42 protein-coding genes (1 of these 42 running past the window's edge) are annotated in these 57,671 nt (G+C 64.6%); 35 read left to right on the forward strand and 7 right to left on the reverse strand.

The genetic code is table 11. The annotated features are described in order from the left end of the window. The first annotated feature begins 111 nt into the window (after window positions 1-111). The 10 genes from VSR82_RS35805 (at window position 112) to tssJ (ending at window position 12,808) form a co-directional block, all read left to right on the forward strand. Window positions 112-789: a glycoside hydrolase family 19 protein gene (locus VSR82_RS35805; protein WP_498858528.1), complete on the forward strand. Its 678-nt coding sequence runs from the start codon at window positions 112-114 to the stop codon at window positions 787-789. After that, window positions 786-1,334, forward strand: a complete 549-nt coding sequence (locus VSR82_RS35810) for a hypothetical protein (protein WP_410849402.1) — start codon at window positions 786-788, stop codon at window positions 1,332-1,334. The genes VSR82_RS35805 and VSR82_RS35810 overlap by 4 nt, the downstream gene beginning before the upstream one ends. Window positions 1,335-1,606: 272 nt before the next feature. Continuing rightward, window positions 1,607-2,107 (forward strand): hypothetical protein, encoded by a 501-nt coding sequence (locus VSR82_RS35815; RefSeq protein ID WP_498858529.1) that lies wholly within the window; start codon window positions 1,607-1,609, stop codon window positions 2,105-2,107. A 522-nt stretch (window positions 2,108-2,629) separates the two neighbouring features. Next, window positions 2,630-2,887 carry a PAAR domain-containing protein gene (locus tag VSR82_RS35820; RefSeq protein ID WP_498858530.1) on the forward strand — a complete coding sequence of 86 codons (258 nt, stop codon included), beginning with the start codon at window positions 2,630-2,632 and terminating at the stop codon, window positions 2,885-2,887. 4 nt (window positions 2,888-2,891) lie between these two features. Further along, on the forward strand, window positions 2,892-4,133 hold the full coding sequence (locus tag VSR82_RS35825) for a KPHS_23130 family T6SS system protein (RefSeq protein WP_498858531.1): 1,242 nt from the start codon (window positions 2,892-2,894) through the stop codon (window positions 4,131-4,133). Next, the gene (locus VSR82_RS35830; RefSeq protein ID WP_498858532.1) at window positions 4,130-7,714 is read left to right on the forward strand and encodes an ImcF-related family protein; all 3,585 of its coding nucleotides are present in this window, start codon (window positions 4,130-4,132) and stop codon (window positions 7,712-7,714) included. Before VSR82_RS35825 ends, VSR82_RS35830 begins: the two co-directional genes overlap by 4 nt. Continuing rightward, on the forward strand, window positions 7,715-9,301 hold the full coding sequence (gene tssA, locus VSR82_RS35835) for a type VI secretion system protein TssA (protein WP_498858533.1): 1,587 nt from the start codon (window positions 7,715-7,717) through the stop codon (window positions 9,299-9,301). Between the two features lie 14 nt (window positions 9,302-9,315). Then, window positions 9,316-11,130, forward strand: a complete 1,815-nt coding sequence (tssF, locus tag VSR82_RS35840; protein ID WP_498858534.1) for a type VI secretion system baseplate subunit TssF — start codon at window positions 9,316-9,318, stop codon at window positions 11,128-11,130. Then, complete coding sequence (gene tssG / locus VSR82_RS35845; RefSeq protein WP_429455742.1) at window positions 11,127-12,251, forward strand: type VI secretion system baseplate subunit TssG; 1,125 nt, start codon at window positions 11,127-11,129, stop codon at window positions 12,249-12,251. The genes tssF (VSR82_RS35840) and tssG (VSR82_RS35845) overlap by 4 nt, the downstream gene beginning before the upstream one ends. Before the next feature lie 35 nt (window positions 12,252-12,286). After that, window positions 12,287-12,808, forward strand: coding sequence for a type VI secretion system lipoprotein TssJ (tssJ, locus tag VSR82_RS35850; protein WP_429455741.1), 522 nt, complete (start codon window positions 12,287-12,289; stop codon window positions 12,806-12,808). A gap of 14 nt (window positions 12,809-12,822) precedes the next feature. Here the strand turns inward: tssJ and VSR82_RS35855 are convergent, their stop codons facing one another. The 4 genes from VSR82_RS35855 to VSR82_RS35870 all read right to left on the reverse strand — a co-directional run bounded on the left by VSR82_RS35855 (window position 12,823) and on the right by VSR82_RS35870 (window position 18,005). Further along, a complete protein-coding gene (locus tag VSR82_RS35855; protein ID WP_368581706.1) occupies window positions 12,823-13,416 on the reverse strand; it encodes a ParB-like protein in 594 nt (197 codons plus the stop codon). Window positions 13,417-13,500: 84 nt separating this feature from the next. Further along, on the reverse strand, window positions 13,501-14,115 hold the full coding sequence (locus VSR82_RS35860) for a transglycosylase SLT domain-containing protein (protein ID WP_429455740.1): 615 nt from the start codon (window positions 14,113-14,115) through the stop codon (window positions 13,501-13,503). 115 nt (window positions 14,116-14,230) lie between these two features. Then, on the reverse strand, window positions 14,231-15,985 hold the full coding sequence (mltA, locus tag VSR82_RS35865) for a murein transglycosylase A (RefSeq protein ID WP_429455739.1): 1,755 nt from the start codon (window positions 15,983-15,985) through the stop codon (window positions 14,231-14,233). Between the two features lie 37 nt (window positions 15,986-16,022). Further along, on the reverse strand, window positions 16,023-18,005 hold the full coding sequence (locus VSR82_RS35870; protein ID WP_429455738.1) for a protein kinase domain-containing protein: 1,983 nt from the start codon (window positions 18,003-18,005) through the stop codon (window positions 16,023-16,025). Between the two features lie 275 nt (window positions 18,006-18,280). Between VSR82_RS35870 and VSR82_RS35875 the strand changes: the two genes are divergently transcribed. The 3 genes from VSR82_RS35875 to VSR82_RS35885 all read left to right on the forward strand — a co-directional run bounded on the left by VSR82_RS35875 (window position 18,281) and on the right by VSR82_RS35885 (window position 26,873). Next, window positions 18,281-20,545 carry a CHAT domain-containing protein gene (locus VSR82_RS35875; protein WP_429455737.1) on the forward strand — a complete coding sequence of 755 codons (2,265 nt, stop codon included), beginning with the start codon at window positions 18,281-18,283 and terminating at the stop codon, window positions 20,543-20,545. Between the two features lie 20 nt (window positions 20,546-20,565). Next, on the forward strand, window positions 20,566-22,239 hold the full coding sequence (locus VSR82_RS35880; protein WP_429455736.1) for a ShlB/FhaC/HecB family hemolysin secretion/activation protein: 1,674 nt from the start codon (window positions 20,566-20,568) through the stop codon (window positions 22,237-22,239). An 83-nt stretch (window positions 22,240-22,322) separates the two neighbouring features. Next, window positions 22,323-26,873, forward strand: coding sequence for a beta strand repeat-containing protein (locus tag VSR82_RS35885; RefSeq protein WP_498858535.1), 4,551 nt, complete (start codon window positions 22,323-22,325; stop codon window positions 26,871-26,873). On the opposite strand, the gene VSR82_RS35890 is transcribed toward VSR82_RS35885, so the two are convergent. Genes VSR82_RS35890 through VSR82_RS35900 form a run of 3 tightly spaced genes read right to left on the reverse strand, consistent with a single transcriptional unit; the run spans window position 26,870 to window position 29,310 of the window. Beyond that, the gene (locus tag VSR82_RS35890; RefSeq protein WP_368581953.1) at window positions 26,870-27,673 is read right to left on the reverse strand and encodes a glycosyltransferase family 2 protein; all 804 of its coding nucleotides are present in this window, start codon (window positions 27,671-27,673) and stop codon (window positions 26,870-26,872) included. The genes VSR82_RS35885 and VSR82_RS35890 overlap by 4 nt on opposite strands. Before the next feature lie 31 nt (window positions 27,674-27,704). Next, window positions 27,705-28,499 (reverse strand): PP2C family protein-serine/threonine phosphatase, encoded by a 795-nt coding sequence (locus VSR82_RS35895; RefSeq protein ID WP_498858536.1) that lies wholly within the window; start codon window positions 28,497-28,499, stop codon window positions 27,705-27,707. Between the two features lie 34 nt (window positions 28,500-28,533). Beyond that, window positions 28,534-29,310: a hypothetical protein gene (locus VSR82_RS35900; protein ID WP_410842505.1), complete on the reverse strand. Its 777-nt coding sequence runs from the start codon at window positions 29,308-29,310 to the stop codon at window positions 28,534-28,536. A 779-nt stretch (window positions 29,311-30,089) separates the two neighbouring features. Here VSR82_RS35900 and tssA (VSR82_RS35905) point away from each other — a divergent pair. From tssA (VSR82_RS35905) to VSR82_RS36010, 22 genes are all read left to right on the forward strand, one after another. Continuing rightward, on the forward strand, window positions 30,090-31,121 hold the full coding sequence (tssA, locus tag VSR82_RS35905) for a type VI secretion system protein TssA (protein WP_410849387.1): 1,032 nt from the start codon (window positions 30,090-30,092) through the stop codon (window positions 31,119-31,121). 45 nt (window positions 31,122-31,166) lie between these two features. Beyond that, a complete protein-coding gene (gene tssB / locus VSR82_RS35910) occupies window positions 31,167-31,715 on the forward strand; it encodes a type VI secretion system contractile sheath small subunit (RefSeq protein ID WP_429455733.1) in 549 nt (182 codons plus the stop codon). Window positions 31,716-31,740: 25 nt separating this feature from the next. Continuing rightward, window positions 31,741-33,237 carry a type VI secretion system contractile sheath large subunit gene (gene tssC, locus VSR82_RS35915; protein WP_368581716.1) on the forward strand — a complete coding sequence of 499 codons (1,497 nt, stop codon included), beginning with the start codon at window positions 31,741-31,743 and terminating at the stop codon, window positions 33,235-33,237. A 45-nt stretch (window positions 33,238-33,282) separates the two neighbouring features. Then, the gene (locus VSR82_RS35920; RefSeq protein ID WP_368581717.1) at window positions 33,283-33,771 is read left to right on the forward strand and encodes an Hcp family type VI secretion system effector; all 489 of its coding nucleotides are present in this window, start codon (window positions 33,283-33,285) and stop codon (window positions 33,769-33,771) included. Between the two features lie 98 nt (window positions 33,772-33,869). Beyond that, entirely contained in the window at window positions 33,870-34,706 is an 837-nt protein-coding gene (locus tag VSR82_RS35925) for a type VI secretion system accessory protein TagJ (RefSeq protein ID WP_498858537.1), read from the forward strand. Beyond that, on the forward strand, window positions 34,699-35,211 hold the full coding sequence (tssE, locus tag VSR82_RS35930) for a type VI secretion system baseplate subunit TssE (RefSeq protein WP_410842506.1): 513 nt from the start codon (window positions 34,699-34,701) through the stop codon (window positions 35,209-35,211). Before VSR82_RS35925 ends, tssE begins: the two co-directional genes overlap by 8 nt. Before the next feature lie 4 nt (window positions 35,212-35,215). After that, a complete protein-coding gene (gene tssF, locus VSR82_RS35935) occupies window positions 35,216-37,111 on the forward strand; it encodes a type VI secretion system baseplate subunit TssF (RefSeq protein WP_429455731.1) in 1,896 nt (631 codons plus the stop codon). Next, window positions 37,096-38,175, forward strand: a complete 1,080-nt coding sequence (gene tssG / locus VSR82_RS35940) for a type VI secretion system baseplate subunit TssG (protein WP_429455730.1) — start codon at window positions 37,096-37,098, stop codon at window positions 38,173-38,175. Before tssF (VSR82_RS35935) ends, tssG (VSR82_RS35940) begins: the two co-directional genes overlap by 16 nt. Before the next feature lie 4 nt (window positions 38,176-38,179). Next, a complete protein-coding gene (gene tssH / locus VSR82_RS35945) occupies window positions 38,180-40,936 on the forward strand; it encodes a type VI secretion system ATPase TssH (protein WP_429455729.1) in 2,757 nt (918 codons plus the stop codon). 26 nt (window positions 40,937-40,962) lie between these two features. Further along, entirely contained in the window at window positions 40,963-41,352 is a 390-nt protein-coding gene (locus tag VSR82_RS35950; RefSeq protein ID WP_429455728.1) for a DUF4280 domain-containing protein, read from the forward strand. A gap of 1 nt (window position 41,353) precedes the next feature. Beyond that, complete coding sequence (locus VSR82_RS35955; protein WP_498858538.1) at window positions 41,354-43,345, forward strand: type VI secretion system Vgr family protein; 1,992 nt, start codon at window positions 41,354-41,356, stop codon at window positions 43,343-43,345. A 31-nt stretch (window positions 43,346-43,376) separates the two neighbouring features. Beyond that, a complete protein-coding gene (gene tagH, locus VSR82_RS35960; RefSeq protein WP_429455726.1) occupies window positions 43,377-45,170 on the forward strand; it encodes a type VI secretion system-associated FHA domain protein TagH in 1,794 nt (597 codons plus the stop codon). A 20-nt stretch (window positions 45,171-45,190) separates the two neighbouring features. Further along, window positions 45,191-46,525 (forward strand): type VI secretion system baseplate subunit TssK, encoded by a 1,335-nt coding sequence (tssK, locus tag VSR82_RS35965; protein WP_429455725.1) that lies wholly within the window; start codon window positions 45,191-45,193, stop codon window positions 46,523-46,525. A 23-nt stretch (window positions 46,526-46,548) separates the two neighbouring features. After that, window positions 46,549-47,838, forward strand: a complete 1,290-nt coding sequence (locus VSR82_RS35970) for a DotU family type VI secretion system protein (RefSeq protein ID WP_368581727.1) — start codon at window positions 46,549-46,551, stop codon at window positions 47,836-47,838. Window positions 47,839-47,884: 46 nt separating this feature from the next. Then, window positions 47,885-51,424, forward strand: a complete 3,540-nt coding sequence (gene tssM / locus VSR82_RS35975) for a type VI secretion system membrane subunit TssM (protein ID WP_429455724.1) — start codon at window positions 47,885-47,887, stop codon at window positions 51,422-51,424. Beyond that, entirely contained in the window at window positions 51,421-52,122 is a 702-nt protein-coding gene (gene tagF / locus VSR82_RS35980; protein ID WP_429455723.1) for a type VI secretion system-associated protein TagF, read from the forward strand. Before tssM ends, tagF begins: the two co-directional genes overlap by 4 nt. A gap of 176 nt (window positions 52,123-52,298) precedes the next feature. Continuing rightward, a complete protein-coding gene (locus tag VSR82_RS35985) occupies window positions 52,299-52,931 on the forward strand; it encodes an OmpA family protein (protein WP_498858539.1) in 633 nt (210 codons plus the stop codon). A 21-nt stretch (window positions 52,932-52,952) separates the two neighbouring features. Further along, on the forward strand, window positions 52,953-53,879 hold the full coding sequence (locus tag VSR82_RS35990; protein WP_429455721.1) for a hypothetical protein: 927 nt from the start codon (window positions 52,953-52,955) through the stop codon (window positions 53,877-53,879). Between the two features lie 56 nt (window positions 53,880-53,935). After that, window positions 53,936-54,487, forward strand: a complete 552-nt coding sequence (locus tag VSR82_RS35995; protein WP_368581732.1) for a DNA/RNA non-specific endonuclease — start codon at window positions 53,936-53,938, stop codon at window positions 54,485-54,487. A gap of 131 nt (window positions 54,488-54,618) precedes the next feature. After that, window positions 54,619-55,638 carry a FecR family protein gene (locus VSR82_RS36000; protein ID WP_498858540.1) on the forward strand — a complete coding sequence of 340 codons (1,020 nt, stop codon included), beginning with the start codon at window positions 54,619-54,621 and terminating at the stop codon, window positions 55,636-55,638. A gap of 56 nt (window positions 55,639-55,694) precedes the next feature. Continuing rightward, window positions 55,695-56,573 carry a c-type heme family protein gene (locus VSR82_RS36005; protein ID WP_368581734.1) on the forward strand — a complete coding sequence of 293 codons (879 nt, stop codon included), beginning with the start codon at window positions 55,695-55,697 and terminating at the stop codon, window positions 56,571-56,573. Window positions 56,574-56,613: 40 nt separating this feature from the next. Next, window positions 56,614-57,671, forward strand: partial view of a serine/threonine-protein kinase gene (locus tag VSR82_RS36010; RefSeq protein WP_429455719.1) — the 5' portion only. 400 nt of this gene lie beyond the right edge of the window; only the first 1,058 of its 1,458 coding nucleotides appear in the window; the start codon lies at window positions 56,614-56,616; the stop codon falls past the right edge of the window.

A 57,671-nucleotide genomic window follows, 5' to 3' on the forward strand; every position in this document is an offset into this window, starting at 1 on the left:
TGACGGCGTAAATGCCGGAATCAACAGTTCCAGCGCCGCCCACAGTTCGTTGCTGATTTTTCTTCTGGACATGCGCCCAGGATACGAAACCTATGGCTTGATGTCCAGGTTGTGTTAGCCGCTCTTAAGCGCATCTTTACAGAAGCATCGACCGATCAGTTGCAGATTGTGGCGGATGAACTCAATCCCCGCTTGGAGGACTACAAGCTTGGTTCTCCACTCCGGCTGTCACACTTCTTTGCCCAAATCCGGCAAGAGGCAGGCACCGCTCTTAACACTTCGGAGAATCTCAACTATCGGTCGTACGTATTGTCACAAAAGTTTTCATATTTCTCAGCACATCCGGACGAAGCTGAGTTGTATGGAAGAACTGCGTCGCACTTGGCTCAGCCAGAAGAAATAGCAAACCGTGCCTACGCGAACAAAATTGGAAATGGTTCCATCGCGAGTGGTGACGGTTGGCGGTTCAGAGGCAGAGGACTCAAGCAACTTACCGGAAGAGCCAATTATGCTGGCTTCCAGAGTTTTTATCCGACTTTGTGGGCGCGCGACGACGTTGATTTCATTGCTAACCCTGATTTGATATCGGAAATGAGATACGCGGTGCGTTCAGCAATCTACTTCTGGATTTCCAGCCATCTGCCAGAGATAGCTGACATGGGGCACACCGATGACGTAGTCGATCGGATAACAAAAATTATAAATCTTCACACGGACAGCTACCGCGCGCGAAAAAACAACTTCCATATCATATGGGACAACGGAATTTTCAGTGAGATTAGTCGATGAGAAGCTTCGTTTCAGCAACGTTTGTGCACGCGTTCATTCTGAGTTTGTGTCTAACTTTTTTCTGTCCGAGTATATCAAGTGCGATCGAACAAAAGAGCTACCACATCCCCTTTTTGGGCGATGGAACGACTATAGAGTTCTGTGCGGCGCCGAGCCAGGACGGAGACGGAGTACGAGCATATCTAACAGGTACTACGGAAACAGGGCGCATTCCGGTCGATCTGTATGAAGCAGAGGGCGGAGTCAGCCCGGAAATCAAAAGCGTGTTTGTGAGTGGAAGAAGGCCGAAGAAGCTTTTCATCATAGTGACATGGGCTGCTGACAGTCCGTCCATCGGAACTGGCGGAAGCATCTATCAGGTATTTGTCTACGACGAACAGATCGAAAAGGCCGGCGGCTTATTGACGAAGTTGAAAGAGGACAGCGTACTGACAAAACGTTTCGGCGTTGGTTTCGACGGCACCCGTGAAGGGAAACGGGTAACTTACAAATATAGGAACGCATCAGCGGTAAGACGTCAGCTTGTCGAATGGGGCTACAAATGATTTCATTGAGGCGACGACAGTCTTATGGCTTCCAAATAAGAAAAATCATGGCAAATCCGGCTGTGCTGTTGGTTGCACCCAGCACCGGTGAAACTGCTTGCTCTTTGTGTTGCGATCACGTCAAACGACGCCTGAGACAGTTTGGACGCGCGGACATTTCAGTAAAGAGAATGGATTTCGAAAACTGTCGACCGGATTATCAAAATCTATCTCTATAGTTACGCGGAGCGTGTTGCCAATCTCAATGAAATATGGAGAAAAGGAGATTTCAATTGATTACGGATTGCAATCTGATCAGGTTTGTAAAGAGAATCTTCGTTGCTGGATTAATTTTGTTTGGTATTGGTGTGAGGGCTGACGAGGTTACGCTTTGTTATCCTCAAGAGGAGGTTTATTTCAGTTGTCAAACCAATGGAAAGATAATGTCGATCTGCGCGTCAGGAAATATCTCGCCTGACAACGGGTATGTGCAGTATCGTTTTGGAAAGGCAGATAAAATGGAAATAGAATTCCCGAAAAATCCATTTTCTCCTCGAAAATGGTTTTCGTTGAGTGATATCCGTGAGGGGAGTGTGAATTTTTCGCATCTAAAATTCAACTCTGGCCACTATCAATATGTGCTATATCAAGGATTTCCGAGTGGAATTTATGTTAAAAGGGATGGAAAGACGATTTCCAACCATACATGCGACGACGGGACGTATCAGCAGTTCAGCCCTCGAGCATTCAGAGGGATAACAACACTCGCCACGGTAGACGGCATCGATAACTAGGACGCTCGGGTGGCACAGAGATTGTGAATGCGCACAGAATAGCTACGCTGATGGTCTGGATCGATATAATAAAGTGACTTCATTTTTTGGATCTGCTCAGGCAGAGGGCATTTTCTCGGGATCGATATACTTATCATCTGTATGATAGTGCAAAAAAATTAATTATCGTCCAAGTGAATGATGCGTGAAATATAAGTATGGAAAAGAGCCATGTGTTTGTGTATCCAGAAATAGACGCTCCCCCTAATAAAATATTCGCAATTTCCGGCATCTGGGAGAGCAGCATGCGTGGTTTGCAAATACGGTGTATACATAAGTTGTACTTCGGTTTGATGGGGACGGTTGTACGTGTTAAAGAATGGACAGGTTATTTTTGATAGGGAGTGTCGAGCTTCGAGGTACAAAAGCTTTTCCAAGAAGGGGTCTTTGATGGAATAAACCAGGCCTTGCCTTCTGATTTCGATTTGCATTAGGGCGGCGCGACAAATTTTTTGACTACATCTAATTGTACAGATGAACTGAATGAAAAAATTAGCATACGAAGGCGACAGCACGAGTCACGGAGGAAAAATCCTAACCGGCTCGGATCGAATCAAAGTCAAGGGGCGCCGCGCGGCCCGCGTCGGAGATCTCGTCTCGTGTCCAATTCACGGCGACAACGCAATCGTGGAAGGAAGCAGCAGCATCAAGGATGGTGGCACACCGCTTTCACGAGATGGAGACAAGACTCAGTGCGGAAGCGTCCTCATTGCCCTTTCGGATGGTGCGACAGTCAGATAAACGAATGCCAATCGACTTCGCTCGCGTACCGCCGCGGATGGCTGTACCTGCGCCTCCACAACTATCAAAACTGGTTTGGACTGCGCTTCTAGTCGTCCTCCTTTGTTTTGGTGCCGCACTAACACTTGTTCTCTGGCCGCAAGGCAGATCAACCAATCCGATCTGGTTTTGGTTCTGTCTAGTCGGCTATCCGATGCTTTCATGGACATTTTTGCTGTGCCTACGTCTTGGTTATCTACATGCGCGACGCAGTGAGGCACTGGCGGTGAATCACGTGAGCGACTGCGAGATGGAAAGATGCCACGCCGTTGCCAGCGTGCCACTCGCGCTGATAGGTCATACGTGGCGTTTCTCGGCTAATCGCGATGAGAATGATGTTCAGGGTGTTGTCGATGGTAGCCTTAGGTTGAAAACTCGGACAAGCGGAGCCAAGCCGAATACCGATGTTGACGCACGCTGGATAGAAATCCCGAATCAGGAGGTCCATTCCGGAAACGAACTCACGGAATATTCCCGCCATCGTGTGGTCTGCAACTGGCTTCTGGCCGAGTTGATCGAAGATCTGTCGCCGCAGTTCGCAGCTCTTTCTGCGGGCACAACGCTTCATTTTGAAGCAGTTTCGTACTGCGCCCTCGAGACCATCGACGTTTCCGACAGACTCGAGAAACTTGTCATCGGCAAGTTCCCGGGTTTGCGAATGATCGCAAAACCGTCGACAGAGCCGTCCTCGGTGTTCCGTACGGATGCGCTACTCGACAGCATGAGGCCGGGTGTCGTTCATCTGCTGGTCGCGGTTCAATTGCGCGAAGCTGTAAGCGAGCGCTTGCAGGACGGTGATGCTGAGGCGGGCGTCGCATTACTGTTGGGACATCCAATCATCGCTGAGAAGAAGCCGGAGTCCAGTGCGTTGCTGTTACATCGCCCCGCACGTGGTCGGGCCAATTCCATAGGCGAGACGCTCGAAAACGCGATGCGTTGGGGAAAAGCCACGTCGGCGAATGTTGGCGCTCTCTGGAGTCACGGAATTTCACCGGATATGGAGGTCGCAATCAGGTCATCGTCCCAAATCGACGGAAACAAATCCCGGATTGACTTGAGAACCACCGTTGGGGATTGCGGAGAGGCGGGGGGATGGTTAGCCACCGCACTCGCAGCAGAATTCGCCGCGCGAACCGGCGATCCCCAACTCGTTCTTACGCAGGAAAACCGCGACCTGATCGCGCTGGTGTGCAGAAAACAAGCATGAGTGAACACAAGTCTGAACCCGTAGCCCTTTTTATCGGCATCGGCATTTGCATTCTATTCGTTGCGCTGGGTCTGACCGTCTGGCTAGAAGGTCCGGCGCACGGATGGACGCAAGAGACACGAATTATTATCGAATTGTGCCTGCTCTCGGGCATGCTCATCGCGCTGATGCTCGTGAAGTACTTCGAGGCCGTCGTGCTCTGGATCGCATCGATGCGCGCGTCGCAGTGGTTCGCCCGCTACGATTCGAAAAATAAGCGAGCACGAGGCGCGAGCGAAGACCCGGCGTTAGCGCATTTCACTGCACCGGAAAATATTGTTGCGTTGCGCGAAGCGCTCCGCGCCCTCCACGGCCGCCACTGGCGCTACCGCGACCGCTGGCTCCTGCTAACCGGCGACCTCCCCCTGGTAAAACGCCTCGCTCCCGGCCTCGCCGAAACCGGCTACGCCATCACCGGCAACACAGTCCTGCTCTACGCAGCTCAAACCAGCACGACCCTCGATTCCACCTGGCTCACCCAAATCCGCCGCCTGCGCCGCCGCCGGCCGATCGACGCAATCGTCGCGATAACCCGCAACCGCAGCTCAGCCAACTCCCCCTTCGACGCCGACGCGCTCGCCCAACGCCTCGCGTGCCACGCGCGTGCACTGCGCTGGTCTGCGCCTGCCTATCTGCTCAACGTGACGGACTTCAGCACCGAACCGAAGGGCGACGACGAAGCGATCGGCCTAACGTGGTCGAACGCCCGAGTGCATGCGGCCCACATCGACGACTCGCTACAAAACCTCACGCGCCGCCTCGCGGACGCCGGCGTCCTTCGCCTCGCCGACGACAAACACGATCGCTATCCGGCGGAGTTGTCGGAACATATCGAAAGGCATTCCAGCGCGTTGTCGGGACTGGTCGCGCAGACCGCGCATTCGAGGTACTGGCGCCAGGCCGTCCACGGCCTTCTGTTCGCGCCGCTCTTCAAGGAGCGCGAACTAGCCCCGCCCGCGACCCCTGACGACGACAAAGACAACGCAGACGAATACCCCGAAGCGGAACGCATCACCTCCCTAAACCGCACGCTCTGGCAAACCATCGCCGACCACAGTCGCAAGCTCCACGGTCACCGCATCGGCTTCTCGCTATCGACCACCGTCGCGTGGACGGCCTCCGCGGCGATCGCGCTATGGATCACCGGCACGATGATCTCGGGTTTCACGAACCGCACAACGATCCACACCGCCGCCGATACGCTAACGAAGCTCGCGGAAGCACACGACCCAAGCCGATCGATGCAAACGCTCGACACACTCGACAGGCAGATCGACACGCTCGAATCTCACCAGCGTGACGGCGCCCCACGCCTCGCACGCTTCGGCCTGAACCGTGACGCCGCGTTGCTCGACGCCCTATGGCCCAGCTATGAAAACGCCGCCGGCCGCATTCTCGTCGGCCCGATCCGCGAGGAGCTGGAGGCGCGGCTGCATCGGCTTGCGTCACTGACCGACGCCGAGATTGCAAGCGGCGGCAGTGGCGAGGTGCAGGCCGCCTACGACACGCTGCAGACCTACATGATGCTCGCCAGGCCCCAACGCGCGGTCGCGGCCTTCCTCGCACCGCAGCTCGCCGCGACGTCCGCACCCGCGCGTCCCGCCAATTCGCCGCTGTCGGCCGGCGCATGGGAGGACCTGCGTCAGCACACCATCGCCTTCTTCGCGAATCATCTAGGCCAGCGTGCCTCGACAAGCGGCTCGTCGCTCGCGAGCGTCGCCGACAGCGGTCTGATCTCGGCGACGCGCCAAACGATCATCGGCGTGCGTGGCATCCAGAACTCGACCGACGCGGTCTATCAGCAGATCCTCGACGACGCCAAAGCCAAATACCCGCCCGTGTCGCTCGCGACGCTGCTCGGCGACACATCGAGCCGCGGTTTGTTCGGCACCACGGCCACGGTCCCCGGCGTCTTCACGCGCGCCGCGTGGGAGGAGCGCATCGCAAAAGCGATCGACGACGCGAGCGAGCAGAGCAAGGTCACGGGCGACTGGGTGCTGTCGGACGTCGAAAACAAAACCGAGCCGCCGTCGTCGCTGAAAGCCGAGCTGCGTCAGCGCTATTTCGACGACTACGCGCGCGCATGGTGGCGGTTCCTGAACAGCCTGCGCTGGCAATCGGCACCGTCGCTGTCCGCCACCGCCGATCAGCTAACGCTGCTCGGCGACCCACAGCGCTCGCCGCTCGTGATGCTGATGAACGCGATCGTCTATCAGGCGGGCACTGGCGCGCGCACGCAATCGCTGTCGGACACGCTGGTCAGCAAAGCGCAGCAACTGGTCGACGCAGACCAAAAAAATCCGTCGAAGCAAACGCAGCCGCCGCTTGCACCGCTCGCAGTCGCGTTCGGGCCGATCCTGCGGCTTGCCGGAAGCGATCTAGCGTCCGGCGTCACGAGGGCGAACGCGAAGTCCGCCGCGCAACTGGCCGCGACCGGCGATCTCAGCGTCGCGCGCTATCTCGAACGCGTGACCGCGATGCGTCTGAAGATCGAGCAGATCGTGTCGAGTCCCGACACCGACGCGATGGCGCGTATCGCCGCGCAGGCGGTGCTGCAGGGCAAGACCTCGGACATCGCCGACAGCCGCGATTACGCAAGCCGCGTTGCCGCGAGTCTCGGCGAGCGGTGGGCCGGCTTCGGCGGGCTGTTCCAGGCGCCGCTCGATCAAACGTGGCAGGTACTGATGCAGCCAGCCGCGGCGAGCCTCAACGAGTTCTGGCGCACGGCGATCGTGGCTGACTGGGACGGCGCGTTCGGCGGCCGTTATCCGTTCGCGGACTCCGACAATGACGCATCGCTGCCGGAAATGGCGCGCTTCATGCGCCCCGACAAAGGCGTGATTACGCAGTTCGTCACAACGCAACTGGCGGGTGTGGTCGAACGGCAGGGCGATCGCTGGATCGCCGCGCAGGGCACGAGAAACGGCCGCGCATTGACGCTCGATCCGGCGTTCCTCGACGGACTGAACGAAATGACCCGCGCATCGACGGTGCTGTTCCCGTCCGGCGACGCCCACGTGCGCTACGAATTGCGCGCGGTGCCGACGCCGGGCGTCACCGACATGCGTTTCGTGCTGTCGGGCCGCGAACTGCATTACTTCAACCAGAAGGAAGAGTGGACGCCATTCCTGTGGCCCGGCGATTCGCTCGAAAACCTGTCGCATATCGAATGGCAGACCGAGCACGGCGGCTTGCGCTCGGCACTCGACGCTCAAGGCCGCTTTGGCCTGATCCGTCTACTCGAACGCGCTCAGGTGTCGCAACAGGACGCCGCGCGCTATGTGCTGTCGTGGCAGCCCGACCAGAGCGAGGGCATCCCATTGCGCGTACAGCTGCGCAGCGAGGCTCGCTCGGGCCCGCTCGAAGTGCTCTCGCTGCGTCACTTCAAGCTACCCGCTCGAATCTTCGTGACCGGCAACCCAAAGAGCGCGCCGAAGCTATCCGAGGCGAACCTGCCGCCGCCATTGCCGCCCGCGGCGCTCAACGCGGCGAAGCATGCGGCCGTGGGCCTGCCGCAAGGTTCGCTGCCGGAGGTTGAATAAATGCTGTCGAGTTTGTTGAAGACGCTGTTCCCGTCGCGCGACGAAGAACAACGCGTACGCGCGCGTCTCGATGCGTGGAGCGCATGGCTTCAGCCGCTGCCCGGCGAGCACGGCTGCGGCCGCGACCCGGGCTATGAAGACCTGTTCTTCGAGTTGCGCGAGGAAACGCAAAAACTCTCCGGTATCGACGACAGCCTGGTCGTCCGCTCGTGCGAGCAGTTGCTGAAGGAGACCGGCAAGGATCTGCGTCTCGCCGGTTACTACGCGGTTGCACGTCTGCGCGCGGACGGTCCTTCCGGCTTCGCGGATGGGCTCGAACTAGCGGCGTCGCTCGTCGAGCGCTTCGGCGAGAATGTGCTCCCCGCGCGCGCCGAGGCGAAGAAGGGCGCGCTCGAGATGGTTGCCACCACACGCGTCATCGAACTGCTGGCGCGTCGCGGCGAGTTCGCGACGGCCGACCTCGAACGTGCGATCGTCGCGCTAGATCTGCTCGTCACGCGTACGGCCACGTGGAGCGGCGCGGCTCGGCCGAATCTCGCCGCGCTGATCGCGCGCTTCGAGCAGAACGACGCAGCGTCGCGTGGTAATGAGCTCGATCCGGCAACGTCACCCGTCGCGTCGGGCCCAGCTTTTACAGGCAGCCCAAACGTATCGATCGCATCGACGCGCGACCTGCTCGACCAGGTCCGCTCAATGGCGCTGTGGCTACGCGACCAGGAGAACGGTTACCTGTCGTCTGTGCGGCTGGTCCGCACCGTTCGCTGGGACACGCTGCACGAAGTGCCGCCCGTCGATGCGGCATCACGCACACGTCTGATGCCGCCGCGTGGCGAGCTGCGTCAGCAGATGAAGCGGCTCGTGCTGCAAAAGCAGTGGCATGAGCTGCTCGAACGCGTCGAGGGCGCATTCCTGGAGGGCGTCAATCACCTGTGGTTCGATCTGCAATATTTCCAGCATGTCGCACTCGATCACGTCGGCGCGCCGTACAGCGCATGGCGTGACCAGTTGCGCGGGGATTTCGCGCTGTTTCTCGAACGCTTGCCTGGCATCGAGCGCCTGGCGTTCAACGACGGCACGCCGTTCGCCGACGACGTATCCCTCGAATGGATCGCGCGCCACGCGGTGGTGCGCAATCTGGAGGCGGGCGAGAGTATTGCGCCGCTGCCGGTAGCGGCCGGCAGCGACGACGAAGCGACCGGCGACTGGCCCGAGATCGAAGCACAGGCGCGCGACCTCGCGGAACAGGACGGCATCGGGGCGGCATTCGCCTGGCTCGACGCGTTGCCGGGCCTCAAGACAGACCGTCATCGCTATCTGCGGCGGCTAGTGATGGCGCGCCTCGCCGATCACGCAGGTCGCGCGGACACCGCGCTCGCACTGTTCACCGAACTGGACACGAGCGCACGCTCGCTGCCGCTCACGCGCTGGGAACCCGCGCTCGTGTTCGAGGTGAAGCAGCAGTTGCTGCGAACGCTGAAGGCGCTGAGCAACCGTAAGGACGCCGACAAACCCGCGCTCGCGCGCCGCATCGGCGAACTGCAAGCCGAGTTGACCGTGCTAGACCCGGCGCGGGCGTTGACCTTCTGACAAGAACACCAAGCATGGAACACGACGACCCCATCCTGCGCTACTACGAAGCCGAAATGCGCTACCTGCGCGAGGCAGGCAAGGAATTCGCGAGCGCGCATCCCGACCGCGCGCGCATGCTGAATCTCGATCGCGTCGGCGATCGCGATCCCTACGTCGAGCGCTTGCACGAAGGTTTTGCGTTTCTGACCGGCCGTCTTCAGCAGAAGCTCGACGATGAATTGCCGGAGTTGACCGAAGGCCTCGTGAGTCTGCTGTGGCCGCACTATCTGCGGATGATTCCGTCGCTGTCGATCGTCGAGCTGTTGCCGCTCGCGGAGAAGCTGCAGCGAACCGAGCTGGTGCCGGCCGGCGTGCCGGCGCGCTCGGCGCCGATCGCGGTGCCGAACGCGGCAGGCGCCGAGGGCGCGACGCCGAAGACCGTGCAATGTCTGTACCGGACCACGCAGCCGGTCACGCTGCAGCCACTGTCGATCACGCACGCGGCGCCCACCGTGCGCCACGACGGCCGCTCGATCGTCCGGCTCGGCTTCGAGCTCGATCAGTCCGCGCGTCGCAGGGAAACGGACCTGTCGCGCGTGCGGCTGTATCTGAATGCCGATCTGCCGACCGCGTTCGCGATGCATCTCGCGCTTACGCGCGAGGTCGAGGCGATCCACTGGCGCATTCCGGAAGTACGCGATGGCGAAGCGCTGCCGCTCGCCAACGTGACGATCGAGCCGGCCGGTTTCTCTGCCGACGAGCGGCTGTGGCCAAAGGCCGACGCGGCGTTTTCCGGATACCAGTTGCTGCTCGAATACTTCACGTTCCGCGAGAAATTCCTGTTCGTCGATCTGTGCGGACTCGACGTGACGAAGCTGCCGGACAACTCGACGCGCTTCGAACTGGAGATCGTTCTGAAGCGCGCGTATCCGTCCGAGCAGCGATTCAGCGCGGAAAACGTGCGGCTTTTCTGCACGCCGGTGATCAACCTGTTCGAACTCGATGCCGAGCCGATCGAGATCGATCATCACGAAACCGAATACCGCGTGTTGCCCGCTGGTCATCAGGGCGAGCACGTCGAGACCTATTCGGTCGATGCGATCGAGGCGTTCGATCATGACACCGCCGAGCGCTACGAGTACGTGCCGTTCGCGACGTTCCGGCATCGTGGCGGCATGCTGCGGCACGAGGCGCCCGAGCGCTACTTCCACGCGCGCGTGCGGCCCGGCGTCGCGGGTCTGCATGAGACGTGGGTCGTGCTCGGCGGTCACGCCTGGGAGACGATGCATACGCTGCCCGAGGAAAGCCTGTCGCTGCGCGTAACCGGCACGAACGGCATGCTGCCACGCAAGGGCCTGCGCGAAGCGAGCATCGCCGAGTTGGTGACGAGCACGCCGAACCTCTCCGGCGTGAACAATCTCGTCGCGCCGACGCTGCCGCTCTATCCGCCGACCGGCGACCGCTTCCAGTGGCGTGTGCTATCGCATCTCGCGCCGAATTTCCTGTCGATGATGAACGCGGAAGTGCTGCGCGGCGCGCTCGCGCTATATGACTGGACCAGCGACGAACTGAACCGCCGCCGCCTCGCGGGCATTCTGTGGGTGTCGCAGGAGTTAGTCGAGGAGGTGGCCGGCGGCTCGGTCGAGCGCGGCGTGCATATCGAGGTGACACTCGATTCGCACGCGTTCGCGGGCGAGGGCGACGTGATGCTGTTCGGCGAATTGCTGCAACGCTTTTTCGCGCTGTATGCGGAGATCAATCTGTTCACGAAGCTATCGATCGTGAGCCTGCCATCGCAGACCCGCACCGATTGGCCGCGCAGCAAGGCGCAACGGGCTCCGTTATGAGTGCATACGCGAACGCTTTCGAGGCGCACAACGAACCGCCGAATCTCGACCCGCTCGTCGCCGCGCTGCTCGCGCGCGCGCCGCGGATGAACTTCATGCAGCTGTGCCGGCTGCTCGAATTGCGGGTTCCGCAGCATGCAGGCTTCGGCACGCGCGATACCCCTGCGCACGAACCGGTACGCTTCCGGCCACGCGCGCGCACCGGTTTTCCGGCGGGCGAGATCGCCGCGGTCGAATTCGACGATGATCCGGACTCCTTCGTCGCTTTCGCGCCGCCGACTGTTCGCACGACCTTCATGGGACTCTACGGCGTCGACGCGGCGATGCCGTCGCACATGATCGATGAGATCGTGCTGCGCGAAGAAGGGCACGAAGTGGTCGAAGCCTTTCTCGATCAGTTCAATCACCGTTTCGTCACGCTGCTGTATCGCGCGTGGAAGAAGTACCGCTATCCGGAGAGTTTTCGCGCGGGCGGCAGCGATGCGCATTCGCGCAATCTGCTGTGCCTCGCCGGCTTCGGCTGGGGCGACAAGCCGCAACGTGCAGGCTTGCCCGATTCGCGGATGCTCGCGTTGCTCGGCCTGTTGATCCAGCGTACGCGCACACCCGAAGGGCTCGCGGGCGTGATCGCGCTCGCGGTACCGGGCGTCGATGTACGGGTGGATGAGTTCTTTCCCGCGCCCGCGCGCGTCGGCAAGCCGCAACCGCTGACGGCGTTGGCCGCTCGTGCTGGTGCGACCAACGACAACGGCGCGCGCCGCGGCCTCGGCGGCGGCTATGTGCTCGGCAAGCGGCTTGCGTATCGCAGCCGGGCGGTGCGTGTGACCCTGCGCCCGGCCGATGCCGCCCAGGCGCACGATCTGTTGCCGGGTGCGTGGCTGCATCGCGAGTTGATGGCGTTCGTGCAGTTATATGTCGGGGTGAAGGCCGACGTGCATCTGCATATGGAAATGTCGTCGCGCGTCGCACCGCTGCCCGCGATCCACGGGGAATCGGCCGGACCCGCGCCGCGGCTCGGCTGGACCACCGTGCTGCCCGCCATGAGCGAACGCCTGATCAACGTCGCGCTCGGGGTTTATCAAGCGTTTCCGAAGCCCGCGGCCAATCCGTACCTGACTTGATCCGCGTGATGAACGACGCGCCCAAAGGACTATTGATGAATCTTCGTTCTATCGTTTCCACTGTTGCGGCCATTGGGCTGCTGTCGGCGTGCGGCGCATGGCAAGCCGTGTCGGACGCGTCGTCGAGCGCATATCATGCGGTGTTTTTCAAGCAGATCAAGGTGCTCGACGTCGATCTGTCCGCGCGCGAAGCGCTGAACCCCGACGACGCCGGTCGCGCGACATCGGTCGCGGTGCGCGTGTATCAGTTGAAGGACCGCAAGGTGTTCGATGGCGCGTCGTACGAGGATCTTCTAAAGAACGACCGCACGCTGCTCGCCCAGGATTTGCAGGCTAGCATGGCATCGGTGCTGAATCCGGGGGCGTCGGCGAGCCTGTCGCAACCGATGCACGCCGATACGAACTATGTGGCGGTCGTCGCGTTCTATCGCAACCCCGGCGACGGGGATGGCTGGAAGTATGTGATCGCGAAGAAGAAGCTCGACGCGAATAAGCCGTTGAAGATCTCGTTGATGGATCAGTTTCTGGTGACGGCGGGCAGTGTGGCTCACGATTGAGTTGAGCCACCGGCTCAATCCTTTCGACCGAGATAGCCCGGCAGTCCCAATGCCAAGTCGCTCTTTGCCAGCTTCAAGGCTTCCTTGAGCAAAGCCGAGAACTTTTCGTCGCTATCGGGCCGCGGCAACATCGCGCGGAAGAAGTCGGCCCAGCGAAATTCTTCCAGCGGGACATTGGTTTTTTCATAGCCGCCGGCATCGCGGACCGCTGCCGCGAGGCTTCGATATTCGTCGTCTTTCAGTTCCCAGACGTGCTGCGCCAGGTCGGAGAAAGGCCGGCGCACCCCTTGCGCATCATACGGAAAGGTCCATCGTTCGTTTTCCATGCTGAGCCAGAACGACGCCCACGTGTACGAGGAAAGATCCCGCACCAGCACGACCGGAACCGAGCGCACGCCAACCTGCCACAGCGCCGCCGCCACATGGTGATGATCGATCGCGAACGGTATGCCTTTCGGTCCGCAGACGATCGGTATCGGCTTTTCGGCTATGGCCATTTGCAGGTCATGGCCGCTCAGCGATCGGTATTGGCGCGCTTTTTCCCGCACCTCGCGCGCGCCGTGGGTCATCTGCGTCGGACGCAGTTCTTCGATTTGCCGCGTGTCCATGCCGGTCTCCCAATACGGATGCACGACGGTCTACGCATATTTCATGCCCCGAAGGCGAGCGGTTGACGACCGAAGCGCGGGCCGTTATTCCTTTTGCGTACGCAGCAATAGAGCAAAACGCTGCATACGGACGACCACGCGGCGCGCATAGCCCTTTCCGCCCCCGCTGTACCGCCACAGCGCGGCGTTGACGTCGCCCCCAGAGGCATCGAGGTAATCGCGCAATATCGACGAGCCGATGCGGATATTGACGATGGGATCGTCGAGTTCCTCGACACTGGCGAATGCCTGCGGATGGGCGGCGGGCAATATCTGCATCAGTCCGTGGGCACCGGCCGCGCTCACCGCGCGCGGGTCGAAGCCGGATTCGACAGCCATCACCGACAACAGCAGAACAGGCGACATCGAATAGCGGTCCGCTTCGGTGAGGACGGCTTGTGCAATCTTCAACGAATCGGCAGTCGATAGGCGAAATTGCGCGCGCAGCGCGGCGACGATGTCGTCGGGACTCGACACAGGATGAGCCTCCGTCGCCTCGCGGCCACCGGATGTTTGCGCCTTGGCGTAGTGCAACAGACTGCAAAGTGCGAGGGCCGTCGTCATTAAAGCAAGCCGCAATAATGTGTATCTCCAACGTGCTTTGGCAACGGCATGGTTTGGTGCGTGCATATGATCAGGGATGAGCCCGGATGCAAGCACTGTAAAGACGATATCGTCGAAGTCTTCAAAAAAGATCAGTAGTGCGCGTAAAAATGGTGTAAAGATCCTGAAGATCTGGAGGGTGTTCTAGCGCCGCGCGCACCGTCGAGGATGCCTACGGCGCATCGTCCACACACAGCACCGGATCGCTGACCAGACAATCCGCATCGGATGGGGCAGGCGCACCGCCGCGCGTTTTCAACGATGTCTGCTGCGCGGCGATGCGCAAGCCTTTGGGCAGCAGCACCCACATGCGCAGCCGCTCTTTGGTGTGGCTCGCCTGGGTCTGCGCGGTTTGACCGAAGCCGTAGAAATAGTCCGCTCTGACGGCGCCCTGAATCGCGCCGCCCGAGTCCTGCGCGAGCATCAGGCGGTTGATCGCACCGGGTGCCTGAGGATCGTCACGCGTGGACACGAATACCGGCGCGCCGAGCGGCGTGGTGCGCGGATCGACGGCCACCGAGCGGCCCGCCGACAGCGGCACGCCCAGCGCGCCCAGCGGACCGTTCGGCGAATCGGGAATCGCACGAAAGAACACATAGCTCGGATCGGAAATCGCGAACACAGGGTGAGGTTTCGGCGCATTCGACGTTTGTGCATTGGTTCCGGCTCCAGCCGCATTGCCGGCAGCGTGCCCGCCAGTGGAGCCCGAGACCGCCGGCCTGATCGCGCCTGCATTCGCTGGCGTGGTCGTCGCCAGTGTGAAACCGCGCAGCAACGGTGAGGTCGGTTCGTCGTCGCCGTCGGCAGCCGTTGCGTTGCCGTTGTTGCTCGCGGCGGCCGCGCGGTCGTCGCTGACGTCGACCTCCATCTCCATGCCACGCACGACGAGCTTGCGCGCGCCGGCCGTCGCGTTGCCGTTGCGCGCGAGCGGCGGCAGGAACGGTCGGCCGTTCTGTTCCGCATAGGCGAAGCGGCGAATCGAGCCGTCGCTCATGCGGACCTTGCCCGCACCTTGCAACTGCATCGAGTAGAGCATCACCGGGTCGTCGACATACGCGAGGATCGGCGCCTTCAGTGTGCCGCGCTCGATCTCGGCGCGGGTGTAGTACGGCACGATGCGCCCGCCGTCGAGCCGCAGCCGGATCTTCTTGTCGCGGATATCCGGCACGCTATCGCGCAGGTCCAGCGCGTAGACGCCCTTGAGGTCGCCAGTCGTTGCATCGCTGAGCGGGATCACGTTACGTCCATCGATGCGCGCCGCGCTCACGCCGCCGCGCGCGCGGTCCGGCAAGCGCCGCGCATCGAGGTAGAGCATGTCGGCCGGCGTGCCGTAGACCGGATAAAGGTAGGCGCCGCCGTACTGCTGGCTGCCGTTGAGCAGCGGCTCATAGTAGCCGGTCATCGTGCCGTCGAGCGAACGGTCGGGATTGCGGATCTGGTACGCGTTGAAATACGTTTCGAAGAAACGCCGGATCGCCGCGACGTTGCCAACGTCCACGGCTCGCGCAGCATTGCACGGCTCCGACCAGCCGCTGCGCGCGCCGAGCACGGTGCAACTGCGGCGAAACGCTTCCCACGACGCGGTGACGTCGTCCGTATCCCAGCCGGGGAGATCGGCGAAAGCGGTCGGCTCGTAGTAGGCGTGGCGCGTCGCGAAGCCGCCGCTCGACTCGGTCCTGGGGCGCGGGTTACCGGAGCCGGTGGAGGTGCCCGGTGCCGTCGCTTGTGTCGTTGCGGGAGCGGGCGTAGCAGCTGGTACGGTTGGCGGCGCGGTTCGCGATGCCTGCGCCGTTGGCGCAACCTGCTCGACCGGCGATGCCCCTGCATGGCTCGCGTCCCCCAGGATCACGCTGGTCGCGCGCGTGTTGCCCGCGCAAGCCGCGAGCGTGGCTGTCAGCGCAAGCAGGAGAAGCTGAGCCCTTTGCATGCGGCCTCCTTGCGAACCATCTCAAACGTCGGGAGCGCTAGCCGCGCGGCTTGACGGCATCGATGGTGAACGTGGCGGCGCCGAACGCGCCGGCGCAATCCGCGGTGCCTGCCGGGCAACGCGGCTTGCCCGCGAACGGCGAATAATGCGGGCCGCGGCGCGGGGCCGCCTGCTGCTGGGCATCAGCGGGGAACGACTGGAACGGCGCCGCGGACTTCAGTCCGCCGTCGGAAAAATCGCGCGGCGTCGTCGACACCAGCGTCAGGAAGTGATTGGGACCCGGCGGGTTGCCCGCCAGCATCGGCCAACTGGCGCGCGGCAACGACAGCGTCTGACCGGCGGCGATCCGGTTGTTGCGATCGAGTCCGTTCGGAAACAACATCAGGTACTGACCGTCCGGATCGACCATGAACACATACACGTAGCCCGCACGGTTGCTGTCGAGTTTGAACTGCAGATAGTCCTTGCCGATCGTGGCGGACGTTCTGCCCGGGGTGGCGGTAACCTGAATCGACGGATCGGCCAGCGTCACGATTCGCTCGAGTTCGCTGGCGGGGGTGAAGGGTGCGAGATTGTCGGCTTGTTCGGGTGGTGTGGCGGGCGCGGTAATCGTGACAGGCGAAGGAGGAGCCGGCGCAATGGGGGCAACAGCAGCAACGGCGGCCGGATTTGGAGCGGCATTGCCAGACGTCTGCGCTGGAGTCTCGGCCGGCTTCGGCGAAGCCGTGTCGTGCGCATTCGTGCTTGCAGTGACAGCCGGGCTCGCGGCCGGTGGTGTACGCATCGCAAACCACGTACCGATCCCCGCGAGGGCCACGACGCAAAGAGCACCTGCCGCGATCAATCCCGTGCGCTTCCGTTGACTACCGGCTGGTGCAGGAACGGCCGCCGCGGCTGGCTCATCGCGCTTCGCCTCGACAGTGGCGGCTGGCGCCGTTCGCGGCGCAGCGGTACTCGCTGTCTCGACCGAAACGCGCGTGTTGGGTTCGATCGCCGCATCCGCGTCATCCCGCGTATCGATGGCAATGCCCAGTTCGTCCGCCAGCGCCTGAACGCTTTGCGGGCGATCTTCGGGGCGTACCGCGAGCGCATGATCGATCGCGCGCAGGAACCGCTCGCTATACCGGCCGGCCGCGGCTGTGGCGAGCGGTACATACGTGTCGCTCATCAGCCTGCCGACGGAAGGCGGCGGTGTCTTGCCCTGAATCGCGAAATAGATGACCGCGGCGAGTGCGTACACATCGGTCCACGGCCCCTGTTTCAACGCCGCCACTTCGGCATATTGCTCGACCGGCGCATAGCCCGGCTTCAGGATCACGGTCAAGGCCTGGGTCATGTCGCCGATCACGCGCCGCGCCGCGCCGAAGTCCAGCAGCACGGGGCGGCCGCTGCCCTTGAGCAGCATGATGTTGTCCGGCGCGATGTCGCGGTGATAGCACTGCGCCGCATGCAACACCGCCAGCGCTTCGAGCAGCGGCGCAAGCAGCGCGCGCAGCCAGGCTTCATCGGGTGGGGCGCTCATGCGGCGCAAGCCGTCGCGCAGCGTCACGCCCTCGTAATACGGCATCACCATGTACGCGGTGCCGTTGGCCTCCCAGAACCGGTACACCTTGACGAGCGAATGATGATCGAAGCGGGCGAGCAGCCGCGCTTCGTTGATGAAGCTTTTCAGGCCGGCGCGGAAAGTGTCTTCATGACGTTCCGAGCGGACCGATACTTCGGCCGCGCCGACGCGCGTGGCGAGCGCGGCGGGAATGTATTCCTTCAGCGCGACGTGACGTCCTAGCTGGGTATCGTAGGCGAGATAGACGATGCCGAAGCCGCCTTCGCCAATCAGATCGACGATCTCGAACTCGCCGAGCCGGGTGCCGGCGGGCAGCGCATGTTGCGCGTTCGAACCCTGCGCGGCGGGGCGGAGGACGACTGTACGATCGGCGCCCGCCGCATCGGCGGGGTTCTGCTGGCCGTCCGGTCCGGACGCCTGTTGCACGATCACGGTTTTGTCGTCGGGGCTGCTCATCGGCTTTGGCTCCCTGGAGGGTACGACGGCTGAGCCCGGCACATGCGAGCGCCACCCTCACGCGCAGGCGCGTCCATCCTTAAGACGAGCGAGCGAGCCATTTTTTGAAATCGGGCCGGCCCGCGCGCTGGCATTGGTCCGCGTGCGGCCGCCAGTTTCAAAATCGGCGGGCCGAATTCGTCTATACGGTGTTAGTCAATCGCTGCGTGCAGCTTGCGGGTTGTACGCGCATTCCATCCCAGCCGCTTCCTTTTGCCTTCTTGCAGGAAGTTAAAGTGAACGAGCGCCAAGGCCTATCGAGCGGGATGGCACACAGCGTCGTGCAACGCGATTCGCGGCGTGCGGTCATTGCACGGGCACTCCGGATCGATGCCGCGTGGATCACGGGCGCGCTCGTGATTGGCTCGATACTGCTGGGCGCGGCGGGCAATTCGCTGGCCGCCGGCCCGTCCGCCGCCGCGGCGCGGCCCGCGAGCGGCGTGGCCCTCGCGCCCGAGTCGTTCGCCTTTCGTCAGGCCGACGAACGCGAACGCGACGCCGAAACGATCAACACGTTGACGTCCGAAGGGCGTCTGCTGTTGTCGCGTGACCGCGTCAAACTCCCTGCCTACGACTATTGCAGCATGTCCGTCGCGGCCGCCGAGCGCGGCGACTTCCGCGACAGCGTCGATGCCGCGGCGCGCGCGCTGGTGGTGGCCGGGCAGACCAACAATGAGGATCTGGCGGCCCTGTCCAAACGCGACCTCGCGATCGCCTACAGCTATGCCGGCGACCTCGACAACGCCGAACGCTATGCCCGCGATGCGCTAGCTTCCACGCCGAAGGCGCCCGAGCAGGTCTTTGCTCCGGCCAACAAGGTGCTCGGCGATGTCGCGTTGCGCCGGGGCAAGCCGCAGCAGGCGCTGGCCGCCTACGAAGACGCGCTGACGACCGCGTCGCCGCGCTACAAGCCGCTGGTGCTGATGTCGATCATCAACGCGCAGCTTGCCGAGGGCGATACGCTCGGCGCGCGCCAAACCTTCGACGCGGTCGGCGCCCCGGCCACCGCGGAGCTAGCACCCGCCTACCGGCGCATCGAAGGCAATCTGCTGCTGGCCGAAGGCAAGCCCGAGGAGGCGAAACACGCGTTCGAAACGCTGTTGAGCGAAAGCGGCAATTCCAGCGACGCCAACTACGACCGTCTGTGGGCTCACGAAGGCATCGGCCGCGCCGACCTCGCGCTCGGTGACAAGGCGAATGCGCGCGAAGCCTACCTGCTCGCCGTCGACGACTCCGAGAAAATCCGCGCGCGGTTTCGCAGCGACGAGTTCAAGACGGCGCTGTTCGGCGACACGCAAACGGTCTTCGAACAGGCGATCGCGCTGACGGTCGAAACCGGCGACTACGCGATTGCCTGGGATCTATCCGAACGCAGCCGGGCGCGTGCGCTGCTCGACGTGGTGCGCAATCGCGTCGATACCGGCGTCGACGACCGTCAACTGAACGGGCAGGTGCCGAGCCTCGCCGCGACGCGCAATGCGCTCGAGCCCAACGAGGCGATCGTGGAGTTTCACAGTCTCGACAAGGAGCTGATCGTCTGGGTGGTGCGTGCCGATGGCCTGACCGGCCACACGTTGCCAATTGCGCGCGCGGACATGGATGCCGCCGTGACCGACCTGCGCAATGCGATCGTGCGCCGGCGGCCGGCCGGGCTGACCTACGGCGACAAGCTCGACGCGTTGCTGATCGCGCCGCTCGGCCTGCGCCCGAACGAGCGGCTGATCATCGTGCCGCACGGCGCGCTGCACTATCTGCCTTTTCAGGCTCTGCACGATGCCGACGGCTTTCTGATCGAACGCCATGCGATCGCACTCGTACCCTCGGCGAGCGTCGCGGTGCAACTCGCTCAGCGCCAGCGGAAGATCGCGAGCGATCTGGTCGCGTTCGGCAATCCGACCATCACGCCTGCTTATGCGCTGCCGGGCGCCGAGGCGGAAGTGCAGGGTATTGCGCCGCTGTTCGCGCGCAACGAAGTGTTCCTGCATAGCGATGCCACGCGCCTGAGCTTTCGCGACAACGCGCCCGCCGGACGCGTGCTGCACGTCGCGACGCACGCGCAGGCCGACACCATCGATCCGTTGCACTCGAGCATCCTGCTCGCGCCCGCGACGCAGCCCGCCGACGGCCCGGACTCGCTGCTCGCGAAAGACATCTACAACCTGAAGCTCAACGACGTGTCGCTCGTCACGCTGTCGGCCTGCGAGACCGGGCTCGGCCGGATCGCGCGCGGCGACGAGATTCTCGGCTTCACGCGGGCGTTCTTCTATGCCGGCGCAACCAGCCTGATCGTGTCGATGTGGCCGGTCGCCGACGAATCGAGCGCGCTGACGATGCGCACCTTCTACGCGCAACTCGCGCAAGGCCATGAGGCGATCGACGCGATGCGCACCGCGCAACTGGCGGTTCTGCACACGCCGCGCTTCGCGCATCCGTTCTTCTGGGCGCCATTCGATCTGATGGGTGGCTGGCGTTTGACCATCGCGCGTCAGCAACAGGGATGAACCCAACCAACCCTAGACCGATGAGAAGACTCCGACTGATCGCCGCGGCGGTGTCCTGCAGCAGTGCGCTCGCGTGGGGCCAGACATTGCCGAACGCGGGCAGCATCCTGAACCAGACGGCGCCGCGCGAGACCCGGCCCGCGCCGCCGGGCGGCAATCAGGCGCTGCCCGCCGTGCCGCCGCCGGCGGCGCCCGTGACGGCGCCCGGTCCGACCTTCCTGCTGAACAGCATCACGCTGAAGGGCAACGACACGATCGCCAGCGATGCACTGCTCGCGCCCGTGCAAGACAAGCTCGGCAAGCAAACCAGTTTCGCCGGGCTCGAAGAAATTGCCGCGCGCATCACGCAGGTCTATCGCGATCACGGCTATCTGCTCGCCCAGGTGGTGATCCCGCCGCAGGACGTCACGTCCGGCAACGTCGAATTGAGCGTGCTCGAAGGACGCGTCGGCCACGTGCGGCTCGATATCGCGGCCGGCACGCCGATCCGCGAAGACCTGTTGCGCGCGCGGGTCGCGCAGATTCCGCTGGGCAAGCCGCTGCAGCAGCACGAACTCGAACGGACCATGCTGCTGCTGTCCGATCTGCCGGGTATTCAGGTTTCCTCGGCGATCGAAGCGGGCGAGGAGCCGGGCACGGTCGATCTGACCGTCAACGTCGCGCCGGCCAAACGCTGGACCTTTGCGCTCGATGTCGACAACTTCGGCGCGGAGTCGAGCGGTACCTGGCGGCTCGGTGCGCTCGCGCGCCTGAATTCGCCGTTCATGATCGGCGACAACCTCGACCTGCGGCTGCTCGGCAGCGAACGCGGCGACACGCTTTATGGGCGCATCGGCTACGAAGCGCCGATCAATGCGCAAGGAACGCGCGTCGGGGTCGCGGTGTCGCGGCTCAACTATGTGCTCGGCAAGGAATTCGCGTCGCTCGACGCGCAGGGCGAGGCGACCGTGGTGGACTTCACGCTCACGCATCCACTCGTGCGCACACGCAATCAGAGCCTGTTGGCACGCGTGAATCTCGAGTACCGCGACCTGATCGACAACATCGGCGTCGTCGATCAACACAATCCCAGATCGCTCGTTGAGGGCAGTGTCGGCCTCAGCTACGAAAGCCGCGACGCGCTGTTCGGCGGCGGCTTCAACAGCGCGGATGTCGAACTGTTGATCGGCAGTCTGCATTTTCGCAACGCGCAGGCCGAGGCACTCGATGCGTCGCCGCTCGGGCGCGACACGCAAGGCACCGAAGTGCGCGCGACGTTCTTCGCGAACCGCCTGAACGCGATCACCGAGCGGCTCAGCGTATTCGCAGGCGTATCCGGCCAGTGGGCCGGAACCACGCTCGACAGTTCGTCGCGCTTCCTGCTCGGCGGCCCGCACGCGGTGCGCGCTTATTCGCCGTCCGAGGCACTGGTCGACGAGGGTTTCGTCGCGACCCTCGAAGGGCGCTTTGCGATCGATGCGCGGGCCACCGTGTTCACGTTCTTCGACTTCGGTACGGGCTGGTACAACGCGACGTCGCGCCCGGGCCAGGGGTCGAACGTGATCACGCGCAGTGGCGTGGGTCTCGGCGCGTTCTGGGCCGCGCCGGGCGGTTTTTCGCTACAGGGCACGGTCGCATGGCGCACGACCGGGCCCGATACGACCGGCAATGACAGACTGCCGCGCTTTTATGTGCAACTGACCAAGACGTTCTAGCAGGCAGCCAAACGCAGCCAGACGCGACCAAACGCAACGCAACGCAACGCAACGACAAGCAGCAATCTGTGCCGAGGTGTGTGATGAACAAGCCATGCAATGTGCGACCCGCGCATGCGAGCACGATCGCCGGTGCGGTCGCCGCGTTGTTCGCGGCATCGTATATGCCGCTCGTGCTCGCGAATCCGACCGGCGGCCAGGTGGTGGCCGGCACGGTCAGCATCAACTCGCCGTCCGCTGGCCAGATGCACATCACGCAGGGCTCGTCCAATGCGATCGTCAACTGGAACACGTTTTCGATCGGCAGCGGCGAAGCGGTCCGCATCGCGCAGCCGTCGGCTTCCTCCGCGCTGCTCAACCGCGTGATGGGCAACGACCCCAGCGTGATCGCCGGACGCTTGCAGGCCAACGGCAAGGTGTTTCTCGTCAATCCGGCGGGGGTGATCTTTGCGCCAGGGTCCTCGGTGAACGTGGGATCGATGGTCGCTTCGACGCTCAATATCTCGAATGCCGACTTTCTTGCCGGCAACTACCATTTCGTCGGCGCGTCCGCGGCGGCGCTCAGCAATGCCGGTTCGCTGACGGCGGCCGAGGGCGGCACCATCGCGTTGCTCGGCGGCACGGTCAGCAATAGCGGCACGGTCAGCGCGAAACTGGGCACCGTCGCGCTGGGCGCGGGCAACGACATCACCGTCGACTTCGCCGGCGACGGTTTGACCACGCTGAAGATCAACCAGGGCGCGGCGCACGCGCTGATCGGCAATACCGGCACGCTGGCCGCCGACGGCGGCACCGTCGTGATGAGCGCACAGACGGCCGATGCGCTGGCCGGCACGGTCATCAACCAGCAAGGCATCGTGCGCGCACAAGGCCTCAGCGAGCATAACGGCCACATACTGCTCGACGGCGGCACGAATGGCGTGACCCAGGTGGGCGGTACGCTCGACGCCAGCGGCGGCGCAGGGCAAACCGGCGGCAGGATCGACGTGACCGGCTACGACGTGGCGCTGCTGCCCGGGGCGTACATCGATGCGAGCGGCGCCGCTGGCGGCGGCACCGTGCACTTCGGCGGCGGCCCGGCGGGCGCGGACCCCGCCATCCGCGATGCCAATGCGATCTGGATGTCGCCCACCGCCAGCATCCATGCGGATGCGCTCGTCGACGGCAATGGCGGCAACGTCGTCGCTTACAGCGAAACGGCCAGCCGCATTTACGGCACGTTGACCGCGAAGGGCGGTCCGCGGGGCGGCAACGGCGGCTTGATCGAAACGTCCGGCCACACGCTCGATACGACCGGCATGAGCGTCGATGCATCGGCGCCGAAAGGTCAGGGCGGCCGGTGGCTGCTCGACCCGTTCGAGGTCGACATCGTGACGCAGATACCGGATGTCACCGCTGCGCCGGTCCAAACGCAAACCGCGGCCGATTCGAACACGATGACGTTCGGGCCGATCACCGGCAGCACGTTCATCCTGAACACGGCGCTTACCGGCCCGCTGAGCCTTGGCACGTCGGTGACGGTACTGACAGGGACCGATCCCAACCTGGGCGCGGGCGACATCGTCGTCGACGCGCCGCTCAACCTCACGACCGGCACGCTTCCCGCCACGCTGAAGTTGAGCGCGACGGGATCGGTGCTGGTCAACAACACCATCACGTCGAGCGCCGGGCCGCTCAGCCTCGTATTCGATGCGAACGTGGGCGGCACGAGCCCGCTCAGCCTGGTCTCGTTCCAGCGCGTCACGGTGAGGACCAACGGCGGCAGCGTGACGTTGGGCAGCGGCGGCGCGAGCCCGGTCCTGATCCAGAACTCGAACATCGACACGGCGGGCGGCGATCTGACGGTGACCGGCACGTTCCCGATCAATGGCGTGGCGATTGGCTATCTGGTCACGTCGTCGTCGGGCGTCTTCATCGACGCGTCGACCATTTCCACGCAGGCCGGCCTGTTCTCGCTGTCGGGCGTCGCGCTGGGCGCGAACGCCAACGGCGTGGCGATCGAAGACGCCAGCGCGCTTTCGACGACGAGCGGCGCGCTGCGTATCACCGGCACGGCGATCGCCGGCGGCGGAGGCAACGACGGCGTCTTCGCGCAAGGTAACAACACGATTCGAACCGGCAGCGGCGCGCTCACCATCAGCGGTGCCGGCAGTTCGAATATCGAGGATCAGGGCATCGGAGTGTTTCTATCCAGCACTTCCGCCAGCACGACGAGCGGGGCATTGAGCGTGAACGGCAGTGCCTCTGGCAGCGGCGCAACGGGCGTGTTCCTGAGCGGCGGCGCCACGGTGGGCGGGAGTGCCACGCCGCAACCTGGGCTCAGCAGTTCGGGCGGCGCGATCTCGGTCAACGGGAGCGTCGCGCAAAGCGCGCAAGGGGGCTTCGGCGTCGAGATTCAGAACACCACGATCTCCAACACGACCGGCTCGATCGGCGTGACGGGCAATGTCAACGGCACAGCCACCGGCGGCACCTTCGCGGACGGCGTCTTTTTTTCGGGCGCCACGCTGAGCACCGGCAGTGGCGACATTTCCGCCGCCGGCAGCGTGTCGTCGAACATGAACGTCAGTATCGGCCTCGACATGCATGGGTCGTCGGTCCAGTCGACGAGCGGCAACATCAAGTTCACCGGACAAAGCGTCGGCGCCGCGGTGAACGGCGACTCGGTGATCGGACTGATGTTTGAGAACACGCCATGCGTGGAATGCGTCCAGACGGCCCCCGTATCGGTGACGACCGGAACGGGCACGGTGAGCCTGTTCGGCAGCGGCACCGGTCCGTTCGTGCAGGGCGTGCTGATCACCGACGGCACGACGATCACGTCGACCAACGGCGGGGCGATCGATATTCGCGGCACGGTGAGCGGCCCGGCCGGCAGCAGTCCGAACCTGCAGAACGACTTCGGCGTGCTGATCGCCAATGGCACGAACGGCGCGACCAGCACGCGTAACACGACGATCGGCATCGCCGGTTCGACTACCACGTCCGATCCGGGCGTCGCGATCGGCCTGGCCGTCCCGGAGGTCGAGCAGAGCGAGTTCGGGCTGCTCAATCCGACCACCGGCGTCACCGGCGGCATAACGACTGCGGTCGCCAATGCCGCGACCGACAACGTGACGATCTCGACCACGAGTCCCGGTTCGATCGTATTGCGCGCATTCAACGACGGCACCGCGAGCAGCCTCGGGATCACGCAGGCGACGCTGACGTCGCCGGGCGGCGTGCTGTCGATCATGCCGGCGTCGGTGGACCCGTCGAGCTTCGCGATCACCGCGCAGAACGCGACGCCGATCACGCTGTTCGGCACGGGCGGCGGCCTCAGCATCGACGCCCCGACTTTCTCGAGCTTCGCATCGATCCCGAACATCGTGCTAGGGTCCAGCACCCAAACCGGACGCATCACGGTAAACGGGCAGTGCGTATCGGCCGGCTCGCCTTGCGTGCCGACGCGGCCGTCCTTCGCGAACAATCTGACGCTGTCGAACCCGGGCGCGGGCAGTCAAGGGATCGCGCTGAGCTTCGGCATCTCGACCCCGGGCCAGACCTTGATGTTGTTGTCCGCCGGTCCCGTCACGGACCCCGGCGGCATCCAGACCGCCGGGCTGATCCTTGCCGGCCCCGGTAGCTTCACGCTGACCGATCCGCAAAACGACGTCGGCGTGCTGGCGATGGCCAATGCGGGCAACGTCGACTTCTCGAACTCGCATGGTTTCGTGATCGGGCCGCTGACGAGCCGGACGTTCGACACCGCCGCCAGCCAGCTGAACCCGATGAGCGTGACGAACTCCACGCTGACCGGCAACCTCGTCGCGACCGCCACGACCGGCAATATCGGGCTGGGCGCGGCCACGCCGTCCGCGACGGCGCCGAGCACGAATCTGAGCGCGGGCGGCTCGATCGATCTGGTGATGGAGAACGGCGTTTTCGTCGATGCGAACTCCGGCACACTTGGCGCCGGCAACGCATGGCGAGTCTGGGCCAGCACCTGGACCGGCGAAACACGCGGCAGCGTGCAGCCGAACACCGCGCAGCCGAATTTTTACGGCTGCCTGTTTGGCTCGGGCTGTAGTTGGGGCGGCACGGTGCCCGCTACCGGCAATCATTTCGTCTATGCCGCACGGCCGACGGTCACGGTCACCGCGGATGGCGCGACGCGCTTCGTCGGTGCGCCTAACCCGGCGTTCACCTATACGACGAGCGGCCTGATCAATGGCGACACCGCCGCGGGCACGTTGAGCGGCTCGGAGACGACCACGGCCACTCTGACGTCACCGGCGGGCGGTTATCCGATCGACCCCAACTTCACGTCCAGCGTTGGCTATATCGTCAACGAAGTGCCGGGCACGCTGACGGTGATTCCGTTCCAGAACTCGAACCCTCAGGGCCCGATTCCCAATCCGGTCGCGCAAAGCGGGCTGCAGACGTTTTTCAGCAGCCAGGAGCAGACGTTCGTCTACGAAAACAATCTGCAGGGCACCAACATCTGCATCGGCTCTAACCAGCCGCTCTTCAGCACGACGCCGCCGGGCGAGAATCAGGACATCCTCGCGGTCGAATGGAAACGGGTGCGCTCGCAGCCGAACCTGAACAGCTGCATGCTGACGAACGCCCAGCACGGTTGCGGCGACTTCTAGCGGGAGCGAGGCGAAGCGGACGGAACCGGCGGCGGCGCGCCTTCGGGCGAATGCAGCGCGCGCAGTTGCGCGATGGCGGCCTCGGCGCTCGCGACGAACCGCTGCGAGAGCCGCCATGCTTCGACGACGTCCTCGTGGACGGGCTGCTCCATGCCGAGGTGAATGCGGAAGAATCGCTCCGCGTGGATTTCCGGGTGGTAATGCTGGCGCACCCGCTTCGCGTCGATCAGCCGCCGGTTGCCGAACAGCCGGCTCAATGCCCACGAAAACGCGCCGTCTTCGCCACCGACGCGGCGAAAGAACACGTCGAGCGGAAACCCGCCCAGCGCGCGATACACCGCCCGCCGGATCACCAGACTGCTGGGCACGGTGTTGCTCAGGATTGCAGCGTATTTTTCGAAATCGGGATGCTCGACGATCGCGCGCGGAAAGCCCGCATAGTCGACATCGAGCCGCACCGATGCCTCTCCCGGACAGCGCTGCAGATAGCCACTCGCCGCAGCCAGCGCGCCGGGCAGGTATTCGTCGTCAGCGTCGATGAAAGCGAGCAGATCCTCGCTCGCGTGCATCGCGGCCCAGTTGCGCGCGGCCGCGACGCCGCCGTTCACGTGCATGCGCAGCACCTGCACGCGCGCGTCGAGGCGGCCGTAATGTTGCGCGACGTCGATCGAAGCATCGGTCGAGCCATCGTCGACGACGATGATTTGCGCGGCCTCCGGCTGAATCAGGCAGCTTTCGAGCGCGCGGCCAAGCGTTGCCGCCATCTGCAGACAGGGAATGATGATCGAGATCGGCATGATGCGAGCCCCGTTGCGATGCTGATCCGCTGCGTCACGGTTGTGCCGGGCCTGGCATCAACTGTGTCGCTTCCCCATCGTCACCGACCCACACCGCGAGCGCCGTGAAGTTGTCGTGATTCGTGCTGGCGTTCGCGCGCACCTGCTGCGCGAGTGCGTCGAGCCAGTCGCCGGGTGTCGCCGCATGGGCTAGCGCATCGGCGATGCCGGCGTCGTCGGCGTACTCCCACAGACCGTCCGTGCAGATCAGGAAAGCGTCGCCGTCGCGTAGCGCGAAGGTGCCGTCGATGCCCGCAATGGAAAGCGCGTCGCGGGTGCCCAGCGCCGCATACAGCACGTTGCGGCGCGGGTGATGGCGCATCTCCTCCTCGGTGAGCAACTGCGCGTCGACCATCTGCTGAACCATGCTGTGGTCGCGCGTGCGCGCGCTGATTTCGCCGTGGCGGAAGCAGTACAGGCGGGTGTCGCCGCAATGGGCCCATGCGGCCGTCGCGCATTCGCGATCGATGGCGAGCACCACGGCCGTCGAACGCATGTCTTTTTCACTGTCCTTGCCGCGCAACTGTTCTTCGAGGATGTTCTCGTTGGCATGCGTGAGCGAGCCGATCAGCCGTTCGCCGGTCGGCGGCAATTCGGCCACGGTCAGATAGCGCAAATCCGCCAGCACCGAATCGACGACGAGGCGCGCGGCGGTGTCGCCGCCGCCATGTCCGCCGGCGCCGTCGGCGACGACGCAATAGTAGAGCCGCTCGCTCGACCAGTCGCCGAACGAATCTTCATTGCGCGGGCGGTCGCCCTGGTCGGTCAGGCTTGCGGTGGCGAGTTGCACCGTTGACCTCTCATGTGCTCGTGGTCGGTCGACCTCATTCCTGTGCGTGCGACTGCGCGGACAGGATGCCCAGAACCAGCAGGATGACGATGCGATTGCCGGGCGCGATGTCGATGCCGAGGCTGTGCTCGATCCATTGGCCGATTTCCGTACGGGCGAAGTCGGCGGGTATCGAGCCTTTTTTCAGCGTGACGCCGAGCTTGCGTGCCCGGTAGTGATACGACGCGATGCCGTAACGCGCGGCGACTTGCGACAGACCGCCTTTCTCGTTCGACAGCCAGCCGAGACTGCCGGCGAGCAGCATGCGGTTCGCTTCGTCGAGCGAAGCGATGAAATCCGACGCGGATTCGCGGACTTCGGCTTCGTGCAGACCGTATTGCAGCAGGACCGAGCCGATCGGATCGGGGTGAAAGGCGGTTTGCCGGTCGATCTCGAGCATCACGTCGTCTTCATCGAGCGACACGTTGCGCTGATGGCTCGCGCTGCGCAGACAGTCGATCAGGTAGCGGCGGAAATAGGCGCACACGGCATGGCTGTTCGAGGGCGCGCTATGCAGCGGGAAGGTGGGCGAGGCGGTAGGCGCGGTATCGAGGCGGAACACCTTGAAATAGAGGAACTGCGAGATCAGTTCCTCCTTGTCCTCGCCCAGCGCCTGCAATTCCGAAGGATGGTAGCCGGTCAACGCGCGGCGCACGATCGTATAGATCGACGCCATTTCGTCGTGGCTCAGGCAGGTGCGGCGTTGCCACAGGTCGGGCAGCGCGCTCTCTCCAGCGTGGTCGGCCATTGCTGCGCTTTGGATATCTGCCACTTTTCACCCCGAGGTGTGAACTCCGCTTCCTGCGGCGGAGCCCGCTGCTGACACTACCCATTGCGCCGCGCTTGTGGTGCGCCGGCTTCCTGTCCCCCAACGAATCCGGCACTCGCTTTGCCGCCATATCGGGCTGATGCGAGTGCCAAACGCCTGCAATACCAGGCAATTCGGCCGGGCAACCGGCGCATGATTGGAAAACAAAGTTAGTCTATTGGCACGTTTTATTTATTACAAGGTAAAACTCAATATGTTATTCACCGCTTTGTCGCGGTGTTCTATCGCTATCAGGATTAACCCTGGACGAAATGTAAACGCTTACCGGTAGTCTCGAAAGGTCGAATTTTTTAAAAATCGAGCGCTTGATTCGTTTACTTAGATGTCGGGCGATCCCGCCAATCGCCTGTCCTGAAAGGGCGCGCTGGCGAGGTCGTAAGACGACTGGCCGAGCATTGGATGGTTAATGGTGACGGAACGAAAGGTGAAAACTTTTTAAATGTTTATGGAGTTGAATGGTATTACATATACTGTTTCGCTTAATTAAACAAAATCCGCTTCTATTGGTATCCGGCTTTGTTTTTCCGGGCTGCGTGCTATTCTCATATCGGATTGCCGCCGAGAATGGGCAATGCCCGCTAAAAACATCGCAATAGCTGGCACGGGCAATCTAATTAGAGTTAACACGTATTTCCGGGAAACGCTGATTCCTGGCGGGCAAGGGCAACCCGTACCGGTCACTTACGGTGCGTCGAGACTACTCATCCGAGACCGATACAGACATGGCCACGCTTCTCGCGGGCGAACTGCTCGCCGACATATCAGCTGCCAGTCCGTGCGGGGACGACCTCGAGTACGACCCTGACTTCCTTGCGCTCGAACAGGTCGTTCATGGCAAGCCGGAGGTGCAGTTCGGCGAGACCATGGTCGCCGCCACACCGCCCGACTGGAAAGTGGCCGAAGCGCTATCGCTCGATCTGCTCGCGAAAGGCCGCGACTTGCGTGTCGCGGTACACCTGGCGCGCGCGCTGCTCAATCGCCGGCGTTTCGCCGGCTTCGCCGAGGGCCTCGCGCTCGTCGAAGGCCTGCTCGAACAGCGCTGGGACCACGTCTACCCGCAGCTCGATCCCGACGACGACAACGATCCGACCGCCCGCGTCAACGCGCTCGCCGCGCTCGTCGACGCGTCCGGCATGCTGGTGGATGTGCGCGACGCGCCGCTCGCGTCGTCGCGCGCGCACGGTGTCGTCAGTTTGCGCGACATCGAATATGCGACCGGAGAAGTGCCGCTGCCCAAGGGCGTCGACGCGCCGTCGCTGAGTTCGATCGACGCGGTGATCGCCGACGCTCACGAAGACGCCGCCGAAGCGCACACGGCCTTGCTCGCGGCCACGCATAGCGCGACGCGCATCGAGACTGTATTGACCGAGCGTGTCGGCGCGGCGCGTTCCATCGATCTGTCGCCGCTGTCGAGACTGCTGCGGCGTGCGGCCGATTTTCTCGGCGAACGTCTGGACGTACCGGGCGGCGCGCCGCAAGCATCGACAAACGGCGACGCGGCCACGGGCGAGCACGCCGGCGCGGCGCCCGCACCCGTACCGGTGTCCGGCGACATCACGGACCGTCAGGACGTGATCCGCATGATCGACAAGATCTGCGCGTACTACGAGCGTCACGAACCCTCCAGCCCGGTGCCGCTGCTGCTGCTGCGCGCGCGCCGGCTAGTCGACAAGAACTTCATGGAAATTCTGCAGGACCTCGCGCCCGAAGGCGTGAGCCAGGCCCGGCAGGTCGGCGGTATAGAAAACGAGTAAGCAGTCAGGCGGGGATGTGCCTTTTCGCTTATAGCAACGCCAGTCATGCGCCATGCTGCTCGCGGCCGTGCGGCGTCAACCAGGGGAATCGTCGTGGCCAAGGAAAGCAGCCAGAAATTCATCGCGCGCAATCGAGCGCCGCGGGTTCAGATCGAGTACGACGTCGAAGTCTACGGCTCGGAGAAGAAGGTCAATCTGCCCTTCGTGATGGGCGTGCTGGCCGATCTGTCCGGTCAGCCGGCCGACCCGCTCGCGCCGGTGGCGGATCGAAAGTTTCTCGAGATCGACGTCGACAACTTCGACGAGCGTCTGAAGTCGATGAAGCCGCGCGTCGCCGTGCAGGTGCCGAACCTGTTGACCGGTGAAGGCAACCTCGCCGTCGACATGACCTTCGAGAGCATGGACGATTTTTCGCCCGCCGCGGTCGCGCGCAAGGTGGACGCGTTGGCGAAGCTGCTGGAGGCGCGCGGCCAGTTGCAGAACCTGCTGACCTATATGGACGGCAAGACCGGCGCGGAGGAACTGATCGCGAAGCTGCTCAACGATCCTGCGTTGCTGCAGTCGTTGGCGTCCGCACCGAAGCCGCAGGAATGAGCGTGACCTACAGGGGAGTCTGACCATGGCTGAACCTAGCACCGAAGGGCAAGCGCAACCCGGCGAGACGTCGCTTGAAACCAGCGATTTCGCGAATCTGCTGCAAAAGGAATTCAAGCCGAAGAGCGAGAAGGCGAAGGAAGCCGTCGAGACGGCGGTGCGCACGCTCGCCGAACAGGCGCTGCGCGATACCAACGTAATTTCGGGCGACGTGCTCGCGACGATCGAATCGCTGATCGCGCGGATCGACGAGAAGCTGACCGCCCAGGTCAATCAGATCATCCACTCGGAGGAGTTCCAGAAAGTCGAGAGCGCGTGGCGCGGCTTGCACTATCTGGTCAACAACACCGAGACGGACGAAACCTTGAAGATCCGCGTGATGAACGTATCGAAGGGCGATCTGTACAAGACGCTCAAGAAGTACAAGGGCACCGCGTGGGATCAGAGCCCGATCTTCAAGAAGCTCTACGAAGAGGAATACGGCCAGTTCGGCGGCGAGCCGTATGGCTGCCTGGTGGCCGACTATTACTTCGACAACAGCGGGCCCGACGTCGATCTGCTGACGCAGATCGCCAAGATCTCGGCCGCCGCGCATGCGCCGTTCATCGCCGGCGCCGATCCGGCTGTGATGCTGATGGATTCATGGCAGGAGCTGGCCAATCCGCGCGACCTGACGAAGATCTTCCAGACTCCTGAGCATGCCGCGTGGCGCTCGCTGCGTGAATCCGAGGATTCACGCTACGTCGGTCTCGCGATGCCGCGCTTTCTCGCGCGCGCGCCGTATGGCGCGAAGACCAATCCGGTCGAGGAATTCGATTTCGAGGAAGACACCGCGGGCGCGGACAGCAGCAAATACGCGTGGGCCAATGCGGCCTATGCGATGGCGACCAATATCAACCGCTCGTTCAAGATGTACGGCTGGTGTTCGCGGATTCGCGGCATCGAATCGGGGGGCGCCGTCGAAAATCTGCCGGTGCACGCGTTTCCCACCGACGACGGCGGCGTCGACATGAAGTGCCCGACCGAAATCGCGATCAGCGATCGCCGCGAAGCCGAACTCGCGAAGAACGGCTTCATGCCGCTCGTGCACAAGAAGAACTCCGATTTCGCGGCCTTCATCGGCGCGCAATCGCTGCACAAGCCCGCTGAGTTCGAAGATCCCGATGCCACCGCGAACGCGAACCTGGCCGCCCGCCTGCCTTATCTGTTCGCATGCAGCCGCTTCGCTCACTACCTGAAGTGCATCGTGCGCGACAAGGTCGGCAGTTTCAAGGAGAAGGACGACATGCAGCGCTGGCTGCAGAACTGGATTCTCCAGTACGTCGACGGCGATCCGGCGCACTCGAGCGAAGAATCCAAAGCCCGACGCCCGCTCGCTGCCGCCGAGGTGGTCGTCGAGGAAGTGGAGGGCAACCCGGGCTATTACACGTCGAAATTTTTCCTGCGTCCGCATTACCAGTTGGAAGGCCTGACCGTATCGCTACGGTTGGTTTCGAAGCTTCCGTCCGCCAAGGCGGCATGACGGAAATCCCCATTCAGTGACGAATTGCTTTGAGCGGAGAATAAGATGGCCATCGACATGTTCATGAAGCTGGGCGACATCAAGGGCGAGTCGCAGGACAAGACCCACAAGGAAGAGATCGAAGTGCTCGCCTGGAGCTGGGGCCTGAGCCAGAGCGGCACGATGCACATGGGCACGGGCGGCGGCGCCGGCAAGGTGTCGGTGCAGGATCTGTCGTTCACCAAATACAGCGACAAGGCGAGTCCGCCGATCATGGCGGCCTGCACCAAGGGCACCCACATCGACAAGGCCTTGCTGACCGTTCGCAAGGCCGGCGGCGACAATCCGCTCGAGTACTACAAGATCACGCTGGAAGGCGTGCTGGTTAGCTCGTATTCGACGGGGGGCTCCGGCGGCGAAGAGCGCTTCACCGAGAACGTCACGCTGAACTTCGAAAAATTCCATGTCGAGTATCAGCCGCAAAACGCCAAGGGCGCGAAGGAGGGCGGCGTGGTCGAAGTGAAATGGAACATCCCCGGCAACGCGGAAACCTGATCGGCTGTCGGCAAAAAGGGGCGACTGCACTGCACCGGCCGCGCCGCTGCAGTGCGGCGGCGAGTGGGACGACTTGAGACAGACCGGAGCGAACCGGCATGAACGCAGAAGAATGCTTGCGCGAAGGCGATCTCGACGGATGTCTGCGCGAATTGCAAAACCAGGTTCGCAAGGATCCGTCGAAGGCCGCCTATCGCGTGTTTCTGTTCCAGTTGCTCGCGGTGACGGGCGCCTGGGATCGCGCCTTGACGCAACTGAACGTCGTCGGCGAACTCGACGCGGCCGCGTTGCCGATGGTGCAGACCTATCGTGAAGCGTTGCAATGCGAGGCGCTGCGCGAGGCGGTTTTCAAAGGCGAGCGCGCGCCGCTGATCTTCGGCGAGCCGACCGGCTGGCTCGCATTGCTGCTCGAGGCATTGCGGCTCGATGCCGCAGGCGATAGCGGCGCGGCGGCCGCCGCGCGCGCGCGGGCGCTCGACGAGGCGCCCGCCACCGCCGGCGCATTGAACGGCGAACCGTTCGAGTGGCTCGCCGACGCCGACAACCGGCTCGGCCCGACGCTCGAAGCGGTATTGAACGGCCGCTATTACTGGATTCCTTTTTCGCGCATCAAGCGCATCGAAATCGAGCCGCCGTCCGACCTGCGCGACCGGGTCTGGATGCCGGCCGTCTTCACGTGGGCCAACGACGGCCAGGCCGCCGGCCTGATTCCCGCCCGCTATCCGGGCACGCTCGCCGAGGCGAATCGCGCGCTGTGGCTCGCGCGCCTGACCGAATGGATCGGTGACGATCCCGCGCTCGCGCGGCCGGTGGGACAGCGCATGTTCGCCTCCGATGCGAACGACTACGCGCTCTTCGACGTGCGCAGCATCGAACTGACGAGCGGCGACGCGCCTGCCGAACAGGACGGCGCGGCCGTGCCGGATCATGGCTGAGCTGACCGCCCGTGATCGCCTGCAACCGTCGCTGCTCGACCGGCTGACCGATCTCGAACCGGAAGTCAAACAGGAAGCGCGCGAGCGCCGCGTTCTGTCGATGCGCGCGCTGCGCGAGAGCGTGCAGCGCGACCTCGGCTGGCTGCTGAACGCGAATGGTCTTGCTTCGGTGCAGGATCTGAGCGGCTATCCGTATGTCGCGACCTCCGTGATCAATTTCGGCTTGCCGGATATTGCCGGCAAGACCGCCTCAGGCATCGATCCGTTGCGGCTCGAGCGGCTGGTGCGCGATGCGATCTGGGCGTTCGAGCCGCGCATTCTGCGCGATACCGTGCGGGTCAGTTCGATGCAAGTCGAAGAGACGACCGGGCGCCACAACACCGTGTCATTTTTGGTGGAGGGCGATCTGTGGGCGCAGCCGTATCCGGAGCGGCTTTTCTTCAGGACCGAACTCGATCTGGAAGTGGGCGAAATCCGTGTGATCGACCAGGGCGGCCCGCGCTGAAGCCATGAATCCCGACCTGATCAAATACTACAGCCAGGAATTGCAGCATCTTCGGGAGATGGGCGGCGAGTTCGCGCGCGAATTTCCGAAGATCGCCGGGCGCCTCGGCATGGAAAGCCTCGAATGCGCGGACCCCTATGTGGAGCGTCTACTCGAAGGCTTCAGTTTCCTCGCGGCGCGCGTGCAACTGAAGATCGACGACGAGTTCCCGCGCTTCACCCAGCACCTCGCGGAACTGGTGTATCCGCATTACCTCGCGCCGACACCGTCGATGGCCGTGGTGCAGATCCAGCCCGACCTGACGAGCTCCAATCTCGCGGACGGCGTGCGGGTTCCACGCGGCAGCGCGCTGCGCAGTGTGCTCGACAAGAACGGCTCGACGCGCTGCGAATACCGCAGCGCGCACGAACTGACGCTTTGGCCGCTAGAAATCACGGAGGCGCGGTTTTTTACGCACGCGGGCTCGCTCGGCGGCGTCGACAGCGCGTTGCCGGCGAGCATGGCGGCGGGCGCCGGTATCAAGGCGGGTCTGAGACTGCGTCTGCGCGCCACCGCCGGTCTGAAAATCAACCAGCTGAAACTCGACCGGCTGACGCTGTATCTGCGCGGCTCGGACGGGATGGCCACGCGGATCCACGAGCGTCTGCTCGGTTCGGTGAGCGGCGTCGTCGTGATGCCGGCCAAACGTCCGGCGGCCTGGCACGTGCAATTGCCGGCGAGCGCGCTGCGGCCGCTCGGTTTTGCCGACGATCAGGCATTGCTGCCGGTCAGCCGGCAGTCGTTCCAGGGCTACCGGCTGCTGCAGGAGTATTTCGCGTTTCCGCAGCGCTTCATGTTCGTCGCCATCGACGGCTTGCAGGCGGCGTTGCGGCGCTGCGCGGACACCGAGATCGAAGTCGTCGTGCTCCTCAAACGCGGCGATCCGCTGCTCGAACAGTCGCTCGATGCCAATAATTTCGCGCTGCATTGCACGCCCGCGATCAATCTTTTTTCGAAGCGTACCGATCGCATCGCGCTGTCGGACGAACAGTTCGAGTATCACGTGGTGGCCGATCGCACCCGGCCGATGGACTTCGAGATCTACCAGATCGAGAGTGCGACGGGCTATAGCGCGGGCGCCGGCGGCGAGCAGCGCTTCGAGCCGTTCTATCACGCGCGCGATCTCGGTGCGACGTATCGTGCCGGCGCGTACTACCAGGTGCGCCGCGAAAAGCGTTTGCCGTCGGCACGTCAGCATGAGCGCGGCCCGCGCACGAGCTACCTCGGCAGCGAGATGTTCATCGCGCTGGTGGATGCGAGCAATGCGCCGTTTCGCGCCGACCTGCGTCAACTCGGCTTGCAGGTGCTATGCACGAACCGCGACCTGCCATTGACGATGCCGGTCGGCGTCGGCCCCGCCGATTTCACGCTCGATGTCGAAGCGCCGGTGCAAAGCGTGCGCTGCATCAGCGGCCCGAGCCGGCCGCTGCCGTCGTATGCGCATGGGGCCGTGGCATGGCGGCTATTGAGCCACCTGTCGCTGAACTACTCGTCGCTGCTCGATAACGATGCGCAGGAGGGCGCCCGCGCGCTGCGCGATCTGCTGAGCCTCTACTGTCCCGCCGACGAGATCGCGAGTCAGCGGCTGATCGAGGGCGTGCGCTCGATCGATTCGCGCTCGGTGACGCGACGCTTGCCGTGCGCGGGACCGATCGTGTTCGGCCGCGGTCTCGAAGTGACGTTGACGCTCGACGAAGCCGCATTCGAAGGTGCCGGCGCGTTTGTGCTCGGCGCGGTGCTCGCGCATTATTTCGCGCAATACGTATCGATCAACTCGTTCACCGAGACCGTCGTGAAGACGCTTTCACGCGGCGAGATCATGCGCTGGCCAGCGAGGGTCGGACAATGCCGGACGCTCTGACACTGCTGCGCCGGCTCGAAGACGATGCGCGCCGCTTCGACTTCTTTCAGGTCGTGCGGCTGCTGGAGAACGCGTACCCTGACAAGCCGCGCGTGGGGGAGTCGATGCAGCCGCGCGACGACGCGATTCGCTTCGTGCAGGAACCCGAACTGGTTTTCCATCCGACCACGCTCGGTGATTTCACGCCGGCCGGCGAGCATCATGCCGCGCGCCTCGCGGTGAAATTCTTCGGTCTGCTCGGGCCGCACGGACCCCTGCCGACCCATCTGACGGAATACGCGCGGGACCGCGCGCGCAATGCGAACGATCCGACCTTCGCGCGCTTTCTCGATGTCTTCCATCACCGCATGGTGTCGCTGTTCTATCGCGCTTGGGCCAATGCGCAACCGGCCGTGAGTCTCGACCGCCCGGGGCGCGATCGCTTTTCGTTTTATGTCGGCAGCGTGTTCGGGCTCGGCGAGCCGACGCTGCGCGAGCGCGACGCGGTGCCCGATTTCGCCAAGCTGCACTTCGCCGGTTTGCTGGGCGGGCCGACCCGTCCCGCCGCCGGTTTGAAACTCGTGCTCGCGCGCTTTTTCAACCTGCCGGTCGATATCGAGCAGTGGGTCGGCCATTGGATGACGCTGCCCGCGAACTCGCTGTTGCGCCTCGGCGCAGCGGACGGTTCGGCCCCGCTCGGCGTGTCGACGCTGCTCGGCGCGCGCGTGTGGGATTGCCAGCACAAGTTCCGCATCGTGATCGGACCGTTGAGCCGCGCCGATTACGAGCGCTTCCTGCCGGGCGGCGAGAGTCTGAACCGCCTCGTCGACTGGGTGCGCAATTACACGCGCGACGGGCTCGATTGGGATCTCCGGCTGGTGTTGAAGCAGGAGGACGTACCGCGCCTCAAGCTCGGGCGCCACACGCGGCTCGGCTACACCACGTGGACGCTCGGCCGTCCGGCGCGCGGCGATCAGCGTCAGTTGGTGTTGCAGCCGACCGGTCCCGACGGCCGTTCACGGATTGCCGTGGCGGCCCGCGAGGCGCCCGCGGGGGCGCCGCCATCGACATCATCGAGGGAATAGAAAAATGGCCGAGATCAAACGGGCAGCGTTGTTCGGCAAGCTGAACAAGCTCGGGTTCCGCGCAATCGAGAGCGCGAACGTGTTTTGCAAGCTGCGTGGCAATCCTTATATCGAGCTGTCGCACTGGTTCCATCAGATCCTGCAACTGCAGGACTCCGACTTGCACCGCATCATCAAACACTACGGGCTCGAGCCTTCCGCGCTGGCGCGCGATCTGACCGAAGCGCTCGACCGGTTGCCGCGCGGGTCGGGTTCGGTGACCGATATTTCGTCGCAGGTCGAGGAGGCGGTCGAGCGTGGCTGGGTGTTCGGCTCGCTGATGTTCGGCGAATCGCAGGTGCGCACCGGGCATCTGGTGGTCGGCCTCCTGAAGACGCCGTCGCTGCGCAACGGGCTCTACGGCATCTCGCGTCAGTTCGAGCGCATCAAGCTCGATTCGCTCGTCGATGAGTTTCACAGCCTGCTGCGCGGCTCGCCGGAAGCGGCGATGAGCGCGAGCGATGGTTTTCAGGCGGGCGGCGCGCAGCGCGAAGGCAGCGACGCGGACACCACCGGCGGGCCGGTGCCGGCCGCCGCGCTAGGCAAGCAGGAGGCACTGCGCCGCTTCACCACCGATCTGACCGAACAGGCGCGCAACGGCAAGCTCGATCCGATCGTTGGGCGCGACGAGGAAATCCGCCAGGTGGTCGACATCCTGATGCGCCGCCGGCAGAACAATCCGATCCTGACCGGCGAAGCGGGCGTCGGCAAAACCGCGGTGGTCGAAGGCTTCGCGCAGCGCATCGCGGCGGGCGACGTGCCGCCGTCGCTGCGCGACGTGCAGTTGCGCACGCTCGACGTCGGTCTGTTGCAGGCCGGCGCGAGCATGAAGGGCGAATTCGAAAATCGCTTGCGGCAGGTGATCGAGGAAGTGCAGGCTTCGGAGAAGCCGATCATCCTGTTCATCGACGAAGCGCACACGCTGGTCGGCGCGGGTGGGGCGGCCGGCACCGGCGATGCGGCCAATCTGCTGAAGCCCGCGCTCGCGCGCGGCACGCTGCGCACGGTGGCCGCAACCACGTGGGCCGAATACAAGAAGCACATCGAGAAAGACCCGGCGCTGACGCGGCGCTTTCAGGTCGTGCAGGTCAGCGAGCCGGACGAGACCCGCGCGATCCTGATGATGCGCGGCGTCACCTCGACGATGGAGCAGCACCACAAGGTGCAGGTGCTCGACGAAGCGCTCGAAGCCGCGGTACGTCTGTCGCATCGCTACATTCCGGCGCGGCAGTTGCCCGACAAAGCGGTCAGCCTGCTCGACACCGCCTGCGCGCGCGTGGCGGTCAGCCAGCATGCGACGCCGGCATCGGTCGACGATTCGCGCAAGCGGATCGCGGCGCTCGAAACCGAGCTCGCGATCATCGGCCGCGAAAGCGCGGTGGGCGTCGACACGCGGGAGCGTGAAGCCGCCGCGGCGGAAAAGCTCGCCGCCGAACAGGCGCGTCTCGCCACGCTCGACGCCCGCTGGCAGGCGGAAAAAGAACTGGTCACGCGGATTCTCGCGCTGCGCGCGCAACTGCGCGGCGAGACCGGCAAGGTGGAGGGCGCGGCGCAGGTGAGCGACGCGAACGAAGCCGCAAACGAAACAGCCGCACCGGGCGCAACCGGAAACCCCGCCACCGATACCGCGACCCGCGAAGCGCGGCTCGCCGAACTGCGCGAGTTGCAGGCGCAGCTCGCGCAGCATCAAGGCGAAGACCCGCTGATCCTGCCGACCGTCGATCAGCAGGCGGTCGCCTCGGTCGTGCAGGACTGGACCGGCATACCGGTGGGCCGGATGGTCCGCAACGAAATCGAGAACGTGCTGAAGCTCGCGGAGAACCTGAACCGCCGCATCATCGGCCAGGCTCACGCGACGGAGATGATCGCACGGCGCATTCAGACTTCGCGCGCGGGTCTGGACAATCCGAACAAGCCGATCGGCGTGTTCATGCTCGCCGGCACCTCGGGGGTCGGCAAGACCGAGACCGCGCTTGCGCTCGCCGAGGTGCTGTATGGCGGCGAGCAGAACGTCATCACGATCAACATGAGCGAGTACCAGGAGGCGCATACGGTGTCGTCGCTGAAGGGCGCGCCGCCGGGCTACGTCGGCTATGGCGAAGGGGGCGTGCTGACCGAGGCGGTGCGGCGCCGCCCGTACAGCGTGGTGCTGCTCGACGAAGTCGAGAAGGCCCATCCCGACGTTCACGAGCTGTTCTTCCAGGTGTTCGACAAGGGCTGGATGGAAGACGGCGAGGGCCGCGTGATCGACTTCAAGAACACGCTGATCCTGTTGACCACCAATGTCGGCACGGATCTGATCACGAGCCTGTGCAAGGACCCGGAGCTGATGCCGGAGCCGGACGGCATCGCCAAAGCGTTGCGCGAGCCGTTGCTGAAGGTGTTTCCGCCGGCCTTGCTGGGACGCGTCGTGGTGATCCCGTACTTCCCGCTGTCCGACGAAATGCTCGGCGCGATCATCCGGCTACAGCTCGGCCGGATCGAGAAGCGAATCCGCGTGTCGCACAAGATTCCTTTTACCTACGACGACGACGTCGTGAAGCTGATCGGCAGCCGCTGCACGGAACTCGAAAGCGGCGGGCGCATGATCGACGCAATCCTGACCAACACGCTGTTGCCGCGCATCAGCACGGAATTTTTGACGCGCATGATGAACGGAAGCGCGGTCACGAAAGTGCAGATCGGCGCGCGCGACGGTGAATTTCTCTATACGTTCGATTGATCGATCCAACCGGAGGATGCCTTCATATGCCGCAACAAGTCAGCATGGGCGCGACGCTGCAATGTTCGTTCGGCGCGGCGCCTTCGACACTGGTGGTGCTACCGATCAACCGGGTGATGGGCGAAGGGCCGCCCGCGGCCAACATCATGGATCACATTCCGCTCGTCAACATCATGCCGTTCGGCGTGTGCAGTTCGCCGGCCAACCCGACCGTCGCCGCCGCGACGGCGGCGGCGCTGGGCGTGCTGACGCCGATGCCGTGCATTCCGGCCACCATGACGCCGTGGACGCCGGGCGCGCCGACCGTGCTGCTCGGCAACCAGCCGTCGCTCGACAACGTGTCGACCTGCATGTGCAACTGGGGCGGCGTGGTCACGATCGTCAATCCGGCGACGGTCAAGACGATGATTCCGTGATATGACCTCGCAAAACCCGAACCGACACGTCACCGTCAGTTGCGCGCCTGCCGGCGAGGATCTGCTGTTTCTGCATCTGAGCGGCACCGAGGAGCTGGGGCGCCTGAGCGAATGGCGGCTCGACCTGCTGAGCAAGCGCAACGATCTGCAAGCCGGCGATCTGCTTGGGCATGACATCTCGATTGCGCTGTCGTTGCCGGGCGAGGGCGAGCGGCAATTCAACGGCATCGTCACGGCATTCCGGATCGTCGCGCCGGGCGACAACACCCGCAACCGCATGGCGCGCTACGAAGCGGTGGTGCGCCCGCGGCTGTGGCTGCTCACACGCGCGTCGCACAGCCGCTTTTTCCATGAAAAGAGCGTGCTCGACATTGTGACCAGCGTGCTGCAGGACTACAACATCGACGTCAGCAACAAGTGCCAGGCGACCTATCCGTCGCTGCAGCACTGCGCGCAATACCGGGAGACCGATTTCGCGTTCGTGAGCCGCCTGATGGAGCACGAGGGCATCTACTACTACTTCGAGCACAAAGGGGGCAAGCACACGCTGGTGCTGACCGATTCGAGCGACGTGCACGCACCGATCGAACACTATGCGTCGATTCCATACGATGCATGGTACGAGCCTTCGAACGAGATGGAATGCGTGTATGCGTGGAGTTCGGGCGCGGAATTGCAGACCGGCAAGTACGAAGTCAACGACTACGATTTCGAAAAGCCCACGTTGAGCAATCAGCAAGGCCTGCTGTCGCGCGCGACCCGGCCGAAAGTCTATGATCCGCCGGTGTACGCGATGCAGGAACATCTGAGCGGGCACGTGCAGGCGAGCGACGGCGACCGCTATGCGAAGGTCGGTATCGAGATCCGTCAGGCACGCAACGACAGCATCTCGGGCCGCGCGAGCGCGCGCGGCATCTGGCCGGGCGGTCAGTTCAAGCTCGAGAATCACGCCTGTGACGCGCAGAACCACGACTATCTGGTGGTCAGCGCCGCGTACGAGATCAATTCGGATGTCTATGTGTCGACGGTGCGCCACGATCCTTCGCTGCCGTTCTTCGACTGCGCGTTCAGCGCGTTGCGCAAGGAAAACCACTTCCGCTCGGAGCGGCTGACGCCGCAGCCGGTCGTGGCGGGCCCGCAGACCGCGATGGTGGTCGGCCCGGACGGTGAAGAAATCCTCACCGATAAATACGGCCGCATCAAGGTGCAGTTTCATTGGGAGCAGTTCGCCCCGCCGTCCGATTCGGACGCGCGCATGAAGCGGTGCTGGGTGCGCGTGTCGCAGAGCTGGGCCGGCAAGAACTGGGGCACGTTCTTCCTGCCGCGGATCGGTCAGGAGGTGGTCGTGGAATTCGTCGAGGGCGATCCGGACCGGCCGCTCGTGACCGGATGCGTGTACAACGCGAACACGATGCCGCCGTACGCGCTGCCGGCCAATCAGATGTTCTCGACGCTGAAGAGTAATTCGACCAAGGGCGGCGGCGGTTTCAACGAAATGCGCTTCGACGACGACAAGGGCAGTGAACAACTGTTCTTCCACGCCGAGAAGGACCACGAGACCTGGGTCAAGAACGACATGCTGAGCAATGTCGGCAACGACCGGCATCTGAAGGTGACCGGCAACGAGTTCGTCGCGATCACCGGCGCGCGCCACGATGCCGTGACGGGCGACCAGAACGCCCAGGTCGACGGCAACGCGTCGCTGAAGGTCGGGCAGAAGCTGCAGGAAAAAGTCGGCATGGACTACGCGATCGATGCCGGCATGAATATCCATATCAAGGCGGGCATGAACATCGTGATCGAAGCCGGCGCGAGTATTACGCTGAAAGCGGGCGGCGCGTTCGTGGTGGTCGGCCCGGTCAGCGTGGCGGTGTCGGGCACACCGATCCTGCTCAATTCGGGCGGCTCGGCGGGCTCCGGCAGCGGCTCGTCGCCGAGCGCACCGAGCGCGCCCAAAGACGCCGATGATGGAACCAAAAAAATCAAATCGTGAGTGATGCACCTGACCGCTCGTGGGGAGCCAAGTGAACTATCCGATTCTTTCGCTGCGGGTTGCGCGATTCAACGACGAGACGCTGGCCGAGCCGATCGTGATCGCGTTCGGCCCCGCCGGCGGCACGATCGGCCGGGCCAACGACTGCACGCTGGTGCTGCCCGATCAACAGCGCGCGATCTCGCGCGTGCACGCGCGCGTCGAGTTTCGCGGCGGCGATTATCTGCTGTGCGATCTGGGCAGCAATCCGAGCGTGCTGAATCAGCGCGCGCTCGGCGGCACGCGCGAGGCGCGGCTCGCGGACGGCGACCGTCTGGTGATCGGTCCGTATCTGCTGGAGGTGTCGATCGGCGAGCAGGCGGCGGACGTGCGCGGGCTGACGGGCGGCCACGATCCGCTGAGTGCCGCGCAAGTGCTCAGCGGACCGTTGCCCGCCGATTCGCAGGGCGACGTGTTGCAGCTCGGCGCGCTCGATCCGCTCGGGCAGCCGGGCTTCGGCGCACAGCAGCGGATCTCGACGCGTCCGGGCTTTGCGGGCTCGGAGAGCGATCATGTGTCGCCGGAGTTGCAGGCGTTCTCGGCGCCGCAGGCATCCCGGCCCGAGCCCGGCAGGCCGGCCACGCCCGTGGGAGGCATCCCGGCGGACTACGACCCGCTCGCGGATGCGTTGGCGCAGTGGGAAACGCCGGGGCCGGCCAGCGGGCCGCAAGCCGCACCGCGTCCTGCGCACGAGTTGCCGGGATGGCCCACTGCGCCCGCGCCGTCGGCGGCGCCTTTGGGCGGCCCGACCGGCTTGCCGCCGGGATTGCTCGATCCCGGCGCGGCGGGGTCGGCCCCAACACCGTTCGATGATCTGTTCGGGATACCGTCGGCGCCGTCCACGCCGTCGACCCAGTTCGCGCCATCGACCCCTCTGGCGCCGGTGGTGCCGGTGATCGTGCCCGTGGTCGCGCCGCAGGCCGCCACCGCGCGGGTTGCCGTGCCGGCTGCGGCGCCGGGGCCGTCGCTGGCTGGGCAGTCCGCTTTGGAGCCCGCTTCCGAGCCCGCTTCGGAGCCGGCCCCGCAGCCAGTGGCGCAGCCGGTTCAGCGGCCGGCTCCATCCGCGGGCCCGACCGCATCACCGTCTCCGGCACCAGCGCCGAGCGCGCAGCCAGCCCCAGCCCCGGTTCGCCAAACGGCCACCGCCACCACCACGAGCCAGAACCCCGCGATCATGCAGGCGCTGCTCGAAGGCCTCGGCCTCGACCCGTCGCGCGCGCCGAACCTGCCCGAACCGGAGTTCGCGCGTCTGGTCGGCACGATGCTGCGCGAAGCGCTGCGCGGCACGATGGGCGTGCTGCGCGCGCGCTCGATGACCAAGCGCGAAGCCCGTCTCGACATGACGATAATCGTCGCGCGCGACAACAACCCGCTCAAATTTTTCCCCGACGTCGACAGCGCGCTGGCGCAGATGCTGACCGGCCGCTCGGCCGGTTATCTGCCGCCCGACGAAGCGCTCAGGCGCGCCTTCGACGATATCGAGGCGCACGAGCTCGCCGTGCTCGCCGGCATGCGCGCGGCGCTCGCGCACGTGCTGGGGCGCTTCAATCCCGCTTCGATCGAAGCGCAGCTGAAAGACACCGGCGCGCTCGAAAAAGTGCTGTCCAACCGCAAGGCGAAACTGTGGGATCTGTTCGTCGCATTGCAGGGCGCCGTCGCGCGCGATGCCGACGACGACTTCCAGAAGTTCTTCGGTCAGGCGTTCAATGAAGCGTACGAGGCCCAGATCGACGAACTGCGCGCGGCCCGCGAGCGTCAGCCGAAACATCCCGGCGATCCCACCTAGCAACATTTGAACGAGACAACATGTCCTGGAACAGCAAAGTCATCTGGTCGGAGGGGATGTTTCTGCAGCCCCAGCATCTGCAGCAGCACGACCGCTATCTGCAGCGGCAACTGGAGACGCGCGCGGCCGGCCTGCGTCCGTATAGCTGGGGCTTTACCGCGCTGGAGATCGACGAGCCGCTGCTCAAGCTCGGCAAGCTCGCGCTGCTGTCGTGCTCGGGCGTGATGCCGGACGGCACGCCGTTCGATCTGCCCGCCGACGATGATCTGCCCGAGCCGCTCGAGATTCCCGAAGGCACCCGCAACATGCTGGTGCAACTGGCGCTGCCGGTGCGCAGGCCTGGCGTCGCCGAAACCGGCAACGAAGCCAGCGAGGAGAACTTCGCGCGGCACCGTGTCGCCGAATTCGACGTCAGCGACAGCAACGATCCGAATGCCGGCGCGGCGTTGCTGCAGATCGGCAAACTGCGGGTGCGCCTCGCGCTCGCGCCCGACGTGGCGAACGCGTACACGGCGCTCGGCGTCGCGCGCGTGCTCGAGCGTCTGCCGGACAACCGCGTCGTGCTCGAAAACGACTACAGCCCGCCGTGTCTCGACTACCGGGTGGCGCGCCGGCTCGCGGCGTTCGTCGACGACCTCGTGGGCCTTCTGCATCAGCGCGGCGAAGCGCTGGCCGGACGGCTTGCGCAGCCCGGCGTGACCGGCGTCGCGGAGGTGGCCGACTTTCTGTTGCTGCAACTGATCAATCGCCACGAGCCGCTCGCCGCGCATCTGTCGACGATGACCGGTTTGCATCCCGAAGCGCTGTACCAGCTGGCCGTGCAGCTGGCCGGCGAGTTGACAACTTTCAGCCAGGCGTCGAAGCGGCCGCCGGCGTATCCGGTGTATCGCCATGAGTGGCTGCGCGAAACCTTCGCGCCGGTGATCGACGACATTCGCGCGTCGCTGAGCATGGTGATGGACCCGCACGCGGTGGCGATCCCGCTCGAAGAGCGCAAGTTCGGTTTGCGCGTGGCGATCGTGCCGGACAAGACGCTGTTTGCCGGCGCGACCTTCGTGCTCGCGGTGCGCGCGCAAATGCCGGCCGAGCACATCCTGACCGGCTTCGCGCCGCAGGTGAAGATCGGCCCGATCGAACGCATTCGCGATCTCGTCAATCTGCAATTGCCGGGCGTCGGCCTGCGCGCGTTGCCGGTGGCGCCGCGGCAGCTGCCGTTCCATGCGGGCTTTACCTACTTCGAACTCGATCGCGGCAACGAGCTGTGGAAGCAGTTCGCGAATTCCGCGGGCATGGCGTTGCACGTCGCCGGTGACTTTCCCGGACTGACGATGGAGTTCTGGGCAATTCGCCGCTGACGCATTGATTGAGGAAGTTCATCGTGAGTCCAGACGAACCGCGTGGCCCCGCCGACGATCCCGGCGCGACGATCCTGATTCCGACGCCGGGCGGCACGCGGGCGCCGTTCATCGCAACCGCCGCGACGCCCGCGCCGATGCTGCCCGCCGGCGGCGGTTTGAATCCGCTGTTGCGCGCGGCCAATCCGCTGATCGAACTGGCGCTGCCGTTGCGCCAGTTGCCGACCCATCCGAATGTCGAAGACCTGCGCAACCAGCTGATGCAAATGGTGCGCAACTTCGAGACGCAAGGCCGCGCCAATGGTATCGACGACGAGAAGCTCGGCGCCTCGCGCTACTGCCTGTGCACGTTTCTCGACGAAGCGATCGCCAGCACGCCGTGGGGGGCGGGATTGTGGGGCAGCCGCAGCCTGCTGGTGACGTTCCACAACGAGGCTTCGGGCGGCGAGCGCTTTTTCCTGATCCTGCAGCGTCTCGCGCAGAACCCCGCGGGCAATATCGACGTGCTCGAACTGATCTACGTGATTCTCGGCCTCGGCTTCGAAGGCCGTTACCGTCTGATCGACGGTGGCCGCACGCAGCTCGACACGATCCGCGAACGCCTCGAACAGATGATTCGCGGCCAGCGCGGCGCGGCCGAACGCGATCTGTCGCCGCACTGGCTGCCGGTCAAGGTCGAGCGCAAGCCGTTGCTGCAACTGGTGCCGTTGTGGGTCGCGGCGGCAATCGCCTGCCTCGTGCTGGTGATCGCTCATCTGGTGTTGAGCTTCAGGCTCAACGACATGTCCGACCGCGTGTTCGAAGCGCTGCACGGCATCCGCGTCGCGCCGGCACCGGTGCTCGCGTCGAAACTGGCGGCGGCGCCCAAGCCCGCGCCGAAGCTGTCGCAATTCCTCGCGCCGGAAATCGCCCGCGGTCTCGTGCAGGTGTCGGAGTTGCCCGACCGGACCGTCGTCACGATCAACGGCGACGGCCTGTTCGCGTCGGGCAGTACCGATGTGGCCGCGGGCTTCGTGCCGCTGATCCAGCGCATCGGCGATGCGTTGAAAGAAGTGCCGGGCAACGTGGTGGTCGCGGGACACACGGACAACCAGCGAGTCTTGTCCGCGCGATTCCCGTCGAACTGGCATCTGTCGCAGGCGCGCGCCGAAGCGGTGCGCGACATGCTCGCGTCGCGGGCCGGCAACCCGGCGCGTTTCAGCGCCGAAGGGCGCGGCGACGCCGAGCCGATCGCGCCGAACGATACAGCCGCGAATCGCGCGCGCAATCGCCGCGTCGATATCACGGTGCTGGCGCCGGGAGCGGCATCGTGAAGGCCTGCGGGATCAGTCCGTCGCGCGTGGCACAGGGGAGCCGGATATGAAAATCTTTGGCTGGCTCAGACGAGCCATCGTGCTGTCGTTGCTCGGCGTGCTCGCGCTGTCGTTGATCATCTGGGTCGAGGGGCCGCTCTTCGCGTACGCGGGTCATGAGCCGCTCGAAAGCGACAGCAGCCGCTGGACCGCGATCATCACGCTGCTGCTGGTGTGGGCGGTGTACTGGGGCGTGCGCTGGATCGCAATGCGTGTGGCCAACATCAGGTTCACCCGCGTGGTGGCGGAAGGACCGGCCGAGCCCGGCAGGAAAGAATCCGAGGCCGACATCGCCGCGTTGAAGCAGCGTTTCGAAGCCGCGATGGCAACCTTGCGCAAGGCGCGGGTCAAGGGGCGCTTCGGCAGTCAGTACGTGTACCAGTTGCCGTGGTACATGTTCGTCGGCGCGCCCGGCACGGGCAAGACCACCGCGCTGCTGAACTCCGGGCTCAAGTTTCCGCTCGCCGAGCGGCTCGGCAAACAGTCGATCGGCGGCGTGGGCGGCACGCGCAATTGCGACTGGTGGTTCACCGACGACGCGGTGCTGCTCGATACCGCGGGCCGCTTCACCACCCAGGATAGTTTCGCCGAAGCCGATCAGGCCGCGTGGGCCGGCTTCCTGCAACTGCTGCGCAAGTATCGGCCGCGCCGGCCGCTGAACGGCGTGATCGTGGCCCTGTCGACGCGCGACCTGCTGCAACTGTCCGACACGCAACGCGCGCAGCAGGCGCAAGCCGTGCGCGAGCGTCTCAGGGAACTGTACGGCAAGCTCGGCATGCGCTTTCCGGTCTACGTGGTCGTGACCAAATGCGATCTGCTCGCGGGCTTCGCCGAATTCTTCGACGACCTCGGGCGCGACGAGCGCGAACAGGTCTGGGGCATGACGTTTCCGTTCACCGAGGGCGGTTCGCCCGACGACGCACTGGCCGCATTTCCCGCCGAATTCGGCGCGCTGGAAAAGCAGCTGCAAGCCCGCGTGCTGAGCCGCATGCAGCGCGAGACCGACGTGCGCAGGCGTGCGCTCGTCTATGGATTCCCGCAGCAGTTCGCGGGTCTGCAAGCCGTGCTGAAGAGCTTTCTCGACGAAACCTTCAGCACCACGCGCTTCGAGCAGTCCGCGTTGCTGCGCGGCGTGTACTTCACGAGCGGCACCCAGGAAGGCCGGCCGATCGATCGCGTGATGAGCGCGGTGGCCTCGGCGCTCGGCTTCCAGCAACAGGCGGTGCTGCCCGATCCGGCGAGCGGGCGCGCGTACTTCATCACGCGGCTGCTCCGCGGCGTGATCTTCGAGGAAGCCGGACTCGCGGGCGTGAACCAGAAGCTGGAGCGGCGCCGCGCGTGGTTCCAGCGCGCCGCGCTGGCGGCGATCGGTGTCGTCACCGTGCTCGCGCTGGTACTGCTGTTCGTCAGCTATCAACGCAATCGCGCGTACATCGCCGATGTTCAACAGCATGTCACCGACTTGCAGAAGCTCGCGCAGACCACTCAGGCCGGCGACAACCCGCTGGCGCTGCTGCCGCTGCTCAATGCCGCGCGCGACCTGCCCGGCGGTTATGCGGACCGCGCTAAAAGCGTGCCGTGGCTGTCGCGTCTCGGCCTTTATCAGGGCGACAAGCTCGGCCTCGAAGCGCAGGCCAGTTACCGGCGGCTGTTGCGGCAGACGCTGCTGCCTCTGGTGGTGAGCCGGATGGAAGAAGAATTGCGCCGCGGCGACGCGAACAATCCCGACTTCCAGTACGAAGTCTTGCGCGCGTATCTGATGCTGGGCGATTCGATGCATTTCGACGCCGACTCGGTGCGCTTGTGGGCCGACGTCGATTGGCGCCGCGGGCCGTTGCGCGATGCGAGCGACGATCAGCGCAACGATATCGACGGCCATCTCGCCGCGTTGTTCGAGCCGGCGCGCTTCGACGCGTCGCTGCCGCTCGACAAGGAGCTGATCGCGCAGGCGCGCGCGACGCTCGCCAAAATGCCGCTGACGCAGCGCCTGTTCAATCGCGTCAAACGCGATCTCGAACAGAGCAGACTGCCGGAGTTCAGCGTCGCCAACGCGGCGGGGCGCAATGCGTCGCTGGTGCTCGTGCGCAAGAGCGGCGCGCCGTTGACGCGCGGTGTTTCAGGCGCGTACACGCGGGCCGGCTATCAGAAGTTCGGCCAGTTGCGCGACGCGGCGGTGATCGATATCGCGAAGGACGACTGGGTGCTCGGCCGTCAGGAATCGGTCTTGACGCCGAACGGACTCGAGGATCTGAAGGCGGGCATCACGCGGCTTTACTACGACGAGTACATCCGCCAGTGGGACGCGTTGCTGAACGATATCGACGTAGTGCCGTTCGACGGCGTGCAACAGGGAGCGCGCGTGGCGAATGTGCTCGCGGCGCCCGACTCGCCGCTGCGCTCGCTGATGCTGGCCGCGGCGCAGGAAACCACGCTGGGCAGCACCAGAACGGGCGGCTCGTTGACGGAGCAGGGCGTCGCCGCATTGACGAACAAGCTCGATGCGGCCAAAAAGCGTCTCGAGAGCGCGCTCGGCAATCAGCCGGAAGACGCCGCGCCGCCCGCACCGGCTGAACTCAATCCGGTCGACGCGCATTTCCAGGCGCTGCATGAACTCGCCGGCAAACCCGGCGCACCGGGCCCAGTTCCACTCGATACGCAGCTCGCCGCGCTGAAGGACGCCGCGACCTATCTGGAGGCCGCGGACTCGGCGCGCCGCCAGGGCTTGCCGCCGCCGCCCGGCGACGCGTTGAACAAGCTCAAGCTGGTCGCCCAGGGGGCGCCGCCGCCGCTCGCGACGGTGGCCACCGACGTCGCGGGCGGCGCGGGGTCGCTGATGGTGGGCGGCGAGCGGGCGCGCCTGAACGCGTTGTGGCAGGCGAACGTGGCGCAGCTGTGCCGGCAGGCGCTCGACGGCCGCTATCCGCTGGTGCGCACCTCCACGCGCGACGTCGCACCCGATGACTTCGGCAAGCTGCTGAGCCCGGGCGGCCTGATCGACGACTTCTTCCAGAAGAACCTCGCAACGATGGTCGACATGTCGGGACCGCAGTGGAAGTGGCGCAGCGGCGTCGATACGCTCGGCATCCCGGTCGACGTGCTCGCGCAATTCCAGCGCGCGGCGCAGATCCGCGATGCGTTCTTCCGGGCTGGCGGCCGCGACGTGTCGGTCCGTTTCACGGTGAAGCCGCTCACGATCGATCCATCGATTACCCAGTTCACGCTCGACATCGATGGGCAGCAAATGGTCGTCAAGCCCGACGCGCCGCAATCGATGGTGTTCCAGTGGCCGAGCGGCAAGGGCACCGGCCAGGCGCACGTCGAGTTCACGCCACCGGGCAATGCACCGGCGGCGCGCGCCGACGGACCGTGGGCACTGCTGCATCTGATGGACGACGCGCGCCTGCAACCTACCGCGCAACCTGACCGCTTCCGCCTGAGCTTCGACTCGGATGGCCGGCGCGCGGACTTCGAACTGGCGGCCAGCAGCATCGTGAATCCGTTTCGTCGCGCGATGCTCGAGCAGTTCCGCTGTCCGGATCGGCTATGAGCGGCGAGCATGCGCAGGAGCCGGCGCCGGGGCCCGGTTTCTTCGGCAAGGTGCGCACGCATGGCGATTTCGTAGGACGGCGCCTGGACGCCGAGTTCGTCACGCGTTGGGATGAGCGCTTGCAGGAAGGCATGTTGCTCGCGCGGCAGCGCTTCGGCGCGCAGTGGCTCGAACTGTATCTGAATGCCCCTGTGTGGTGTTTCGCGCTTGGCGCGGGTCTGTATGGCCCGAGCGCGTGGGCGGGCGTTCTGACGCCCGGCGTGGACCGTGTGGGGCGCTATTTTCCGTTCACGATCGCCGAGGCGATCGACGGCGCCGAACTCGAACGGCGACTGTCCGATGCGCAAGGATGGTATGACCGGCTGGTGACCTTGGCCTTGTCGACACTGACGCCGGAATTCGCCCTCGATGCATTCGACGCGGCGTTGTGTGCCGAGAGCCTGTTCAACGAGGATCGCACCTTGATGCCGTGGCGGCTCGCCATCCCCGATGCAGCCGACGGCGGATTCGCGGCCTTGCTCGAACGGACCGTCGCAGTGGGACACGCGGTCTGGTGGAGCGAAGGATCGCCGGCGGTGCCGGCTTCGGTGAGAGTTTCCACAGCCGCGACGACCGGCCTGCAGTTCGCGAGTCTGCTCGACGTCGGCGGGCAGGAGTGGGACTCGCTGATCGACGTGATTTCGAGCCCGGTCGCGTAGTCACGGCCTCACACACACGCGCGGCGCGGGGTAAGGAGCAGCGTTTCAAATTGACTTCCCGTCATTCGTCTTTAAGTGATGAGGCTGTCATACGCCGGTTCCCGCCGATGTTCGCCGACGGTCCGAGACGGGGCGCTGGCGGCCTTACCGCAACTCCATTGCGCGGAGATCGCCGTATGTCACGCCTGTCACGCCTGTCACGCCTGTCACGCCTGACCTATTCCTGTCCCGCACGACGCTTTCCAGGCAGCGTTCTGTCCGCTGCGCTGTGCGTGCTTGCGTTGCTGTGCACGGCCGCGCGCGCAGCCGAACCGGTCCTGCACGAGCAGGACATCAACGAGCAGTCGGTGACGCGCGCGCTCCAACCCGACGAGTCGAGCGAGACGGGCGAGAACGTCGTGACGCGCGGCTTCGTGCTGTCGAACAAGCCGCCGTCCGCCGCGCCGCGCCCCGCGGCCGCGAGAAAACCCGCCGCGCAGATCCTGATCACGTTCGCCACCAATTCGGCCACGCTCACCGACAGCGCGAAGGCCGCGCTCGACAAGGTCGCCGGCGCATTGCAGTCGGAGAAACTCGCGGCGTACCGGTTTCGCGTCGAAGGGCACGCCGATCCTCGCGGGTCGGCCGATGCCAACATGAAGCTCTCCGAAGACCGTGCGGCCGCGGTGGTCGAATATCTCACGCAGAAGGACGGCATCGCGGCGGAGCGGCTGTCGTCGCTCGGCAAGGGTTCTTCCGATCCGTTGAACAAGCGCAATCCGACGGCGCCCGAGAACCGTCGGGTGACGATCGTCACGGTCACGGATTAGGCGCTTTCGAGGTTGCCGCCGATGACACGTTATCGCGTGTATTGCGACGTCGCGACACGGGCGATGCTGCTGTTCGCGTGCGTGACTATGGTCGCGGTCGCCGCCGGTCCGCAGGCCTCGAACAATGCCGCCAACCGACCCGCCGCCGTCGACGACGACACCGGCGCGGTGCGCTTGCCGCTTGCCCAGCTCGCCGCCGCGTTGGCGCCCGACGCCCGCCAGCAATTGTTCACCGTGACGGACCATCCCGGCCTCTATGTGATGCAGGCGGCGAGCCTTGAGCAACAGGGCGCGATGTTCGCGCGCGTGGTGGCATTGCTCGAACGCCGCGACATGCCGCACGACCGGGTGGTGTCGGCGGCGGCCATCGCGGCTCACGCGCGGCGCTTCGGCACCGACCCGACCGGGCTGACGGCGGGCAACAACTTCAGCACGGAGGAGTTGACGCATTTCTTCGAACTCGCGCGCGAGCAGGGCGTGGTGCTGAACCAGGGCGAGCGCACTCTGCAGACGATTCTCGTGCGATGGCGTTTGATTCGCGACGAGCAGGGGACCTGGAAAGCGGCCAACGCACACGACTTTCTGATCACCATTCCCGGGCTGGGTCGCGCGCCGGGCGGCGAGATGATCGACGCCACGGTCAGGGCGGCGATCCTCAGTCACGAATTGGGTCATTGGCAGTACTTCTCGGACGGCGCATACGCGCACGCGTGCCGCGCGTTCTGGTGGCAGGTACTGAGCTACGAGGAACGCGCGGAGTTGACCCGGCAACTGGAGAACCTCGGCTATGACCCGAGCGACCGGATCGTGATCGATGAGATGCAGGCCTACTTGCTGCATACGCCCGCGCGCTATATGCCGATCATCGATACGCCGGGACCCGGCGGCATCGATGTCGGCAAGGTGCGGCGGCGCTTGCAGGAGGCGGTCGCGAGAGCGGGCGGATAGCGAGGACCAAGCGAGGACGAAGCGAGCCCGCGCGAAACGCGCTGTCGAGGTGACGTATGACGGATTACGCAGAACTCAACCGCATTTTGCCGCGCCTGTCGCAAGCGCATGCGGCAGACGCGTTCAACGACGAGGTCGCGCCGCTGCTAGTCGACCTGTGGGCTGATGACTACGTTGGGCGCGTGGCATCGTGCGACTTGCTCGAAACGACCGTGAGCCAGTTTTCCTATCTGTTCGACATGTCGACCGAGCGCCTCGTCGCGGCGTGGGGCATCAGTCAGGGAAAGAGTGCGGTGCCGCGCAAGGCAATCGCCACGCGGATGCGCGGACACCCGCTCGCCAACGGCGGGACTTACCATCGCGGCCACGCGATTCCGCACACGCTCGGCGGTTCGACCGATATCAACCTCGTGCCGCAATTGGGCAAGATCAATTCGGGGCCATTCCAGGCGTTGGAACGGCTCGCGGTCAGTCATGCGGGAGCGCTTTACTTCACCTACTGGCTATACGGGCCGGGCAAGAGTCAGGTGCCCGTCGGCGTGGAGCAGGGGCTGCTGATGCCGGGGGCGACTGCGTGCACGTTCAAGCTGGCGACGTTTGCGAATTGACGCGGGCGCGGCGGTTCGCGTGCCGCGATTGGGGCAAATACGTTGTGCGTCGGCGATCGTCGGTGAACCCCTCGACGAATCGGACCGTCTACGATACACAGTACCGCAGCCCCCGACGTCGGACCCCGATGATGCCATTCGCTCGCCGTTTCCTCGTCATGCTGGCGTCGGCCTTCTTGCGCGCACGCGCGCGCGGCGCGTTGGCTCTGCTCGCGTCGGCGGTGCCGCTTGTGCATGCGGAGGTCGTCGTGTCGTTCGCCGAGAGTCCGGTGTCGGTAATTCGCGGCGCCTCGCTGTATCGGACCGGGGAGGGCGCCAGACTGCGCGACGACGACATCATCGAAACCGACGCCGGCAAGTCCGCGCAACTCGAAGACAGTGCGGGGACGCTGATCGCGCTCGGGCCGCAAACGCAAGTGCTGCTCAACGCGCCGTCGGCGCCGCAAAACGCCGCGGCGGGACCGCTGCAAATCACGATGCTCAGCGGCTGGCTCAAGGTCACCCGCAACCCGAGCGCAGCCACGCAAGCGCCGCTGTCGATCGAGCTTCACGGCCTCGAACTCAAACCTTCAGGCAATGGTCCGTGGTCGGTCGTCACGATGACCTCCGGCGAGCGCGCCGCCATCTTCGCGGAGTCCGGCGATGACGCGATCGCCGTCGTTCGCGCCCCTGCCCAGGCGCCCAAACTGACCTTGCGCGCGGGCCAGTACCTCGAGCGACATGCCGACGAACCCCTGCGCGCGCAACCCCGGCCGTCCGCGGAGTTCATCGGCACGATGCCGCCGGGCTTTCGGGACGCGTTGGTCGGGGTAGCGGGGCGGCTCCCGAGCAGACACGAACTTGCCGCGCCACTGCGCGCCGTCGATTACGCCGACGTCTCGGACTGGCTCACGAGCAGCGTCAGCGAGCGCGGCACTTTCGTCAAACGCTTCGTGCCGCGGCTGAAAACTGCTGCCTTTCGCGCGCAGGTCAATAGCCATCTGGACGTTTTGCCGGAATGGCGGCCGATTTTGCATCCGCCACCGCCGCCGCGCCCGGCGAGCGAGCCACCCAAAAGGCCCGCGTCAGCACCGCCGCTAGTGCGTCCACCATACGGCCCCGGCTCGATATACCGGGACAAACCGACGGCGGACGACGACGAGCATCATTGACATACCATGCACCACCGGGCGTTGACGCCCTTGCACACCATTCGCGTGGAGCAGCCATGAACCTGTCGTTGACCGTGAAGTTCAATCTCGCCTTCCTCGTCGTGTTCGCCGCGGGATTCGCCGCGACCGGCTTCGTGGCCGACCGGGTGTTGCAGCAAAACGCGGTGCAGACGACCGTGCGCGACGCGAGCCTGATGATCGAAGCCGCCACCGCGGCGCAGAACTACACGTCCGAACAGGTGACGCCGCTGCTTGCCACGCAGATCAAATACGCGTTCGTGCCGCAGTCGATTCCCGCATATTCCGCGGTCGAAAGCCTGCTCGCGATCCAGAAGAAATTTCCGGGCTTCTCGTACAAGAGCGCGATGCTCGATCCGACCAACCCGCGCGACCGCGCCACGGACTGGGAGACCGATGTGATCCGGCGCCTGCACGACCACCCCGAACTGCCCGAACTGATTGGCGAACGCGCGACGCCGTCGGGCCCGAGTCTCTACATCGCGCGGCCGACCCGCATCGACTCGGCCGCGTGCCTCGAATGCCACAGCACGCCCAGCGCGGCGCCGCGCACAATGATCGACAAGTACGGGCCGGCCAACGGCTTCAACTGGCCTTTGCATGAAACGATCGGCGCGCAGGTCGTGTCCGTGCCGATGTCGCTGCCGCTGGGACAGGCGCACAGCGTGTGGCGCACGTTCATGCTGTCGTTCGCCGCGGTGTTTGGCTGCGTGCTGATCGCGCTGAACCTGATGGTGCATTTCCTCGTGACGAAGCGGCTCAAGGCTTTGTCGCGCGCGGCCGATGAAGTCAGCCTCGGCAAGCTCGACACCGCATCGTTTTCGACGCGCGGCGGCGACGAAATCGCGTCGCTCGCCGTGTCGTTCAACCGCATGAAAACGAGTCTCGTCGAAGCGCTGCGGATGCTGGGGGCGTAAGCTGGCGTGATCGGCCAGGCGCCCCTCGATCGGAACCCGCATGAGCAACGAAGCAACGCCTACTCGGATTGGCAAGTACCGGATCGACCGGGTGCTCGGCACGGGAGCCATGGGCGTCGTCTATCTCGGGTTCGATCCGCACCTGGAAAGACCGGTGGCGCTGAAGACCGTACGCCGTGAACTCCTCGCCAGCGAGGACAGTAGCGGCGACATGCTGCTGCGTTTTCGCAACGAGGCGCGCGCGGCCGGTCGGCTCGCGCATCCGAACATCGTCACGGTCCACGATTTCGGCGAAGACGGCGATACGGCCTACATCGTGATGGAGTACGTCGCCGGACATGGCCTCGATACCTTGCTGGCGCCCGGCCACCCGCTGCCGCTCTCGGACGCTTTTCACTGGCTTGCGCAATTGCTTGCCGCGCTCGCGTATGCGCATGAGGCGGGCGTCGTGCATCGCGACATCAAGCCCGCGAATCTGCTCGTCACGGCGGCGGGACTGCTGAAGGTCGCCGATTTTGGCGTCGCGCGCATCGGCTCATCGGCAACCTCGTCCGGGTGGATGATCGGCACGCCGAGCTACATGTCGCCCGAGCAGTTCGAGGGCGAATCGGTCGATGCGCGCGCAGACCTGTTCTCGGCCGGCGTCGTGCTGTACCGGATGCTGACCGGCCGTCAGCCATTCGTCGGCTCGCCGGCTACGATCAGGCAGAAGATCCTCAAAGATGCGCCGGCCCGGCCATCGGAAATCGTCTCCGCATTGCCGCCGGCGATCGACGCGATGCTCGCCAGGGCACTCGCGCGGCGGCCGGACGACCGCTTCGGTTCGGCCGCGGAATGGCTCGCGAGCTTGAGGTCGTTGGCCGTCTCACCCGCCGCGGCCGACGATGACCGGACTATCGTGGCGCCCTCCGCGTATTGGTCCGCGTCCGCTTCCTTGCCGGCGCACGCGACGGCTGGCGGCAACCCGCCGATGCCTGTGCCTTCGGCGCCGCGGAGCTGGTCGCCTGAGATGCTCGCGCGCATCGAACGCCAACTCGCGATCCACATGGGCCCGCTCGCGAGCCTGCTGGTGCGACGCGCGGCCACCCAGGCGAGCGA

The organism is Burkholderia sp. JPY481, from assembly GCF_038900515.1.
Lineage (GTDB): Bacteria > Pseudomonadota > Gammaproteobacteria > Burkholderiales > Burkholderiaceae > Paraburkholderia > Paraburkholderia youngii.

Bases quoted from the DNA above. Each gene is read 5' to 3' on its own strand.
- VSR82_RS35855 (WP_368581706.1), bottom strand. From the start codon at position 13,416: ATGGACACGCGGCAAATCGAAGAACTGCGTCCGACGCAGATGACCCAC.
- tssM (WP_429455724.1), top strand. From the start codon at position 47,885: ATGAAAATCTTTGGCTGGCTCAGACGAGCCATCGTGCTGTCGTTGCTC.
- VSR82_RS35985 (WP_498858539.1), top strand. From the start codon at position 52,299: ATGTCACGCCTGTCACGCCTGTCACGCCTGTCACGCCTGACCTATTCC.
- VSR82_RS35825 (WP_498858531.1), top strand. From the start codon at position 2,892: ATGCCAATCGACTTCGCTCGCGTACCGCCGCGGATGGCTGTACCTGCG.
- VSR82_RS36000 (WP_498858540.1), top strand. From the start codon at position 54,619: ATGCCATTCGCTCGCCGTTTCCTCGTCATGCTGGCGTCGGCCTTCTTG.
- tssC (WP_368581716.1), top strand. From the start codon at position 31,741: ATGGCTGAACCTAGCACCGAAGGGCAAGCGCAACCCGGCGAGACGTCG.
- tssG (WP_429455730.1), top strand. From the start codon at position 37,096: ATGCCGGACGCTCTGACACTGCTGCGCCGGCTCGAAGACGATGCGCGC.
- VSR82_RS36005 (WP_368581734.1), top strand. From the start codon at position 55,695: ATGAACCTGTCGTTGACCGTGAAGTTCAATCTCGCCTTCCTCGTCGTG.
- VSR82_RS35830 (WP_498858532.1), top strand. From the start codon at position 4,130: ATGAGTGAACACAAGTCTGAACCCGTAGCCCTTTTTATCGGCATCGGC.
- VSR82_RS35810 (WP_410849402.1), top strand. From the start codon at position 786: ATGAGAAGCTTCGTTTCAGCAACGTTTGTGCACGCGTTCATTCTGAGT.
- VSR82_RS35870 (WP_429455738.1), bottom strand. From the start codon at position 18,005: ATGAGCAGCCCCGACGACAAAACCGTGATCGTGCAACAGGCGTCCGGA.
- tssA (WP_410849387.1), top strand. From the start codon at position 30,090: ATGGCCACGCTTCTCGCGGGCGAACTGCTCGCCGACATATCAGCTGCC.
- tssG (WP_429455742.1), top strand. From the start codon at position 11,127: ATGAGTGCATACGCGAACGCTTTCGAGGCGCACAACGAACCGCCGAAT.
- VSR82_RS35955 (WP_498858538.1), top strand. From the start codon at position 41,354: ATGACCTCGCAAAACCCGAACCGACACGTCACCGTCAGTTGCGCGCCT.
- VSR82_RS35950 (WP_429455728.1), top strand. From the start codon at position 40,963: ATGCCGCAACAAGTCAGCATGGGCGCGACGCTGCAATGTTCGTTCGGC.
- VSR82_RS35885 (WP_498858535.1), top strand. From the start codon at position 22,323: ATGAACAAGCCATGCAATGTGCGACCCGCGCATGCGAGCACGATCGCC.
- VSR82_RS35995 (WP_368581732.1), top strand. From the start codon at position 53,936: ATGACGGATTACGCAGAACTCAACCGCATTTTGCCGCGCCTGTCGCAA.
- tssK (WP_429455725.1), top strand. From the start codon at position 45,191: ATGTCCTGGAACAGCAAAGTCATCTGGTCGGAGGGGATGTTTCTGCAG.
- tssA (WP_498858533.1), top strand. From the start codon at position 7,715: ATGCTGTCGAGTTTGTTGAAGACGCTGTTCCCGTCGCGCGACGAAGAA.
- tssJ (WP_429455741.1), top strand. From the start codon at position 12,287: ATGAATCTTCGTTCTATCGTTTCCACTGTTGCGGCCATTGGGCTGCTG.
- mltA (WP_429455739.1), bottom strand. From the start codon at position 15,985: ATGCAAAGGGCTCAGCTTCTCCTGCTTGCGCTGACAGCCACGCTCGCG.
- VSR82_RS35925 (WP_498858537.1), top strand. From the start codon at position 33,870: ATGAACGCAGAAGAATGCTTGCGCGAAGGCGATCTCGACGGATGTCTG.
- VSR82_RS35920 (WP_368581717.1), top strand. From the start codon at position 33,283: ATGGCCATCGACATGTTCATGAAGCTGGGCGACATCAAGGGCGAGTCG.
- tssE (WP_410842506.1), top strand. From the start codon at position 34,699: ATGGCTGAGCTGACCGCCCGTGATCGCCTGCAACCGTCGCTGCTCGAC.
- VSR82_RS35820 (WP_498858530.1), top strand. From the start codon at position 2,630: ATGAAAAAATTAGCATACGAAGGCGACAGCACGAGTCACGGAGGAAAA.
- tssF (WP_498858534.1), top strand. From the start codon at position 9,316: ATGGAACACGACGACCCCATCCTGCGCTACTACGAAGCCGAAATGCGC.
- VSR82_RS35880 (WP_429455736.1), top strand. From the start codon at position 20,566: ATGAGAAGACTCCGACTGATCGCCGCGGCGGTGTCCTGCAGCAGTGCG.
- tssF (WP_429455731.1), top strand. From the start codon at position 35,216: ATGAATCCCGACCTGATCAAATACTACAGCCAGGAATTGCAGCATCTT.
- tagF (WP_429455723.1), top strand. From the start codon at position 51,421: ATGAGCGGCGAGCATGCGCAGGAGCCGGCGCCGGGGCCCGGTTTCTTC.
- tssB (WP_429455733.1), top strand. From the start codon at position 31,167: ATGCGCCATGCTGCTCGCGGCCGTGCGGCGTCAACCAGGGGAATCGTC.
- VSR82_RS35990 (WP_429455721.1), top strand. From the start codon at position 52,953: ATGACACGTTATCGCGTGTATTGCGACGTCGCGACACGGGCGATGCTG.
- tssH (WP_429455729.1), top strand. From the start codon at position 38,180: ATGGCCGAGATCAAACGGGCAGCGTTGTTCGGCAAGCTGAACAAGCTC.